At 67.3% G+C, this 54,166-nt stretch carries 62 protein-coding genes, 1 tRNA gene and 1 pseudogene (2 of these 64 cut by a window edge); 35 read left to right on the forward strand and 29 right to left on the reverse strand.

The features are described from left to right. Positions 1-789, reverse strand: partial view of a rhomboid family intramembrane serine protease gene (locus ACH34W_RS23085; protein ID WP_395963047.1) — the 5' portion only. The gene continues 114 nt to the left of window position 1, outside the view; the window shows 789 of its 903 coding nt (coding positions 1-789); its start codon is at positions 787-789; the stop codon falls past the left edge of the window. 39 nt (positions 790-828) lie between these two features. Beyond that, positions 829-1,395, reverse strand: a complete 567-nt coding sequence (locus tag ACH34W_RS23090; RefSeq protein WP_395963048.1) for a peptidylprolyl isomerase — start codon at positions 1,393-1,395, stop codon at positions 829-831. Between the two features lie 129 nt (positions 1,396-1,524). Between ACH34W_RS23090 and ACH34W_RS23095 the strand changes: the two genes are divergently transcribed. Both ACH34W_RS23095 and ACH34W_RS23100 read left to right on the forward strand, forming a co-directional pair. Continuing rightward, positions 1,525-1,998: a hypothetical protein gene (locus ACH34W_RS23095; protein ID WP_395963049.1), complete on the forward strand. Its 474-nt coding sequence runs from the start codon at positions 1,525-1,527 to the stop codon at positions 1,996-1,998. A gap of 360 nt (positions 1,999-2,358) precedes the next feature. After that, positions 2,359-3,123, forward strand: a complete 765-nt coding sequence (locus tag ACH34W_RS23100; RefSeq protein ID WP_395963050.1) for an acyltransferase — start codon at positions 2,359-2,361, stop codon at positions 3,121-3,123. A 49-nt stretch (positions 3,124-3,172) separates the two neighbouring features. Here the strand turns inward: ACH34W_RS23100 and ACH34W_RS23105 are convergent, their stop codons facing one another. Both ACH34W_RS23105 and ACH34W_RS23110 read right to left on the reverse strand, forming a co-directional pair. Then, entirely contained in the window at positions 3,173-4,810 is a 1,638-nt protein-coding gene (locus ACH34W_RS23105; protein WP_395963051.1) for a DEAD/DEAH box helicase, read from the reverse strand. A gap of 796 nt (positions 4,811-5,606) precedes the next feature. Further along, positions 5,607-6,080: a rhodanese-like domain-containing protein gene (locus ACH34W_RS23110; RefSeq protein ID WP_395963052.1), complete on the reverse strand. Its 474-nt coding sequence runs from the start codon at positions 6,078-6,080 to the stop codon at positions 5,607-5,609. 111 nt (positions 6,081-6,191) lie between these two features. Between ACH34W_RS23110 and ACH34W_RS23115 the strand changes: the two genes are divergently transcribed. Continuing rightward, on the forward strand, positions 6,192-7,175 hold the full coding sequence (locus ACH34W_RS23115) for a helix-turn-helix domain-containing protein (protein ID WP_395963053.1): 984 nt from the start codon (positions 6,192-6,194) through the stop codon (positions 7,173-7,175). A gap of 24 nt (positions 7,176-7,199) precedes the next feature. Here ACH34W_RS23115 and ACH34W_RS23120 read toward each other — a convergent pair whose 3' ends face one another. The 4 genes from ACH34W_RS23120 to ACH34W_RS23135 all read right to left on the reverse strand — a co-directional run bounded on the left by ACH34W_RS23120 (position 7,200) and on the right by ACH34W_RS23135 (position 10,782). After that, positions 7,200-7,868: a hypothetical protein gene (locus tag ACH34W_RS23120; protein ID WP_395963054.1), complete on the reverse strand. Its 669-nt coding sequence runs from the start codon at positions 7,866-7,868 to the stop codon at positions 7,200-7,202. A gap of 344 nt (positions 7,869-8,212) precedes the next feature. Then, complete coding sequence (locus tag ACH34W_RS23125; RefSeq protein WP_395963055.1) at positions 8,213-8,866, reverse strand: response regulator; 654 nt, start codon at positions 8,864-8,866, stop codon at positions 8,213-8,215. Next, entirely contained in the window at positions 8,863-10,077 is a 1,215-nt protein-coding gene (locus ACH34W_RS23130; RefSeq protein ID WP_395963056.1) for a sensor histidine kinase, read from the reverse strand. The genes ACH34W_RS23125 and ACH34W_RS23130 overlap by 4 nt, the downstream gene beginning before the upstream one ends. Before the next feature lie 90 nt (positions 10,078-10,167). Continuing rightward, positions 10,168-10,782: a DUF1707 domain-containing protein gene (locus ACH34W_RS23135; protein ID WP_395963057.1), complete on the reverse strand. Its 615-nt coding sequence runs from the start codon at positions 10,780-10,782 to the stop codon at positions 10,168-10,170. Between the two features lie 340 nt (positions 10,783-11,122). Here ACH34W_RS23135 and ACH34W_RS23140 point away from each other — a divergent pair, with 340 nt between their 5' ends. Next, positions 11,123-13,726, forward strand: a complete 2,604-nt coding sequence (locus tag ACH34W_RS23140) for a hypothetical protein (protein ID WP_395963058.1) — start codon at positions 11,123-11,125, stop codon at positions 13,724-13,726. Positions 13,727-13,852: 126 nt separating this feature from the next. Here the strand turns inward: ACH34W_RS23140 and ACH34W_RS23145 are convergent, their stop codons facing one another. Further along, entirely contained in the window at positions 13,853-14,602 is a 750-nt protein-coding gene (locus ACH34W_RS23145) for a hypothetical protein (RefSeq protein WP_395963060.1), read from the reverse strand. Between the two features lie 357 nt (positions 14,603-14,959). Between ACH34W_RS23145 and ACH34W_RS23150 the strand changes: the two genes are divergently transcribed. Next, a complete protein-coding gene (locus ACH34W_RS23150) occupies positions 14,960-15,094 on the forward strand; it encodes a hypothetical protein (RefSeq protein WP_395963061.1) in 135 nt (44 codons plus the stop codon). Then, positions 15,094-16,128 carry a CHAP domain-containing protein gene (locus tag ACH34W_RS23155; RefSeq protein WP_395963062.1) on the forward strand — a complete coding sequence of 345 codons (1,035 nt, stop codon included), beginning with the start codon at positions 15,094-15,096 and terminating at the stop codon, positions 16,126-16,128. The genes ACH34W_RS23150 and ACH34W_RS23155 overlap by 1 nt, the downstream gene beginning before the upstream one ends. A gap of 334 nt (positions 16,129-16,462) precedes the next feature. Here ACH34W_RS23155 and ACH34W_RS23160 read toward each other — a convergent pair whose 3' ends face one another. After that, complete coding sequence (locus ACH34W_RS23160; RefSeq protein ID WP_395963063.1) at positions 16,463-17,374, reverse strand: LysR family transcriptional regulator; 912 nt, start codon at positions 17,372-17,374, stop codon at positions 16,463-16,465. Positions 17,375-17,490: 116 nt separating this feature from the next. Between ACH34W_RS23160 and ACH34W_RS23165 the strand changes: the two genes are divergently transcribed. The 7 genes from ACH34W_RS23165 (at position 17,491) to ACH34W_RS23195 (ending at position 22,772) form a co-directional block, all read left to right on the forward strand. Continuing rightward, positions 17,491-18,150 carry a dihydrofolate reductase family protein gene (locus ACH34W_RS23165; protein WP_395963064.1) on the forward strand — a complete coding sequence of 220 codons (660 nt, stop codon included), beginning with the start codon at positions 17,491-17,493 and terminating at the stop codon, positions 18,148-18,150. Further along, a complete protein-coding gene (locus ACH34W_RS23170; RefSeq protein WP_395963065.1) occupies positions 18,147-18,722 on the forward strand; it encodes an NADPH-dependent FMN reductase in 576 nt (191 codons plus the stop codon). Before ACH34W_RS23165 ends, ACH34W_RS23170 begins: the two co-directional genes overlap by 4 nt. Beyond that, a complete protein-coding gene (locus ACH34W_RS23175) occupies positions 18,712-19,299 on the forward strand; it encodes a hypothetical protein (protein WP_395963066.1) in 588 nt (195 codons plus the stop codon). The genes ACH34W_RS23170 and ACH34W_RS23175 overlap by 11 nt, the downstream gene beginning before the upstream one ends. A gap of 398 nt (positions 19,300-19,697) precedes the next feature. Beyond that, positions 19,698-20,273, forward strand: a complete 576-nt coding sequence (locus tag ACH34W_RS23180; protein WP_395963067.1) for an RNA polymerase sigma factor — start codon at positions 19,698-19,700, stop codon at positions 20,271-20,273. After that, complete coding sequence (locus ACH34W_RS23185; RefSeq protein ID WP_395963068.1) at positions 20,266-21,357, forward strand: hypothetical protein; 1,092 nt, start codon at positions 20,266-20,268, stop codon at positions 21,355-21,357. The genes ACH34W_RS23180 and ACH34W_RS23185 overlap by 8 nt, the downstream gene beginning before the upstream one ends. Positions 21,358-21,665: 308 nt before the next feature. Then, positions 21,666-22,034, forward strand: coding sequence for a hypothetical protein (locus ACH34W_RS23190; RefSeq protein ID WP_395963069.1), 369 nt, complete (start codon positions 21,666-21,668; stop codon positions 22,032-22,034). A 165-nt stretch (positions 22,035-22,199) separates the two neighbouring features. Further along, positions 22,200-22,772 (forward strand): hypothetical protein, encoded by a 573-nt coding sequence (locus tag ACH34W_RS23195; protein WP_395963070.1) that lies wholly within the window; start codon positions 22,200-22,202, stop codon positions 22,770-22,772. A gap of 68 nt (positions 22,773-22,840) precedes the next feature. Here the strand turns inward: ACH34W_RS23195 and ACH34W_RS23200 are convergent, their stop codons facing one another. Continuing rightward, positions 22,841-23,098, reverse strand: coding sequence for a hypothetical protein (locus tag ACH34W_RS23200; RefSeq protein WP_395963071.1), 258 nt, complete (start codon positions 23,096-23,098; stop codon positions 22,841-22,843). Between the two features lie 419 nt (positions 23,099-23,517). Between ACH34W_RS23200 and ACH34W_RS23205 the strand changes: the two genes are divergently transcribed. The 4 genes from ACH34W_RS23205 (at position 23,518) to ACH34W_RS23220 (ending at position 25,988) form a co-directional block, all read left to right on the forward strand. Continuing rightward, positions 23,518-24,123: a DUF6221 family protein gene (locus ACH34W_RS23205; protein WP_395963072.1), complete on the forward strand. Its 606-nt coding sequence runs from the start codon at positions 23,518-23,520 to the stop codon at positions 24,121-24,123. A 97-nt stretch (positions 24,124-24,220) separates the two neighbouring features. Next, a complete protein-coding gene (locus tag ACH34W_RS23210; protein WP_395963074.1) occupies positions 24,221-24,688 on the forward strand; it encodes a DUF4265 domain-containing protein in 468 nt (155 codons plus the stop codon). 159 nt (positions 24,689-24,847) lie between these two features. After that, positions 24,848-25,291 (forward strand): hypothetical protein, encoded by a 444-nt coding sequence (locus ACH34W_RS23215; RefSeq protein WP_395963075.1) that lies wholly within the window; start codon positions 24,848-24,850, stop codon positions 25,289-25,291. 565 nt (positions 25,292-25,856) lie between these two features. Beyond that, the gene (locus tag ACH34W_RS23220; protein ID WP_395963076.1) at positions 25,857-25,988 is read left to right on the forward strand and encodes a hypothetical protein; all 132 of its coding nucleotides are present in this window, start codon (positions 25,857-25,859) and stop codon (positions 25,986-25,988) included. Positions 25,989-25,998: 10 nt separating this feature from the next. On the opposite strand, the gene ACH34W_RS23225 is transcribed toward ACH34W_RS23220, so the two are convergent. The 7 genes and pseudogenes from ACH34W_RS23225 to ACH34W_RS23255 form a co-directional block, all read right to left on the reverse strand. Next, on the reverse strand, positions 25,999-26,646 hold the full coding sequence (locus tag ACH34W_RS23225; protein ID WP_395963136.1) for a YdcF family protein: 648 nt from the start codon (positions 26,644-26,646) through the stop codon (positions 25,999-26,001). 18 nt (positions 26,647-26,664) lie between these two features. Continuing rightward, positions 26,665-27,228 (reverse strand): UTRA domain-containing protein, encoded by a 564-nt coding sequence (locus ACH34W_RS23230; protein ID WP_395963077.1) that lies wholly within the window; start codon positions 27,226-27,228, stop codon positions 26,665-26,667. Between the two features lie 73 nt (positions 27,229-27,301). Then, positions 27,302-27,643: a hypothetical protein gene (locus ACH34W_RS23235; protein ID WP_395963078.1), complete on the reverse strand. Its 342-nt coding sequence runs from the start codon at positions 27,641-27,643 to the stop codon at positions 27,302-27,304. A 504-nt stretch (positions 27,644-28,147) separates the two neighbouring features. Then, entirely contained in the window at positions 28,148-29,020 is an 873-nt protein-coding gene (locus ACH34W_RS23240; RefSeq protein ID WP_395963142.1) for a transcriptional regulator, read from the reverse strand. Between the two features lie 120 nt (positions 29,021-29,140). Further along, a pseudogene (locus ACH34W_RS23245) lies at positions 29,141-29,320 on the reverse strand (helix-turn-helix domain-containing protein); the annotation flags it as partial. Between the two features lie 68 nt (positions 29,321-29,388). Continuing rightward, a complete protein-coding gene (locus ACH34W_RS23250) occupies positions 29,389-30,051 on the reverse strand; it encodes an HAD family hydrolase (protein WP_395963079.1) in 663 nt (220 codons plus the stop codon). Positions 30,052-31,148: 1,097 nt separating this feature from the next. Then, positions 31,149-31,856, reverse strand: coding sequence for an HAD family hydrolase (locus tag ACH34W_RS23255; RefSeq protein ID WP_395963080.1), 708 nt, complete (start codon positions 31,854-31,856; stop codon positions 31,149-31,151). A 103-nt stretch (positions 31,857-31,959) separates the two neighbouring features. On the opposite strand from ACH34W_RS23255, the gene ACH34W_RS23260 reads away from it, so the two are divergent. From ACH34W_RS23260 to ACH34W_RS23315, 12 genes are all read left to right on the forward strand, one after another. Then, positions 31,960-33,174 carry a helix-turn-helix domain-containing protein gene (locus ACH34W_RS23260; RefSeq protein WP_395963081.1) on the forward strand — a complete coding sequence of 405 codons (1,215 nt, stop codon included), beginning with the start codon at positions 31,960-31,962 and terminating at the stop codon, positions 33,172-33,174. A 747-nt stretch (positions 33,175-33,921) separates the two neighbouring features. Further along, positions 33,922-34,083, forward strand: coding sequence for a hypothetical protein (locus tag ACH34W_RS23265; RefSeq protein ID WP_395963082.1), 162 nt, complete (start codon positions 33,922-33,924; stop codon positions 34,081-34,083). Continuing rightward, the gene (locus tag ACH34W_RS23270; protein ID WP_395963083.1) at positions 34,083-34,331 is read left to right on the forward strand and encodes a hypothetical protein; all 249 of its coding nucleotides are present in this window, start codon (positions 34,083-34,085) and stop codon (positions 34,329-34,331) included. Before ACH34W_RS23265 ends, ACH34W_RS23270 begins: the two co-directional genes overlap by 1 nt. Before the next feature lie 373 nt (positions 34,332-34,704). Further along, the gene (locus tag ACH34W_RS23275; RefSeq protein ID WP_395963085.1) at positions 34,705-35,397 is read left to right on the forward strand and encodes a GntR family transcriptional regulator; all 693 of its coding nucleotides are present in this window, start codon (positions 34,705-34,707) and stop codon (positions 35,395-35,397) included. Between the two features lie 121 nt (positions 35,398-35,518). Next, positions 35,519-35,941, forward strand: coding sequence for a plasmid replication, integration and excision activator (locus ACH34W_RS23280; protein ID WP_395963086.1), 423 nt, complete (start codon positions 35,519-35,521; stop codon positions 35,939-35,941). After that, positions 35,941-36,213 carry a hypothetical protein gene (locus tag ACH34W_RS23285; protein ID WP_395963087.1) on the forward strand — a complete coding sequence of 91 codons (273 nt, stop codon included), beginning with the start codon at positions 35,941-35,943 and terminating at the stop codon, positions 36,211-36,213. The genes ACH34W_RS23280 and ACH34W_RS23285 overlap by 1 nt, the downstream gene beginning before the upstream one ends. Further along, on the forward strand, positions 36,213-36,482 hold the full coding sequence (locus ACH34W_RS23290) for a hypothetical protein (RefSeq protein WP_395963088.1): 270 nt from the start codon (positions 36,213-36,215) through the stop codon (positions 36,480-36,482). Before ACH34W_RS23285 ends, ACH34W_RS23290 begins: the two co-directional genes overlap by 1 nt. Positions 36,483-36,568: 86 nt before the next feature. Continuing rightward, the gene (locus tag ACH34W_RS23295; RefSeq protein WP_395963089.1) at positions 36,569-38,074 is read left to right on the forward strand and encodes an FtsK/SpoIIIE domain-containing protein; all 1,506 of its coding nucleotides are present in this window, start codon (positions 36,569-36,571) and stop codon (positions 38,072-38,074) included. Positions 38,075-38,228: 154 nt separating this feature from the next. Further along, positions 38,229-38,450: a KOW motif-containing protein gene (locus ACH34W_RS23300; protein ID WP_395963090.1), complete on the forward strand. Its 222-nt coding sequence runs from the start codon at positions 38,229-38,231 to the stop codon at positions 38,448-38,450. Continuing rightward, positions 38,447-40,096 carry a replication initiator gene (locus ACH34W_RS23305; protein WP_395963091.1) on the forward strand — a complete coding sequence of 550 codons (1,650 nt, stop codon included), beginning with the start codon at positions 38,447-38,449 and terminating at the stop codon, positions 40,094-40,096. The genes ACH34W_RS23300 and ACH34W_RS23305 overlap by 4 nt, the downstream gene beginning before the upstream one ends. Next, positions 40,093-40,329, forward strand: coding sequence for an excisionase family DNA-binding protein (locus tag ACH34W_RS23310; protein ID WP_395963092.1), 237 nt, complete (start codon positions 40,093-40,095; stop codon positions 40,327-40,329). The genes ACH34W_RS23305 and ACH34W_RS23310 overlap by 4 nt, the downstream gene beginning before the upstream one ends. Beyond that, the gene (locus ACH34W_RS23315) at positions 40,329-41,483 is read left to right on the forward strand and encodes a tyrosine-type recombinase/integrase (protein WP_395963093.1); all 1,155 of its coding nucleotides are present in this window, start codon (positions 40,329-40,331) and stop codon (positions 41,481-41,483) included. The genes ACH34W_RS23310 and ACH34W_RS23315 overlap by 1 nt, the downstream gene beginning before the upstream one ends. A gap of 52 nt (positions 41,484-41,535) precedes the next feature. On the opposite strand, the gene ACH34W_RS23320 is transcribed toward ACH34W_RS23315, so the two are convergent. The 3 genes from ACH34W_RS23320 to ACH34W_RS23330 form a co-directional block, all read right to left on the reverse strand. Beyond that, a tRNA-Ala gene (locus ACH34W_RS23320) sits at positions 41,536-41,608 on the reverse strand. Positions 41,609-41,639: 31 nt separating this feature from the next. Then, on the reverse strand, positions 41,640-42,371 hold the full coding sequence (locus ACH34W_RS23325) for an HAD-IA family hydrolase (protein WP_395963094.1): 732 nt from the start codon (positions 42,369-42,371) through the stop codon (positions 41,640-41,642). A gap of 56 nt (positions 42,372-42,427) precedes the next feature. After that, entirely contained in the window at positions 42,428-42,547 is a 120-nt protein-coding gene (locus tag ACH34W_RS23330; protein WP_220163873.1) for a DLW-39 family protein, read from the reverse strand. A 207-nt stretch (positions 42,548-42,754) separates the two neighbouring features. Here ACH34W_RS23330 and ACH34W_RS23335 point away from each other — a divergent pair, with 207 nt between their 5' ends. From ACH34W_RS23335 to ACH34W_RS23350, 4 genes are all read left to right on the forward strand, one after another. Beyond that, positions 42,755-42,970, forward strand: coding sequence for a hypothetical protein (locus ACH34W_RS23335; RefSeq protein ID WP_395963095.1), 216 nt, complete (start codon positions 42,755-42,757; stop codon positions 42,968-42,970). A 155-nt stretch (positions 42,971-43,125) separates the two neighbouring features. Continuing rightward, positions 43,126-45,033 carry a M64 family metallopeptidase gene (locus ACH34W_RS23340; protein ID WP_395963096.1) on the forward strand — a complete coding sequence of 636 codons (1,908 nt, stop codon included), beginning with the start codon at positions 43,126-43,128 and terminating at the stop codon, positions 45,031-45,033. Positions 45,034-45,149: 116 nt separating this feature from the next. Further along, the gene (locus tag ACH34W_RS23345) at positions 45,150-45,941 is read left to right on the forward strand and encodes an SDR family NAD(P)-dependent oxidoreductase (RefSeq protein ID WP_395963097.1); all 792 of its coding nucleotides are present in this window, start codon (positions 45,150-45,152) and stop codon (positions 45,939-45,941) included. A 55-nt stretch (positions 45,942-45,996) separates the two neighbouring features. Continuing rightward, positions 45,997-46,866 (forward strand): aldo/keto reductase, encoded by an 870-nt coding sequence (locus tag ACH34W_RS23350; protein WP_395963098.1) that lies wholly within the window; start codon positions 45,997-45,999, stop codon positions 46,864-46,866. A 46-nt stretch (positions 46,867-46,912) separates the two neighbouring features. On the opposite strand, the gene ACH34W_RS23355 is transcribed toward ACH34W_RS23350, so the two are convergent. From ACH34W_RS23355 to ACH34W_RS23370, 4 genes are all read right to left on the reverse strand, one after another. Next, the gene (locus tag ACH34W_RS23355) at positions 46,913-47,890 is read right to left on the reverse strand and encodes a DMT family transporter (protein ID WP_395963099.1); all 978 of its coding nucleotides are present in this window, start codon (positions 47,888-47,890) and stop codon (positions 46,913-46,915) included. A 57-nt stretch (positions 47,891-47,947) separates the two neighbouring features. Further along, positions 47,948-48,910 carry an AraC family transcriptional regulator gene (locus ACH34W_RS23360; RefSeq protein WP_395963100.1) on the reverse strand — a complete coding sequence of 321 codons (963 nt, stop codon included), beginning with the start codon at positions 48,908-48,910 and terminating at the stop codon, positions 47,948-47,950. Then, the gene (locus ACH34W_RS23365) at positions 48,867-49,100 is read right to left on the reverse strand and encodes a hypothetical protein (protein WP_395963101.1); all 234 of its coding nucleotides are present in this window, start codon (positions 49,098-49,100) and stop codon (positions 48,867-48,869) included. The genes ACH34W_RS23360 and ACH34W_RS23365 overlap by 44 nt, the downstream gene beginning before the upstream one ends. A 90-nt stretch (positions 49,101-49,190) precedes the next feature. Then, positions 49,191-49,709 (reverse strand): MerR family transcriptional regulator, encoded by a 519-nt coding sequence (locus tag ACH34W_RS23370; protein ID WP_395963102.1) that lies wholly within the window; start codon positions 49,707-49,709, stop codon positions 49,191-49,193. A gap of 28 nt (positions 49,710-49,737) precedes the next feature. Between ACH34W_RS23370 and ACH34W_RS23375 the strand changes: the two genes are divergently transcribed. After that, positions 49,738-50,487, forward strand: coding sequence for a methyltransferase domain-containing protein (locus ACH34W_RS23375; protein WP_395963103.1), 750 nt, complete (start codon positions 49,738-49,740; stop codon positions 50,485-50,487). Between the two features lie 166 nt (positions 50,488-50,653). Next, a complete protein-coding gene (locus ACH34W_RS23380) occupies positions 50,654-51,004 on the forward strand; it encodes a VOC family protein (RefSeq protein ID WP_395963104.1) in 351 nt (116 codons plus the stop codon). Positions 51,005-51,014: 10 nt separating this feature from the next. Here ACH34W_RS23380 and ACH34W_RS23385 read toward each other — a convergent pair whose 3' ends face one another. From ACH34W_RS23385 to ACH34W_RS23400, 4 genes are all read right to left on the reverse strand, one after another. After that, positions 51,015-51,719, reverse strand: coding sequence for a dienelactone hydrolase family protein (locus ACH34W_RS23385; RefSeq protein WP_395963105.1), 705 nt, complete (start codon positions 51,717-51,719; stop codon positions 51,015-51,017). A 638-nt stretch (positions 51,720-52,357) separates the two neighbouring features. Continuing rightward, a complete protein-coding gene (locus tag ACH34W_RS23390; protein ID WP_395963106.1) occupies positions 52,358-52,945 on the reverse strand; it encodes a TetR/AcrR family transcriptional regulator in 588 nt (195 codons plus the stop codon). Between the two features lie 126 nt (positions 52,946-53,071). Then, positions 53,072-53,650, reverse strand: a complete 579-nt coding sequence (locus tag ACH34W_RS23395; RefSeq protein ID WP_395963107.1) for a short chain dehydrogenase — start codon at positions 53,648-53,650, stop codon at positions 53,072-53,074. Positions 53,651-53,759: 109 nt separating this feature from the next. Further along, positions 53,760-54,166: the 3' portion of a hypothetical protein gene (locus ACH34W_RS23400; protein ID WP_395963109.1), read on the reverse strand. The gene runs 310 nt beyond the window's last position; only the last 407 of its 717 coding nucleotides appear in the window; the start codon falls outside the window, past its right edge; it ends in the stop codon at positions 53,760-53,762.

The following is a 54,166-nucleotide window of genomic DNA, read 5'->3' on the forward strand; positions in this document are numbered from 1 at the left end:
GTAGGCGTACGCCACTGCCAGAACGGCACCGGTGACCAGGCCGCCGATGTGCCCCTGCCAGGAGATCCCGGGGACCGCGAACGTGATCACCAGGTTGATTCCCAGGAGGAACACGATCGGGCCGACCTGGCCGCCGAACTTCCGGCCGATGATGAAGAACGCCCCGAACAGGCCGAAGATGGCGCCGGAGGCCCCGACCGCCGCCGAGCCCGGCTCGACGAGATAGAGCAGCACCGAGCCGCCCAGCCCGGACAGCACGTACAGCGCCACGAAGCGCCACCGGCCCAGCACCCGCTCCAGCTCCGGGCCGATCGCCCACAGGGCCCACATGTTGAACAGAATGTGGGTGATCCCGAACGAGCCGCCGCTGGGACGCTGGTGCAGGAACATCGACGTGAAGAGCCGGTACGACTCACCCTCGGCGACGCCCACCAGCCGGCCCTCGGGACCGATCGCGACGCCGAGCATCATGAAGTCCTCGACGACCTTCCACGAGGCCAGCTCGGCCAGATAGACCAGCACGCAGATGCCGATCAGCGAGTAGGTCACGATCGGCGTCGCCGACTCCGGGGCTTTGCCACCCAAGACGGTCCGGGCCCGGCGAACGTTCTTGTTGCCCTCCGCCACGCATTCGACGCACTGATGCCCGACCGCGGCGTCCCGCATGCACTCCGGGCAGATGTAGCGGTCACAGCGGGTGCAGCGCACGTACGTCTCGCGCCCCGGGTGCCGGTAGCAGGTCGGCACCGGAGTGTCCGACCCTGGCGAAGGGTTGGGGTCTGTGCTCATCGAGGCTCCGTTAGGGCCGACGCAGGGTCTCTCTAGGTACTACGACTGACGGCGGTCGATCGTCACCGACTCGATGACGACATCGTTCACCGGCTTGTCATTGCGACCGGTCGGCGCACTGCTGATCTTGTCGACGACGTCGGTGCCCTCGATGACCTTGCCGAAGATCGTGTGGCGGCCGGACAGGTGCTGGACCTGGCCGATGTTGTCGGTGGTGAGGAAGAACTGCGAGCCGTTGGTGCCGGGGCCGGCGTTGGCCATGGCCAGCAGGTACGGCTTGTTGAACTTCAGGTCCGGGTGGAACTCGTCCTTGAACTCGTAGCCCGGGCCGCCAGTGCCGCGGCCGAGCGGGTCCCCGCCCTGGATCATGAAGCCGGGGATGACGCGGTGGAAGATCGTTCCGTTGTAGAGCGGCGTGCCGGACTGCGACTCGCCGGTCTCGGGGTGCCGCCAGTCGCGGGTGCCTTCCGCGAGGCCGACGAAGTTGTCGACCGTGACGGGCGCCTGCTCCGGGTAGAGCTGGATGACGATCTTGCCAAGGGTGGTGTTGAGCGTCGCAAAGATTTGTTCAGCCACGGATGGCCGCCTCCTCGTCGGTATGGGCATATGCGGTTTCGGACACACACGTAGCCCTACTGTGCGTGACCCAATGATCTCGCACACAGGGTTTACCTTCCGCGCTTTGGGAAGGCTGCATGGCAGGACCTCGCAAACAGGGAGGTTAGCGTGTCCCTAATGATGAGTATCCGCCGGAAGCCGCAGGACGAAGTGCTCTCGCGGTTCGGGCGTGTGCGGGAAGCGTGTCGGCACGGAGCTGAATCGTGGCGGCAGAACGCGTCCGGCGCGGCGGATCGTATCGCCCCGGCGGCGCAGCGCACACGCGATGTCGCCTCCGACCGCATCATGGACGCTCGCGGCTGGAGCGCTCCCCGGATCGAGAACGCCGCCCGATATGTGGAGGGCGGACTCGCTCCACGGGTGGGCTCTTTTCTGTCAGATGTAGCCGGCAGAGTTGAGCCGCCCAAGCCCAGCCATCGCGGACGCAACATCACCGTTGTGATGCTCGCCGCCGTGGCTGCGGTCGGGATCGCCGGAGCGGTCATGACCAAGCGGAACTCCATGCAGTCGCTGATGGACGACGACATGAGCCAGCCGGAGCACGAGGCGTCGGCGAAGTCTGAAGCCAACAGCCACGCGCACACGCCGTAACCAGCGGCGAAGAAAGGCCCGGCCTGTGGAGGCCGGGCCTTTCTCATGCCCCTGCCCCCGTCCCCGCCGCCTGCCAGCGGTCCGCTTTTCGTATGCCGCGTACTCCCTACCAGCGATCGGCTTTCACACGCCGCGTACTCCCTACCAGCGGCCGGCTTTCACACGCCGCCTACTCCCTACCAGCGGCCGGCTTTCACACGCCGCCTACTCCCTGCCCGTGGCTGGCTTTCGCATGCCCCCTGGTCCCCTGTCAGTGGCTGGAAAGCGGAGGGGGCTTTGCCGGGTGAGGGCTACTAACCGGTACCTTGACATCCGCGCCGTTGCTGGCGGCCCCACGGCAGAGAGAGCAAGGTACACCGCATGCGTCCGAGATCCAGTTCGATCCGGCAGCTCTTGGCGGCCAAGGCCCGCCAGGGCGTGCATACGGCCGTACATCGCGGCTGGGAGTGGGTGCGGCGGCAGGGAGAGATCACGCCGCAGACGCCGGGTCGGCGGAAGTTCGCCTATCTGGGTGAGGGCGCGTGCATCGGGTTTCCGGTGGGGGCGATCTACGGAGAGCCCTGGATCTCGATCGGCGACCACACGTTGGTCGGTACGCATGTGACGATCTCGGCGGGGTTCGTGCCCGGGCTGGATCTTGGGCCGAACGTGATCGTGAAGATCGGGTCGGGCTGCTCGCTCGGGCGCGGCACGCACATCGTCGGGCACCAGTCGATCGAGATCGGCAACGATGTCTTCACCGGCCCGAACGTGTACATCACGGACCAGAACCACAGCTATGGCGATGTGGACGTGCCGATCGGGCGCCAGTGGCCGGAGAACAACCCCGTGGAGATCGGCGACGGATGCTGGATCGGCACCGGCGCGATCATCCTGCCGGGGACGCGGCTGGGCAGGAACGTGGCGGTCGCGGGCGGCGCGGTGGTACGCGGCGAATTTCCCGATCACTCGGTCATCGGCGGTGTGCCCGCCAAAGTTCTGCGCAGCCACGATCCGGAGGAAGGCTGGCAGCCACCGCTGCGCAAGCCCCCCTTGATCTCACTGGACGAGCTCGCCGCCCTGTCGGTCGACGGGCTTGACGGCCTCCAGATCCTTCAGGACAAGCTCCGCGAAGAGGCCGGATAGACCAGAGGCCCCGCCCAAAAGAGTCTGGGCGGGGCCTCACAGCCGTTCGTCAGTTGGTGCGGGCGGGACGGCGGTCGCCGCCCTCACGGCGCGGGCCACCACGGCGCCCGCCGTGCGACGCTGCGGCGCCTCCGCGACGCTCGCCACCACCGTACGAGCCACGCTCACCCCGGGGGGCGCGGTCGCCGCCGTACGAGCCACGCTCGCCGCCGCTGTATGAGCCGCGCTCGCCGCCGCCGTACGAGCCGCGCTCGCCGCGCGGGGAGCGGTCGCTGTACGAACCACGACGCTCGCCGTACGAGCCGGAGCCCTCGCGGCGCTGACCGCCGTCCTGGCGGTCGTACGACGGCCGGGAGGAGCGGCCGCTGAAGCCACGGCCACCGCCGCGACGGCCGCCGCCCTGGCGGCCACGGCCCTCACGCTTGGGACGCTCGGGGATGATCGGGCCCTCGATCGGGATGCCGGACGGCGTACGCGCACCGGTCACCTTGATCAGGTCGGAGTCCCCGGCGGTGACCCGCGTGCGGGGGGCGTGGATGCCCGCCCGCTTGGTCATCTGCTGGGTGGCTCGGACCTGGTGGGGCAGCACGAGCGTCACGACGGTGCCGCGCTCACCGGCGCGGGCCGTACGGCCGGCGCGGTGCATGTAGTCCTTGTGGTCGGCCGGCGGGTCGACGTGCAGGACCAGGCTGATGTCGTCGACGTGGATGCCGCGCGCGGCGACGTCAGTGGCGACGAGCACGTCGAACGAGCCCTCGTGGAACTCGGCCAGCGTACGTGTGCGCAGCCCCTGGCTCTTGCCGCCGTGCAGGCCCGCGGCCCGCACGCCCGCCTGGGCGAGCTGCTTGGCCAGCCGGTCCACCCCGTGCTTGGTACGGGCGAACAAGATGGTCTTGCCCTCGCGGTTGGCGATCTCGGCGGTGATCGCGGCCTTCTCCTTGGGCGCCACCAGCAGGAGGTGGTGGTCCATGGTGTCGACCGACTCATCGACCTGGCCGATGGCGTGGCGCACCGGGTCGTTCAGGTAACGCTTGACCAGGACATCGACGTCCTTGTCCAGGGTGGCTGAGAACAGCATGCGCTGCCCGCCGCGCTTGGCCTGGTCGAGGATGTCGGTGACGTCGGGCAGGAAGCCCATGTCGGCCATGTGGTCGGCCTCGTCCAGCACGACGATCTCGATGTCGCCAAGATCACATGCGCCCTGGCGCATGAGGTCCTTGAGCCGGCCGGGGGTGGCGACGAGAATCTCGACGCCGCGCCGCAGCGCGTCGATCTGCTTGAACATCGAGGTCTGGCCGATAACGGTCTTGAACCGCAGGCCGAGCGTGCGTCCGAGGGGTTCGAGGTTCGTCTGCACCTGCTGAGCGAGCTCGCGGGTGGGGACGAGGATGAGGCCGAGCGGGCGCTTGGGCGCGGCCTTCTGGCCGGCCAGCCGGGCCAGCATCGGCAGCCCGAAGGCCAGGGTCTTTCCGGAGCCGGTCTTGCCACGACCGAGCACGTCATGGCCGGCCATCACATCGGGGATGGCGGCGGCCTGGATGGGGAACGGTGCCTCGATGCCCTGGCGGGCCAGCGCGCTCACCAAAGGCTCGGGCAGACCGAGCTCGGCGAACGTGGGGACCGCGGGAGAGTCGTCAGCCGTCAGGCCGGACTCGGGCAGGGCATTACCAGCAGGCAGGGTTGTCACGCATTACCTTCCGAGAGGGGGGCACGTCTCGGGAGGCACCACAGTCGGATCTGTGGCCTGCAAGGACGAGCCTGGCGCTTGGGCGCCGTAAGAGTGATTTGTTCAGTCTAACGTTCCGGGGCTACCTCTTTATGCCCAGGTCTCATCTGGGACCTCCTTCTCCAGCGCCCCAAGAGCTTTTTTTATTCCCATAGAGCCATCCCGCACCATCGCGATCCACTTCGTGGAGAGCGCATTGCGCTGGGCGCGGGAGCGCGACATGGACGTGTGACCGGTGCTCCTCAGCGCAGGAATCTCGTCCCCGCTCTTGGGCGATTCACGAGCCGGGTGACCCGTGAGCAGTAGGCGGATCTGATCTGCAGCCTCTGGGACGCGTCTGATCCGCGGACTCTGGGAGGCGCTGGACGACGAGTTCCTGGGGACTAAGCGATTTTACCTGCAAGCGCGTCTGAATCAGTACGACGGCATGGACATCGAACGTGACATACCGCTCACTATGGCCGACGGCGTGCGGCTGCAGGCGACATCCAGCGGCCCACACTGCGCGGGCAGGTGGTGCCCGACAGGCTCCCGCTGCTGAACGCATGTTCCCAGCGCTGAACGCTGGTCCCCTGTGCTGAACATGGTCGCGGCGAGTTGCCGGCTTGGGGGCCCTTCGGCTGGCAACTCGCCGCGTTTCAGCTCACCCCGTTTGGGAGCCGACTCTTAGACACTGCTACCTGGAGTCCCTGCGAACAATCCCGGGATCCACGTACACAACCCCGTAACCAGGCGCGGCGAGCACGGTGAAACGCACTCAGCAAGCGCAGGAGATGCCGGAGATCGGGGCCGTGAGGGGATCGGCGTCGCGACGCGTCACCAGGCCTGCGCCGGTCTCGACCGGGAAGCCCTCGCGCGCCCAGTACTCGAAGCCACCGATCATCTCCTTGACGGCATAGCCGAGCTTGGCGAACTCCAAGGCGGCCTTCTGCGCACCGTTGCAGCCGGGACCCCAGCAGTAGACGACCACCGTCACGTCCCGCTCGATCAAGCCGGCCGCACGCTCGGCGATCTCCGCGGTGGGCAGATGGATGGCGCCTTCCACGTGGCCCTGGTTCCAGCTCTCGGCGCTCCGCGAGTCGACGACCACGATGCCGGACGCGCCAGCCGCCAGGTCGACGGCGACATCGGACACGTCGGTCTCGAACGCCAGCCGGGCCGCGAAGTGCGCGAGTGCCTCAGCGTTGGCGGCGGCAGGGATCTGAGTGACGGCTGACGTGGTAGTGATCATTTGATGTGACTCCTTGACCTGGCGTTTCTCCCCTACGAACGCATCAATGGTCGCGGCCAGGGCAGGCCCCCGGCCAGTGGCATGAATGCCCTCTACCGATAAGATCTCGCCATGCAGCACACGATGCAGCTCGCCAAACGGCACACGATCTCCGTTCTGGCCTTCGACGGCATGGCGCCGTTCGAACTCGGGTCCGTGGTGGAGGTGTTCGGGCTGCCCCGGCCCGAGCTCGACGTTCCTTGGTACGACTTGCGGGTCTGCTCACTCGAACGCGGCCCCATGCGGGCGGTCGGCGGCTTCACCATGACCGTCGAGAACGACCTCGACGTCTTCGCCGCCGCGGACACGGTCATGGTCGTGGCCGTTCCGGATGTACGCGGCGAGGTGCCCCCTCAGGTCGTCACCGCACTGCGCAGCGCACACGACCGAGGCGCCCGCGTCGTCTCGATCTGCTCAGGCGCCTTCGCCCTGGCGGCTGCAGGCTTGCTGGACGGACGCGAGGCGACCACCCATTGGCAGTACGCGGCGCTCCTGCAACAGCGGTACCCAATGATTCACGTGAATCCAGACGTCCTCTACGTGGACGGCGACGACATCCTCACCAGCGCCGGCAGCGCCGCAGGGCTCGACCTGTGCCTTCATCTTGTACGCAAGGACCATGGCGCAAGAGTGGCCAACGCGGTCGCCCGCCGCCTGGTCATCCCGCCGCATCGAGACGGCGGCCAAGCGCAGTTCGTGGAGGCCGCAATCACCGAGCGTGCCGCAGACGACGCGGTGGCCCGTGCCATGGCATGGGCGCTGGACCACCTCACCGGCCCCATCACGGTTGCCGACCTGGCCCGCCAGGCGCACCTCGCTCCCCGCACGTTCATCCGCCACTTCAACCGGCAGACCGGCACCAGCCCCCTGCGATGGGTCATCACCCAGCGCATCATGGCCAGCCTGCCCCTCCTCGAAGGCGGTGCGATGCCCATCGAGGAGATCGGCGCGGCGGTCGGCTTCGAAAGCCCGGTCACCTTCCGGCACCACTTCACCCGCGCCATGAAAACTTCGCCCTCCGCCTACCGCCGTACCTTCCGCGCCACCGCCTCCTAACCGCACGCACCACGAACCCTGCGCCTAACTGCGCGACCCCTGTGCGGGCGTACGGGCGTGGTGGAGGAGCGCCAGCCAGATCAGGGCTGCCCCGGCCGAGAGCAGATCCAGGTTGATGGAGATTGTGACGAAGCCGAGAACGACCAGCACCGGGCTGAGGATGCTGCCGACACTGCGCTGGCTGACCACGGCGAGTTGAACGAGCAGCACCATCAGGCCGAGCATGAAGAACATCGGGCCTATCTCGTACACCACCTGTGGCAGCACGGCCGGGACGTCGGCGTACTCGCCCGAGAGCTTGCGCTTCTCGGCGGAGTCCGCCGCCTGGAGCCCCACGACGATGTCGACGATCGCGACGCGGATGAACGTCGCCAGCCCAGCGAGCGCGGCCCCTGCGGCGATGTTGGCGGTCAACCTGCGGGCCATGCCGCCCGGAGGCACCCGGCGGCGGAGCCCCACGATCACCGGGCCGTACAGAAGCAGGGCGCCCAAGAAGAGCAGGTGCCCCACCGTCCAGGCGGTGCCCGGTCCATGGTGGCCGTCGCGGCCGTCGATGAGCCTGACCAACCCGTACGCGAGCATGAGCGCGGGCGCGAGGTGGAAGGCGATCCGGGTGAACGCGAGGGAGGGGGAGTTGTGCGGGCGCGTTTCGGTCGGGGAGTCCTGCGGCTGATGCCTGGCCGTGGCCGTCATGTTGGCTCCAGAGGATTCGAGACGTGCGTGCTTACGTTCTCGATCCTCTGAAAACGGCTGCTTTCTGTGATCGCCACCGCGAGCGGTCTTGGGCCATCGGTGGCGCGGGGGAGCCGGGACGGTCGGCTCCCCCGCACGACGGAGGGCGCCGGGATTCACGAATGGACGGAAGGCGCCGGGATTCAGGAACGGGCGGAGGACGCCGGCGTTCAAGGACAAGCGGAGGACGCCGGGGCTCAGGAACGGAAGGCAGGCGCCGAGATCCAGGAAGGGGCGGTGGGCGCCCGGGTTCAGGAACGCGCGGATGTCGCTGGCATTCAGGAAGGGGCGGAAGGCGCCGGGGTTCAGGAGGGTTCGATGAGGCGTGTTTCGTAGGCGGCTATGACGGCTTGGACGCGGTCGCGCAGGCCGAGTTTGGACAGGACGTTGCTGACGTGTGTCTTCACGGTGTGTTCGCTGACGACCATCGCGGCCGCGATCTCCGCGTTCGACAAGCCACGGCCCAGCAGGCGAAGGGTCTCGCGTTCCCGGCCGGTGAGTACGGCTAGCCGGTTTGAGGGCGTGTTCCCGGAGCGTGGGCGGTTGCGCGTGATGTCCGAGATCAGCCGACGCGTGACGGCCGGGGCGAGCAGCGACTCCCCCGCCGCCACCACGCGCACCGCGTGGACGAGGTCGTCGCGGCGGACGTCCTTGAGCAGGAAGCCGCTGGCACCCGCGTAGAGCGCGTCGTAGACGTAGTCGTCCTGGTCGAACGTGGTCAGCATGATCGCGCGGGCGCGGGTCTCGGCACAGACGACCTTCGCGGCCTCGATGCCGTCCATGCCGGGCATCCGGATGTCGAGGAGGACGACGTCCGGATCGTTCTCCCGTACGGCGGCGATCGCGGCGGCACCGTCGCCTGCTTCGGCGACCACCTCGATGTCCGGCTGCGCGTCGAGGATCATCATGAAGCCGCTGCGGACGAGTTCCTGGTCGTCGGCCAGCACCACGCGAATCACGAGGCGACCGCCGAGGCCGAGGCCGTGTTGTCGAGGCCGACCGCGCCGGCGCCTCCGGCGTGGGGGAGCCGCGCGGTCACGTGGAAGCCGCCGTCCTGCATCGGACCCACCTCGGCCCGTCCGCCGCAGGCGATGGCGCGTTCGCGGATGCCGATCAGGCCGTCACCGCCGCGCCGCCAGCCGGCTGCGGCGTCCTGGCCTCGCCCGTCGTCGGTCACCGTGATCTCCAACTCGTCGTCCTTCCAATGGAGCCGTACCGCTGCGACGGAGGCCCCGGCATGCTTGACCGTGTTGGTGAGCGCCTCTTGCACGATCCGGTAGGCCGCGACGTCGGCGTCGGCTGGCAGGGCGCGAGGGTCGCCGGTGACCTCCAGGTCCACGCGCAGGTGTGTACGTCTGACTTGGTCCAGGAGGTCGGGGAGGGCACTGACGGTCGGCTGAGGCGCACGTACCCCGAAGTCCTGTTCCTCTTTGAGCACGCCCAGCATTCGCCGCAACTGTGTCATCGCGTCGCGTCCGGCGTCGGCGATCGCGTCGAAGGCTCGTTCAGCCTGGTCAGGATCGGTGCGGACGACCACGGGACCGGCCTCGGCCTGAACGACCATGATGCTGACGGCGTGAGCGAGCACGTCATGCATGTCGCGCGCGATCCGTGCCCGTTCCTCCGCCGCTGCCCGCGCCGCGTCAGCCTCCCGTTCACGTTCCAGACGTACGGAGCGTTCCATCAAGGCGTTCGAACGCTCCCGCGCAGTGCGGGCAAGCATGCCCAGCAGGAAGGCGCACATCGGCAGGAGCAGCGTGAACATGAACTCCCCCGCGTTGTTGCCCTTGATGAGGAGCGAGCTGGGCGGGGTGGTCACGACGAGCACGCTGATGACACCCCAGCGCTGCCAGCGTCGGCGTCCCAAGTCGGCCAACGTGTAGATCGCCACGAGCGCGCCGTACTGCAACATCTGGCCCGGCCGGTGGTACGCCGAGACCAGCATGGCGAAGGTTGCCACGATCAACATGACCGCGAACGGGGCACGACGCCGCCAGATGAGCGGCAGGATCGTGCCGAGGTTCAGCACCACCCCCAGCGGCGTCACCACGGGCGCGGTCGCGAACGGGACAGTCACTGGAACGGCGACCGCGGTCGCCACCAGCACGTCGAGGAGATAGCCGTCGCCCTTGCGAAGGCGGGCAACGAGGAGGCGGAGCCGATCGCGCATCTGCCCAGTATCGGCATGAAACCCCTCGCCACACCTCGCTCGCACGAGGGATTCCGTGCTGTGAGGAGTTCCGTGCCGGTAATTGACCGGTCAGGCGGAGCGTCTCAGTGGCGGTTCCTGAACGGTGACGCCGCCGAGCAAGGAGAACGCTCGGACGCGCACGGTGGGGACGTCGGGATCGACCTGACCGCACTCGCCGCCGTCATCGTCTTGGCCGCCGCCGGCGCCGAAGAGGCCGACCGCGAGCGCACCGAGCAGCCCACGGCGTTCCAGCACCACTCGCACGCCCCGGGGAACGCACACCGAGACGCCGCCGAGCAGGGAAATTTTCGTCAGCGTCACCTCCGGAGCAGCGATGTCGGCTTCGCGCATATCGAGGTTGGTGCCGCCGATGACGGCGAGTGACACCAGATGGCGGTCCATGCGCCAGCGGCCGTGACGGCGTAGCCCGCCCATCGCCGTCACATGCCATTCGGTACGGATTTCGGGAGCGTCACCCTGCGCCGGAAGGTCGTCGAGGAGCCCTTCGAGCTCGGCGCGGGTCCGCGCCCACTGCGCGTCCTCGACCCGCTCACTGAACTCCTGCAGGCTCAGCAAACCCTCGCCGCACGCATGGTTCAACCGCGTGATGACGGCGTTGCGTTCGGCGTCCGATGCCACCCTCGCCGAACGACCCGCGCTCGCCTCCTCGCTGTGGTCCTTCATAACGGCTCCCTACCCAGAGCAGATACGTATAGCCCAGCGCAAACAAGCCAGAGCAACGGACAGCGAGGTCACAGGGAGCGTTATCGGGTCGGGACGGCGCCGCGTAGCGGGTTGGGGGCGCGGCGCGTAGCGCGTCGGGAGGGCGGCGCGTAGCGGGTTGGGAGGGCGCTCGGCAAGCTGCGTGGGGGATTGCTCTCGGTGACCGCGCCGGGGACTGGCCGTTGCCGCGAGTGCAGTTTGTGGGCTGGCACGACCGGGGCATCATCCCTTACCGGTTACGCCTGCTGACCCTCCGTCACCAAGGAGCCCTCGGCCGTCCCCCACAACGGAAGGCATGTCAATGTCACAGCCCTTTGAGCTGCCGGATTTCTATATGTCGTACCCCGCGCGGATCAACCCGCATCTCGAAATGGCACGTGAGGAGTCCAAGGTATGGGCGCGTGAGCTCGGGATGCTGGAGGGCTCGGGCATCTGGGACGAGGCGGATCTCGACGCCCACGACTATCCCCTGCTGTGCGCGTACACCCATCCGGACTGCGACGGCCCGGAGCTGACACTGATCACCGAGTGGTACGTCTGGGTGTTCTTCTTCGACGACCACTTCCTGGAGCTCTACAAGCGCACGCACGACCGCGAGGGCGGCAAGGCGCACCTCGACAGGCTGCCCGCATTCATGCCGATGGACCTCGCCGCCGGAACACCCGAGCCGACCAATCCCGTAGAGGCGGGCTTGGCGGATCTGTGGGCGCGGAGCGTACCCACCATGTCCATGGCGTGGCGCGCGCGCTTCGCCAAGAGCACGGCGCACCTTCTGAACGAGTCGCTCTGGGAACTCTCCAACATCAACGCACGCCGCATCCCCAACCCCGTCGAGTACATCGAGATGCGCCGCAAGGTGGGCGGGGCGCCTTGGTCCGCCGGACTCGTGGAACACGCGGCACGAGCCGAGGTGCCAGCCACAGTCGCCGACTCCCGGCCCTTGCAGGTCTTGCGCGACTCGTTCTCGGACGCTGTGCACCTCCGCAACGATCTCTTCTCGTACCAGCGCGAGACGGAGGACGAAGGAGAACTGGCCAACGGTGTCCTCGTCCTGGAGACGTTCCTCAACTGCACGACCCAGGAGGCCGCGGACGCGGTCAACGACCTGCTCACCTCGCGCCTCCAGCAGTTCGAGCACACCGCCCTCACCGAGCTGAGCCCGCTCTTCGCCGAGAAGGGACTCGACCCGGCGTCGTGCGCCAAGGTGCTCGCGTACGTCAAGGGCCTCCAGGACTGGCAGTCGGGCGGTCACGAGTGGCACATGCGCTCCAGCCGCTACATGAACAAGAAGGCCGCCACCACCTCGGCGTTCCACTTGGGCGTCGGCATGAACGAGCTCAACGGCCTCGGCATGTCGGCGGCGAACATCAAGGCGTTGCTGAGCAGGCTCCGCGGCTTCACGCACACGCCGTACGAGAGGGTCGGGCCGTCGCGGATTCCCGACCTCTACATGCCGTTCACTACCACCCTCAGCCCGCATCTGAACGCCGCGCGCCGCAACCTGGTCGAATGGGCGGGCAGGATGGGGCTCCTCCATCCGCAGCCAGGCGTGCCGGGCTCAGAGATCTGGGACGCGGACAAGCTCGCGGACTACGACCTCCCGCTGTGTGCCGCAGGCCTCCATCCCGACGCCTCCCCCGAAGAACTCGACCTCACGTCTGGCTGGTTGACCTGGGGCACGTACGCCGACGACTTCTATCCCGTGGCTTTCGGCCGTACGCGGGATCTGGCCGACGCGAGGCTGTGCAATGAGCGGCTTCGCCTGTTCATGCCGACTCAGGGCCCGGCAGTGGACGCTGCGGACATCGAAGGCCCACAGGTGGACGCCGCAGACACCGAAGCCCCGCAGGTAGACGGCGCAGACATCGATGGTCCGCGGGCGGACGCCACGGACATCGCAGGCCCGCGGGTGGACGACGATGGCCCGCGGGTGGACGACGATGGCCCGCGGATGGACGGCGACGGTCCAGTGGCGGACGGCGAAGGTCCGGGGATGGACGGCGATGGTCCGCTGGTGGACGGGAAGTCCATCGAAGGCCCGTCGCTCGCCAACAAACCAGACACGGCGGAGGTTGCGCCGGAGGCGGTCGGAGCCGTGCCCGTGACAGCGCTGGAACGAGCGCTGGCCGACCTGTGGGCGCGTACGGCCGGGCCGATGTCGGTGAGCGCGCGCGAGAAGTTCCGCGCCGCGATCGAGGAGATGATCGACAGCTGGCTCTGGGAGCTCACCAACCAGGCGGAGAACCGGATCCCGGACCCGGTCGACTACGTCGAGATGCGCCGGAAGACCTTCGGCTCCGACCTCACCATGAGCCTCTGCCGGCTAGCCCATGGCCGTCGGGTGCCGCCGGAGATCTACGCAAGCGGCCCGATGTGTTCGCTGGAGAACGCGGCCATGGACTACGCCACCCTCGTCAACGATGTCTTCTCGTACCAGAAGGAAATCGAGTTCGAGGGCGAGGTCCACAATGGCGTCCTCGTCGTCCAGAACTTCTTCCAGTGCGACTACCCCACCGCGCTGTCGATCGTCGCTGACCTGATGACCTCGCGGATGCGCCAGTTCCAGTACGTGGCCGAGCACGAACTGCCCATCCTGTACGAGGACGCCAAGCTGAGCCCAGAAACCCGCAAGGCTCTCGACGAGTACGTGGTGGAGCTCCAGAACTGGATGGCCGGGATCCTGACCTGGCATCACGGTTGCGAGCGCTACACGGAGTCTGCCCTGTTCCGCCACCACAAGGCCTCGCCGTTCGGCCGCCACAAGGCCTCGCCGTTCCGCCACCATAGGCCCTCGCCAAGGACCGCGACCCCACCTGCGCCGCAGAAGCCAAGCCTCGGCCCTACGGGTCTTGGCACTTCCGCAGCACGCCCGCTCTCTGCCACGCGTCCAACCTCCCCCCAATGAAGTTTTGGGCACAGCCGGCCCGCCCCCGGCCGGCTGTGCCCTGCCAAACCGGCCCCGAGATGGGCGATGGACCGGGGCCACGCCTCGGCGACCGAATGCTTTCGGCAAGCCAAACCCCAGCGGACTTCAGAGGCTTTGGGCCCAGCGGCGAAGCTCGGCGACGGCCTCGTCGCGGGTGAGGGAGCCGCGTTCCAGGTGAATCTCCTGGAGGTGCCGAATCGCGGCCCCCACCAGTGGGGAGGCGGGGATGCCGAGTACGTCCATCACTGCCCTGCCGTCCAGCACCACGGGCACATCGTCACGCCTGACATACGTTTCACGTTCAGCAGCGGCGCGTGCGTCGGCCTCCCGCTGCGCGCGGCGTGCCGCCTCCCAAGCGTCGTAATCGGCGGCGTCCAGAGCGCGCAGTCCCGCCCAGCGCCAATCCTCCATATCGCGTGCCTGCCCGAAGCCGACCGTGTCGAAGAGGTCGAACGGACCCACTTCGACGGCCCCCAGACGCGCGAGAACGGCATTGATCGGCCAGCTCTCACGCGGCCTCTTTGAGCTCCAGGCGTGCTCGGGCCCCCAGGTCTGCCGGCCGTTCTCCCACAGGGCAGCGGTCTGGTTGCCGCTACCACCGAAGAAGTCCGCTTCCACGTAGGCGACCCGGCCACCGCGTGACCAGTCTTCCAGCACCTCGGCGAACGCCGGTGACATGAACACGAACGGCCCGTCCCCCCGCCGTTCGTCGGTCAGCTCGTCGAAGATCTCGTGGGTCACCGGCAGCAGTCCCAGACGTTGCTCAAGCGGCGCCACCACCGCACGCGGCAAATCGCCCGTCAGCAACCTGAGCCGGTCGAAGTCACCGACAACGCCGTAGAGCACGTATGACATGTCGGCACCCTAAAGCGGACAGCGGACAGCGGACAGCGGACAGCGGACAGCGGCACTCCAGTCGGCGAGACGCACCATCCCCTGCATCGGACCCCTGCACCCGGGCTGAACGGACGTTGGTCTGGCTCGCCCTGACATTGGTATGGCGCGCCCTGACAAGCCTGCGCCGACGCGCACGGCGCCGGACCCGTGGCGGCGTCGTTATGGGTTATTTGTCCGCTTGAGGGAAGTGCGTGGAGCGGCGATCGTCCACAGCAAAGCCCCTACAGCAGAGTTGGACAATTGCCGTAATTTCGGCATCTATGCCCACTTGCCCCGCAATACTCAACAGCATCGTCAATCGCAGGAGATCCGACTATGACTGATCCGCCTCCGATTCCCCCCGAGGCCGCGCCCGACGCGCACCACGCCACGGAACCCGACGAGGACCAGGTCCTTGTGGACATCTACGGCGAACCCGATCCCGACGGCTTCTACCGCGGGGGCGGCTGATGGGCAGCGCTTCAGCAATGATCGCCGAGGCCCGCAAATGGCTGGGCACCTCGGGCCGCCCCAACGCCCTCACCCGCGCGTACGCCTCGCGCCACGGCAACGGATTCCTCCGCGCCGCCTGGTGCGACATGGCGGTCACGGAATGGGCTCGCAGGTCCGGCAACGCCGACGCCGTGCTCCCCGCCGGAGACCGCGCCTACACCGTCTGGCACGCGCAGGACTTTCAGAAGATCAAACGCTGGTACACCGGCACCACCGCCAACATCGACAAAGCCAAGCCGGGTGACATCGTCTTCTTCGACTGGGGCTCCTCCAACACCATCGGCGCCATCGACCACGTCGGCATCGTCGAAAAAGTCCTCGGCGGCGGACGCCTCCAGACCATCGAAGGCAACACCAGCGACGCCTGCAAACGCCGCGTCCGTTCCGCCTCATCGATCGCCGGCTACGGCCGTCCCGCCTACACCGCGTACAAGTGGAACGGCAAGGCGCCGGCGGCCACTCTGCGCCGCGGGGACATCGGTGACCGCGTGCGTGACCTGCAGAACGCCCTGATGAAGGTCCGGGAGCGGCTGCCCAAGTACGGCGCCGACGGTGACTACGGCACCGAGACCGTGGACGCCGTCACCTCGTTCCAGCGCAAGAACAACATCAGCGAGACGGCCGGGGTCTATGGCTCCCGCACCGCGGCCGCGCTCCAGAAGGCTCTTTCCCCCCGTCCCTCTGAGGAGGACGACGAAGTGCGGTACTACGGACAGCTCAACAACGGCCCCGCCGCGATCACCCCGATCTCGATCCACCCAGGTGACGCCACCGCGATCGGTTTCTGGGGCGACAACGGGATCCAGCAGCTCCCGCCGGCCAACATCCGGGTCGCGATCCACGACGCGAAGGGCTGGTACTCGGAGATCCTGGTCGTCGACTCCGCCAAGCCCAAGCCGTGGATCCGGTTCCGCGATCCCAAGACGACCGACGGTGTCAGCATCCGGCGCGAGGACGACGGCGCGGTGGCCGTCGCCTGGGACGCCTCCTGAACAACCCCACGAACGCCCCGACCACGACTGGGTCGGGGCGTTCCTCCTGTCGGAAGGGGACGCGGCCCCTGCTGGACGGGACGCGGCCCCCTGTCGGAAGGGATGCGGCCCGCTGTTGGACGGGATGCGGCCCGCTGTTGGACGGGACGCGACTCCCTGTAGGACGGGGATGGGCCCCTCCCTGCCGAGGCCATGTTGGACGGGACGCGGCCCGCTGTTGGACGGGGATGCAGCCTCATGTTGGACGGGGACGCGGCCGTGAACGATTCTCCGGGCTAGCGCCAAGGCCGTTCAATCAGCGATTTCGCGTTGTGGTCGAGGACGCTCGCCGGCATTACCGCGGCGTGGCAACGGTGCCGCGACCGCTCGCCGAATTGACTTCCTTTGGGGCGGAGTCCTGGATGGCTTGGATCAGCGCAACAGTGGCGGGTGGGTCAGGTGGATCGCCGTAGGTGACGGTGTAGAGCCGGCGGGTGAAGCTGGTGAGTTCGGTGGTGTGGATGTCGGGTCGGCGGTGGGCTTGCAGCGCGAGTCCGGGCAGGGTGGTGACGCCCTTGCCTGCGGCGACTAGCGCCTGCACGACGACCATGTCATCGCTGAGTGATGCGATGCGTGGAGCGAAGCCATGTCGCCGGCACAGCGTGATCAGCTCCTCCTGGCATCGTTCGCAACCGCCGATCCATGCGGAGTGGCGATGGTTGGCGATGTCGTCATCGGGTCGCTGGCTTACGAGGTAGACCGGGTCGTTGCCGATGTGGACGAGGCGAAATCCCTCTTCCTCGGCCGGGGCGTCGGCGTACCGGAAGACGAGCGCGACGTCGATTTCGCCCTGTCGCAGCATCTGCAGCGCTTCGACCGGGTGACGTTCGATCAGGATCAGCTCGAGTCCTGGATGCGCCTGGTCCAAGAGGGCGGCTGCCTTCGGCACGATCGTGCTCAGTGTCGACGCGTTGGCGGCGAGGCGAACCCGCCCCGTCCGCAGACCGACCTGCGCGGCCAGCTCGTTGGTCGCCGCGTCGACCCGTCCCACGATCTCGGTGGCCCGGCTGGCCAGCAGCTCGCCCTCAGGGGTCAGCCGGATCCCACGCCCCACCCGCTGGATGAGTTTGACGCCGGTGGCCGCTTCCAGGCGGGACAGGTGATGACTCACCGACGGCTGCGAGTAGTGCAGCTCCCTCGCCGCCTCGGTCACGGACCCGTGTCGCGCCACCGCGGCGAGCACCTTGAGATGGACCAGGTTCAGCATAGATTAAGGATATCAATGTAAATTTCGAAGATTGACATTAGACGTCATCTATATATCCGTCCATGCTCTCTGGTGAGGGCGCCGGACAGCGGCGCCGAGCCGACTGAGGAGGCATGATGAGCAAGCTCAGGTGTCACATCTCGATCTCGCTGGACGGTTTCGTCGCCGGCCCGAACCAGAGCGAGGAGAACCCGCTCGGCGAGGGTGGCGATCAGCTCCACGACTGGGTGGTTCCGCTGGCCGCCTTTCGCCAAGCGCACGGCGAGCAGGGGGGCGAGGTGAACGCGAGCACACCGGTATTCGAGGAGTCGATCCAGAACATCGGCGCCGCGCTGATGGGCAGGAACATGTTCGGCCCCATCGGCGGTGGCGCCTGGGGCGACGAGCAATGGACGGGCTGGTGGGGTGACAACCCGCCCTACCACTACCCCGTGTTCGTCCTCACCCATCACTCGCGTGATCCGGTGGAGATGGAGGGAGGGACGACGTTCCACTTCGTCACCGACGGACTCGAGTCCGCGCTCGAGCAGGCAAAGAAGGCGGCCGGCGGCAAGGACGTCATGCTGTGGGGCGGCGGCGACGTCGCTCGGCAGTACCTGGCAGCGGGACTGCTGGACGAGCTCGAACTGCACGTCGTTCCGGTGCTGCTCGGTGGCGGTTCTCGCCTCCTTGACAACCTCGGGGACGCGGACGTTCGACTCGAGCAGGTCCGAGCCGTCGAGGCTCCCGACGTCACCCACCTCAAGTACCGGATCTTGCCGGGTGCTTCATCGTGATCGACGTAGCGATCATCATTGGCAGCACCCGCCCAGGACGCAAGGGTGAAGCGGTCGCCGGCTGGGTCCATGACCGTGCGGTCAAGCGCGGCGACGCCAGGTTCGAGGTGGTGGACCTGGCCGACTTCGCACTTCCATCCCTGGACGAGCCGATGCCGGCGATCACTGGCCAGTACGCCCAGCCGCACACCCACACGTGGGCAGCGAAGATCGCCTCGTTCGACGCGTATGTGTTCGTGACACCCGAGTACAACCACTCGGCACCGGGCCCGCTCAAGAACGCGATCGACTTTCTCTACGCGGAGTGGACCAACAAGGCGGTCGGATTCGTCGGCTATGGAAGCGCCGGCGGCGTCCGCGCCATCGAACACCTGCGGCTGGTGATGAGCTGCCTCCAGGTCGCCCACGTCAGCGCGCAGGTGGAGCTGTCGCTGTTCTCCGATTTCGAGGACTTCACGGCCTTCCACCCGGCTGGACGCCACGAAGACACCCTCACCACCCTGCTGGACCAGGTCATCGCCTGGAGCAGCGCGCTGAAGCCACTGCGCACAGGAGAACACCATGGAGCCTGATCGCTTGCAGACCTTCATCGACGACGTGGGACTCGTCGTGAGCAGCACCAACGACGAGCACGAGATCACAACACGGATCGCCGAGCAGCTCTCCGCTCTACTGGCCGACGGTTACCGGCTTCCGCCGGAGGTCACGCGATCATCGTCCGTGCGTCACGTGACGTATCCGCTCTACATCGCTCCCGACGAGAGCTGGTCGATGGCGTCCGTGGTCTGGGACGTGGGCCAGCGGACCAACGTACATTCGCACGACACATGGGGCGTCGTCGGCATCTACGCGGGAGTCGAACACGAGTTTCGGTACCTCAAGCCGACGGAGTCCACCGCGTGCGTGCCACTGACACCGGCTGGCGAAGCACGGTGGGAGCCCGGGCAAGTGACCGTCTGCTGCACCACCGACGACGACGTCCATGCCGTAGCAGCCGTCGGCAGCGAACCCACCATCGGGATCCACGTCTACGGCGGCAACATCGGCACGATCAGACGGCGGTCGTACGACCCCGCCACCGGCGAAACCCACTCGTTCGTCTCCGGCTGGGACAGCCCCGAGGACGTACCCCAAGTGCTTAACCAGTAGCCGCCGCGGCCAACCAAGACCGCAGTCACTGTCTCAGCCTGGTCGACGTGCCGGGTCGTTCATTATCTGGAGTCGTCCGGACGCCCGAGGCTCTCACCTGCAGTTGTGCCTTGTGGACGAGGTCCGGAAGGCGGATGTGATTGGCGCGAAGGCGCCAGCCTCGCGGTCGGGGACTGTCACTCAAGCGTCGTCTGTGGGGCCGACGTGGGGAAGCAGGTGGTGCTGGCCAATGCGGTGGGCAGGTCGTGCTGGCCAATGCGGTGGGAGGGATGTGCGCCGGTGGTTGGGCGGCGAGGCGGGTTTGCTGGTCTGTGCGTGAAGAAGATTTCGGGTTCCGGCTAACAAGGGGTGACCGCCGATACGCGTCCTGGAAGGCCGGATATGACAGGGAGCCACCGATGACACCCTCGACGCGCGCCGTCCGCGTGCCGAAAGGGTCTTGGCATGAGCCTGAACGATTCGCCGAGATCTACGACGAGTACTTCCCCCAGATCTACCGGTACGTGGCGGCGCGGCTCGGCCGTGACGACGCCGCCGATATCGCCGCTGAGACGTTCCTGGCCGCGTACCGCAGCCGGGACCGGTTCGACCCGGAGCGCGGTGCCCTGCGGCCCTGGCTTTACGGCATCGCCACCAACCTGGTCGGCCAGCACCGGCGCACCGAGAACCGCCGCATGGCGGCGATCGCGCGGCTCGGCACGGGGGCCGCGGCCGCCGGGCACGAGGAGCGGGTCGTGGAACGCCTCACCGCCGAGGGCATGCGTCCTCGGCTGGCGGCGGCCGTGGCCGCGCTGACCGAGGGCGATCGGGACGTGCTGTTGCTCGTCGCGGTCGGTGGCCTGGGCTACGAGGAGGTCGCGGCGGCGCTGGAGATTCCCGGGGGGACGGTCGGATCGCGGATGAGCCGGGCTCGAAGGAAGCTGCGGGAGGCGCTGGGCCGGATCGATCACACCGAGGAGGAGTCCCATGGATGAGCTGACGATGGTCGCGGAGACGTTCGACGAGGGAGGCCCGTCCGCCCAGGAGACCGATGCCGGGCGGCGCCGCCTGGAGGAGCTGATGCGGCCAAAGCCGCGCAAGCGGCCGTGGCGGCTGCAGTTCGGGCTCGGGCTGGGCTTGGTCGCCGCGGCCACCGCCGCCGTGGTCGTGGCCGCGTCCCTCGGGGAAGGGGAGGCGGGCCCGGTGCTGTCTGAAGAGCAGGCGGCGGAGCAGCATCTTCAGGCGCGGACGTTCCTGCTGGCCGCCGCGACGAGGCTGGAGGCCGGGACGGCTCTGAAGGCCGAGCCGCCTCTGAAAGCGGGCCGCTACTGGCGGCAGCGCACGCTCCGGGGACAGGCGTGGCGCGTCGTCCCCAAGGACGGGGGCTACGTGATCTACACGGAGGTGGAGAGCGACGTCTGGCAGCCACGAACGGCATCGGGCCGGGGTTACTTCGCCGAAAAGGCCAAGCCGGTGGGGCCGCGGACGCCCGAGGACATGGCGGCGTGGCGCAAGGCCGGGTCCCCGGCGCGCTGGCGGGCCGAAGCCGACGGTGACCGCCTCAACCTGACCATCGACAACAAACCGCTGGAGCCGCACCGGCCCAGCTACCTCATCCTGAACCCGAACACCGAGCCGCCGAGCGTGGAATCCCGGCTCACCTCCGGTGCGGACCCGGCCGCGTTCGTCGCGATGGTCCGCCGGGACGCCGGTTTCGTGGACGGCAGCGCCAACGAGCTGATGATCGGGGCCCGCTACATCGGCGACCAGCTGGCGGCGCCGAAGTCTCGGGCGGCGGTGCTGCGGATGCTGGCCGGGCTGTCCGGCGTCCGCTCCATCGGGACGGTCCAGGACGCGTGCGACCGTAAAGGCGTGGCCCTGGCCGCGCCGTGGGTCGACCGGACCGACGGGTCAGTCGTGGAGTACCAGCTCATCCTGGATCCAAAGACCAACCACGTGCTCGGCGACCAGATGATCCTCAAGAAGGCGGGACCGACCGGCATGCGGCCGGGCATCCGCTTCGACTACACCTGCATGCTCAGCGAGGGTTGGACGAACGAGACGCCGCCTCGCGGTTGAACGAGGAGACCCCGCAATCGCGGGCGCACTACCCGCATTCGACCCCAGGCGCATCACCTGTCCCTTCCACGCGCGCACCCACCGCGGGTGGGAGGGGTGCGGAAACTTCTCGTCAGAGGCCCGCGGCCGCGTCCGCCTGAATATGCAGGTCAGAAGCCAGAGCTCGACGAAAACCGGCCCGCGCAGCAAGGTCGTCTGACGCGGCCGGGCATTGGTTCGCAGGTGACCGTACCCGGCCACTGGCCCCGCATAGTCCATCTGAGTGATCGGGTCTCCCCCTCTGCTTCCCTGTGGCGGACACTGGGCAGGTGACCCTTGCGCGGTGGTTCAAGAGCGAGCGAGCGGAAGCCCTCGAGCAGTCCAAAGCGCGTTTGGAGGCGATGCCGCCAGATGTACGAAGCGTGTTCTTGTTGGTTGCGATTCTGCACTCTTTCCTCGTGATCTTCCTGTTGGCGGCATGGGTGAGCTTGCTCGGAATCTGGGGCATACGCATAGCAAGACGACGACAGCACATGAGTGCATGGCGGGCTGTATTGGCTGGGATTCCTCTGTCCGGCCTCTTTGGGCTCGCCGTTGCCGAAGTAGCCCTGTCACGCTTTCGCAAGCACACATGGGAGCTGACCGACATCAAGCGCGACGAATCTGCTGCAGAAGACAGCCCCAACCCTCCCGCCTGATCTGCCGTTCAAGAGCAGGACTTTGCACGGGCGCCATCCGGCAGCCCTCGGCACCTTCGTGCAGCAGTCACCGGGTTCCACATCGTCCCGCCGACCGGTCGCCGGAGCGGGTCCACCCGATCGAGCTTGCGGTACTCATGCACGGCCATCCCGCAGAATCTGCGCATGGACGTTCCGGAGTTGCTGCGCCAAGCCATGGCTCTGATCCCGGGCGACGCGAGAAGCGACGCCGGCCTTGCGGCCGGGGATGTGGTGGAGTGCCTCGACCACCATGAGTTCGAGTTCGCATTCGACATCCTGGAAGACTTCTACGGACCCCACTGGCAGACTGACGAGTATTGGGACCTGCTAGCGAACGCAGCCGAGCAGATGCAACTCGACGCTTCCTGGTGCCGCTGGCGCAAGACAGAGACCCGCATGGGCATCATCCGGGCCGACCTCCAACTGACCGATCCTCAGACCGGCGGCCGCCGCACCGCGATCCCAGGGTCAGGAGTGCTGCGACCAATGTGGGCGCTCAACTCCGCGCAGCAGCCCGGCCTTCACGCCGCAGCGATCTGGGTCGAATACATGCCCGAGTTGCCACCAGGCGGACACGGCCCCGTCCGACTTGCCCCGCTATCCCCAGAAGCCTGGAGACACCTCACTCCCGGGGACGTGATCACAATGCATGAACGACAGCCGGTGGCCGGAACCGCGACGATCACAGAGATCCTGGCCCCGCCGTCCACCAAGTAGCCGACACCAGCTCGTCAGCAACCTGCGCCAATCTTCAGAGCCCCGGGTCTCCAGTCCAGCTGTGATGCTTACCAGGCCGTCGCGTAACCGTCGATGTAGTAGGACTTGCCTGGCTCGGGCGGCGGACAGGACAGGATCTCGATCACCTGCGGCCAGAGTTCGGGTGTGATCGGGTACGAATCGCTGAACCACTCGTCGTCGCCGTAATCGAAGAGCTCGCGGACCCTGATGAACTGCTCGCGGCTGATAGGAAAGGCCCCGCTGAGCTGCCCATCTCGATTGTCGAACGACGTGAGCTGCCATTCGGTGTTTGCCCCGTCATACATCGACGGATCCGGTCTCATGTCGGGAGTCTGGCATCCGGTCGGCACCGGCAGCGAGTGGATTTGCGGTGGCGCGGCCTGGTGCCTGCCGTTCAGCCAGGCTGCAAGGCGGGAACATCGCCGGAGACCAGCGCCCACGCTTAACACTCCGGAGGCTTGGCCGTGGCCTCCAGAATCAGCCTTGCCATAGTGCCGACACCGGACTCGTAGCATGCCACGCGCCTCCTCCGAAGCATCCCGTTCGTCATCGTCCCGCGCTCCGCCGACAGTCGGCTTCGAATTCGGGCTGCCAAGCCTGAGGCGTGATGTCACTCCTGGAGCTCAAAGGAACGTGGCCATGGCCGGCTGACCCCGCCTCCGAAACTCCTGCCCCGCGCGGCCGCGTACCGTTCTTGCCAAGCCCTGCGTGACTGGAGCGTCCATTGACCGTCATCGCGACGTTTCTCGACCGCCAACTGGCCGCAGATGCCAAGTACGGCGGACGGATGGACCTGGATGAGTGTCCGCCGCTGCCTCCGGCGCTCGATCGACATCTGCGTTCCTGCGCCCGGCATTCGGCCGCCCAGCCTCACGCCAACCAGGAGATCCGGGCCCGCTGCACCCAACGCCCCGTGTTCCTTCGGCTGCTGGCCTACGTGTACGCCGGGATGCCCGGCTACCGGCCGATCTGGCAGCCGATCTTCACCGACAGCGGTGTCCCCTCTGATCCGGTCGCCGACCTCCTGCTGGAGCGCTGGCGCGGCGAGGAACGCCTGGCTCGCGAGGCCATCGAGGAAGCGGGCCTGGACTTCGACTGGCGGGAAGTGGACCGCCAAGATGGCCAGGGCCTGGTCGTCGACGGGGTCGGTCGCCCTCTCTGGGAGGCCGCCGTCTATCCCGAGGACGGCTACACGATCTCCCGCTACGGGCCAGGCCGTGTTCTCCGCGAGCTGGCGGCCCGGCGCGAGATGCTGGCGAGCCTCGACCTGTCTGCCAAGGCCGACCAGACCATCCTCCGCCTCCTCGCCGAGCCATATGCAGGATGGTGACCAGAAGGCGCGGGGCCGATCGGGCTGGTGAGTCCCGCTGATCACCATGTGATCGGGCACGCAACGGGCACGGGCCAGCGCCGTGGGAATATGGGGGATGACCACTGACCAGGGCGCTCATGAGCACGTCAAGGTCTGGGCTGGCGCCAAGTCTGATGGGGAACCGGTCTACGAGTTGGTGCCTGCAGAACGACTGGCTGACGGGCGATACAAGCTCGTTGGTACGCCTGCGCTCGTGCTCGGGTGTGCCGCGGGCGACATCGTGGCCTTCGACGAGGCGATGCGAGTTCGAGTGCTACACCGTGGCGGCAATCTGGCAGTCCAAGCGGGCCCGGTCAAGGAATTCGTCCCCTCGGATGTCGATCGGTTGCGCGAGGCGATGACTCCGCTGAATGGGCTGGTTGAAACTCCTGCCGATCTACGGTTCATCGTTGTGACCGTTCCTGCGGCTGCGGGCTTCCCTCGCGTTGAGTCGATCATGGGCGACTGGGCCGCTACGGCCAACGCCGAGTGGTGGTACGGGAACGTCACAGACGACAGGGGCGCCCTGTTGAACTGGTGGTAGCCGTCGCGTGGTGCCCGGTCTCCGTGACAGCTTGGGCATGCGGCGTAGCCGCTGTTCTTCCCCCACCTTCCTCCCCCGCCCTGCGCGACCGGGCCGCTCGTTCCGTGATTGTTCCGCGCGGCCCTCTCATTGGGGACGCAGAAGCAGGGATGATGTCCCATGGCTGAGCCGCTGCTTGCCGTTGTCCGGGTTCCAGTTCAAAATTCACGGGTGGACAAGGCTCTGGAGGAGGAGTGGGACGCCTGGGAGGCGTACGCCGACGAGTACGACACCCATCACTTGGATGAAACGAAGACGTGGGTGCCGCCGAACCTGGGCGCCCTTGTGAGGGCGGTTCGCCGGACGTCACTTTGCCGTTGGTCTCCCAGCGCCAGCCATGCGTCTCTTCACCTGTGTGCTGGGGTCCGGTTTGATGCGGAGCGGTCCCCAGCCTTCGTGGCCCGCAACCGTACCGATGGTTACCTGGTCTATCCGCGATACCCCCGGGGCGGGGTCGACGATATCCAACCGACCCTGGTGACGAATTCGGCTACAGAAGCGGCGGCCGAGCTGGAAAGGCTCCTGACGGACTGGAACCCGCTGCCCCCAGCCAGCCCCACCTGAGATTCCCGTTTGCTGCACAGACGCTCCCACCGCTCCGGAGCGCTCGTTCGCGCGGACGGCGAGACGGTGTGACAGAGTTTGGCGCGCGAATGGGCGCTCCGGTTTCCAGGAGGGGTCTGGGGAACCACGGGGTTCCCCAGTCGTACACGCTCAAGGTGAGACATCGCCCATCGACCGCATGAGCGGGCTGCCGTCCAATGCCGTAGGCACCCGTAGGGTGAGCAACGCGAGTTGGCCGGCGGCCTGCGCCCGTTGACTCTGAGCGGTGGCGCGGCCTGGTGACTGCCGTTCAGTGGGTGGCAAGTCGGGGCGTCGCCGATGCGCGGCCGGGCGCGCGCCGCTGGAGACCGGCGCCCACGCCGCACGCTCCGGCGGCGGAGGCGGCGGGCCGCGCAGCGGCGCGAGCGCCGCCGCCCTTGAATCCCTAGAAGCTCCATTCGGCAGTGATCGCTGGCTCTGCGCCTTGTTGTTGGTGGTGGGCAGGCGGACGTGACTACGCTGGGCCGGTATGAGGGAGCCTCAGCCTGGACGCCAGTACGCAGACTCAGGGCTGCTTGAGAGCGTCATGGATCTTTACATCGAGACGGTGCAGGAGGGAAATACTATGCCGCTGACCAAGAACGGGGAATTGGTCGCGGTGATCGTCTCGCCTGAGGTGGCAGAGGCTGGACTGCGCGCCCTGGGCCGCGCGTCCTGATCCGTGATAGCTAGATGAGCCTGCTTGTGAAGCCTGCTTCGACCAGCCTTCGGTAGGCCGCTTCGACTTGCTCGGGCATGTCTTGCGGGATCGCGAACCCTCGCTCTGGGTAGACGATGATCCGCTGTGTATCGCCAACAAGCATGCTCATGACGCGGTGCACGTCACCGATGCTTTCGATGTACTCGTTCAATGGGAGCGGCCGTGAGGCGCAGATGATCTCAAGCTCGGGCCAGAGCTTCTTCGCGGTGGAATAGGCGCGCCGCTGCTGGTAGGGCCGCGAGATGAGAATGGCCGACTGCACCGCGATCCCATGGTCAGCGAGAAGTTTGCGGGTGAGGTCGATGTTCTGGCCAGTGTTCGTGGCCTTCGGCTCTACAAGGATCGCCTCATCGGGAACGCCCAGCTCGATGGTGTGCTCGCGATAGTGGACAGCTTCGCCGCGTGGAAACCGGGTGACTGTCGTTGGCGCGTTGGCGCCGGTGAAGACGATGCGCGGAATGATGCCACGGTGGTAGAGCTCGGCTGCAAACGTGGCCACGCCAAGATCATGGCTCCCTAGCCCAATGGCGGCATCGCTCGGCCGGATCGTGTGGTGCATATCGTGGTAGTCCCAAAGAGTTTCCACGTCCGCCCGGTAGGCATCGGGCAAGGTCACCTCAGGCAAGACTGCTCCTCATTCGGGGATCTTGAAGCTGTACGACCAGGCGAATCGCGAGGCGGCATGAACTCCGCGAGCGAACTCGACGATGCGACCTTCGCGCGTGAACGTCCTGCGCTGGAGAATCATCACCGGTTCTCCCGCTGGTAGCTGAAGAACGTCGATCTCCGCGCGCGCTGGCATCCGCGTATAGAAGCTCTCCGCGTGACAGCCGCTCTCCTCTAACCCCGTCGGGCCATCGCCGGACCTCGAAAAGAGCCGTCGGCACGCCGACCGCTGAGCGCATCGAACGCGTGCCTGACCCAGCCGGGGCGCCGGGGTTGCGCATGACGACCGTGGTCGGGCCGGGGTGGTGTAGGGGATGTGGTCGCGCGCCACGCCACGCCGGTCGTCGGCTCGTACAGCCCGGCGCCGTTCGGTGACGGTGCTGGTTTCCGGGCCGCACGAGGTTTCCCTCGGCTCTGAGGGCGGCTGACAGCTTCGATGCGCTGGCTCAGTTCCTCCGGCGTTGATGCCTCGACGAGACAGTCGTTCACGATCGCCCACCAACTGCACGTCGCCGCGCCGAACCAGATACACAGGTCCGGGAATCGGTCTTTCAGGGCAGCCTTCACCGAGCCACGCTCCAAGGCCATGACGCCCGTGGCGGCGGTCATTTGTTCCTCACCGCCGGAATGTCGTACTTGAGGTACCCCACTACTGTGAGCACCGCTTCGTCGAGCTCCTCGACCTGAGCGATGGCTTCGTTCCAGCTGGTGAAGAACCAGAACCGGTCGCCATCGTCAGGCCGCCGCCGGCACTTGATCGTGTCGGCGAGCGAGGGAGTGTCGAGGTTGCGGACGATCAGTCCTCCAGGGCCCGCTTCGACGGCGAGCCCGACCGCGGTAAGGCGGGAGCCCAGTGCGGCCAACCACGTAACGTTCGTGGTCATCGTCGGGAGGACCGGTGTCTTGTCGGTCTGCCTGGGGCGATCGAAGATCTTGCCGAGCTTCATGCGGATGCTCCGTGTGGTGAATGTCTGGGGGAGTGCACCGCGTGCGTCGCCGTTGAGACTTCGGCTGATGACGCGCACCCCACGTGGGTTGGTGGATACGCCGCCCGGTCCCTGGCGCTCCCGGCCGAAGGTCGACGTGTCCACGCCTAGAAGCGGGCGGCGACCTGATCGGCTTTGACCCGCTGGGTAATGAGTTCTCTCCGTAGATCGTCGGAGGAGGGTTCCGCGAGGGTGGGGTAAACCCCGACGTTCTCACCATGGCGCGTTGCCATCCACATCCCGCACGAGTCGTCACCGCGCCTGGCTCGCCAGAGGCGCCAGCCGGGATGGTCTTGCTGCAACTGCGCGAGGACGTCGCTCTCTGACGTCATGGCGTAATCACTCCCCGTCACAGGTACTGGGCCCGGAAGACTCAGCGTCTTCCGTCCATCGCTGACGGTTCGATGGTGGCCGTCGACATCCGGCCCAACTGACACACTTTGTGTCACACCTGCTGAGCAGGACTTATATCGCTCGGGCCCACTCCGCGTAGCGGATAAGTGCATGGGAAGGTGCCTTATGCAATCGCAGCAAGGTCACCAGTCCGTCGCGTACGTAGGAATGTTCGCGAACGTGCTGGGGGGCGATCCGCCGCGCCACCTGCAAGGACTCGAACGCATCGTCGCGCAGGCCAAGCCAGAGTTGAGCACGATGAAGATCGATAAAGAAGTGGGATCTTCGTTCAGCAGGCAAGGTATCGGGTGGCGCCCAATTACCCGCCGCTTCGATCGCGCCAGTTGCGTCGCCGAGTTCGACGGCCACTGAGACCTCGTGGATGCGCAGCGACGCCGGTCCGAACGCAGTGCCGTTGTAGATACCTTCGGGGACTCGCTCTGTCAGCCGCCGCGCCTCTCTGAAGTGTTCTTCGATCACTTGGGGATCTTCTGAAAGGCGCGCAGCCACGACAGCCGCCCGCATGTGAAGCGCACCGAAAGAGGCCTGGCCTGCGGTCGACTCTGGCACCACGAGGTTAGCCAAGGCATCTTCAAGCGCTCTGAGTCCCGCTTCAAGATTGCTGCTGGCGAAAAAGACCTCGGTCCGGACGTAGGCGGTGGTGGCGGCAAGCACCGGGTTCTCTGCGCGCCGGGCGGCCCAGCGCATCAGTTCGATCAAGCGCGCTGACAAGTCGTAATAGCCGTACTTGTAGGCGACTGCATCGGCCGCACGGTAGACGGCGGTGAGGAGCTCGGCGGCCTCCCGCCGCATGGCTGCTGGGCCGGTATGAGTGGCACGTGTGAGTTCGGCCAGCAGGGGAGGCGCTGTTTCGGCAAGTCGGCTGTACTGCGAGGTAAGGCGTTGCTTGGTTGCCGCCTCGGCCGCAGTTCGTAGCTGAGCCATAGACCGAATTGGGCCATCATCAGGCAAGTCGTAAGCGTCGATGGCAAGCCGAATGGATGGAATTGCAGCATGTACGCGGCTGTTAGTGTGCGGTCGTCCCCCCGTCAACGTGTCGACGTGTCGGCCCAGGGCGTCTGCGACGGCCTCCAACACGCGGTCAGTAGGGGCTCGGCTTCCTTGTTCCACTTTGCGCAGAATGCTTAGGGAAACATGGGCAGCCTCAGCCAATTGAGCTTGGGTCAGACGACGCGCGATCCGGATCGCGGCTATACGCCTACCGATCTCTCCGTCATCACTCATTGACACTCGTCGCTCCCCGCAGGTGTCCACGGGCACCGTACTGCTGTCAACCGGTCTGCGGACCCCGATCACGCTTGTGTGACCAGCTCAGCAAGGTCTGTCAGTTGAGCGACGCGCCAATCTGCGGCTTGGACGGTCGCAGGCTCATCCGCCCATAGGTAACCCCAGGGGCCGCGCCGGATCAGTGCAGAGCGGAGGCCTGCAGTCTTGGCGGCGACGACGTCGTTGTCCCGGTGGTCGCCGACGTAGACAATCTCACCCGGCTCGCCCTGCGCCCACTCAATTAGCCTGGCGTAGAACCGGGGATCAGGCTTAGCCACCCCCCACTCCTCAGACGTCGCGATTGCGTCGGCGGGGAGGTCGAGCGCGCGCAGCAGTTCAGCGGCACGAGCGGTCTGATTCCCCGCGATCCCGACCCAGAGGCCATGGGCACGGAGGGCAGAGAGCGCTGGCCGGACATCGGGATAAAGGTCTGCCTCGCCGATCTGCTCACCAACGCCGGCGGCTTCTCGCCCTCTCCGCTCTGCTGCGACATCGAGATCTGGGCGGATAAGCCGCAATGCGTCGGCGTTGTCGCGCCCCTGTACTGTGACGGCGCCGACAAGTGCTGACAACGTATGCGGGGGGACGTTGAGCCAGTCGGCCCAGGCACGCCATTCCCTGGTGTCGTCGATCAGCGTCTCACCGACGTCAAAGACCACTGCACGAATCACACCGATCAGCTTACGCAAGGACCAAAGGGGACATTGTGGATGCTTTGGGGTGAAATGCCGGGCGGCGTGATGCGTGGTGAAGGGAGGCCCAGGACTTACGTATTGAAGGGGTCGGGGGTGCGGGGGCGGAGCCCCCGCAGGGGTTTGGGGCGGAGCCCCGATGAGACTGTCCGAGCGGAGCGAGGGCCATGCCTTTTGGGTGAGGGAGCTCAAGGGACTGGGGCCAAGGGCTCGGGGACACGGACGCTCCCATCCATGAGCTGGATGGGGGCGTTCTGGTGTGGAGCCTAGGGGATTCGAACCCCTGACACCTGGCTTGCAAAGCCGATCATGACCATGATCGCTGACCTGCCACTTCACTGACCAGCGACGCAGCGCCGATCTCCCCACGAGCGACCGTGAGTCCCCGTTGATCACCAACCGATCGGGCACGCAACGGGCACGCCTCAGGTCACTCCTTGATGGCTGTTACCGATCATCAGTAGTCTGCCTGCGTTGGAGACCGGTCTGAGCACCCATCAGGGTCCGCGGCTCAGGGAGGGTGGGTACGGAACCACTCCCGGATACGTCTCGGAGTAGGCAGAATCCCGTGACCCCACCCTCCTTCCGGCCGGGTCGAAGCTTTGAGAGCCACGTGCCCGCCTCCGCGCAGCCATCGACCGCCGGTCCGGAGTGTCCATTCGCGCGGACGGCGAGACGGTGTGACAGAGTTTGGCGCGCGAATGGGCGCTCCGGTTTCCAGGAGGGGTCTGGGGAACCACGGGGTTCCCCAGTCACACACGATCAATGCGAGACAGCACTCGTCGCCTACGTGAGCGGGCTGCCGTCCAATGCCGTAGGCACCCGAAGGGCGAGCAACGCGAGTTGGCCGGCGGCCTGCGCCCCGTTAACTGTGAGCGGTGGCGCGGCCTGGTGACTGCCGTGAGCCGGGCGGCAAGTCGAGGCGTCGCCGATGCGCGGCCGGGCGCGCGCCGCTGGAGACCGGCGCCCACGCCGCACGCTCCGGCGGCGCAGGCGGCGGGCCGCGCCAACGGCGCGAGCGCCGCCGCCCTTGATCCTAAAAAGCTGAATTCGGCAGCGTGGGAGGGTCAGCGCCCGGAATTCGCCTCGGCGGACTAGGGCTCGTGGATTACTGCCTGGACGATGGCGGCGGTGTCGGTGAGATCGGGGAAGACGACGGTTGCCCCTGCGTCGCGGAGTTCTTGGGCGCTGGTACGGCCGGAAGCGATGGCGATGATGTGGGCTCCGCCTTTAAGCGCGGCTTCGACGTCGCTGGTGGTGTCGCCGATGATGACAGTCGTCTCGGGCGTGAAGGTCACCTGGTGTCGGTCGGCGGCACGCTGGCGAGCGATGTTGACCAGGTTGGGGCGTACGGCGTCGTCATTGCCGTATGCGCCGGAGTCGAGGTCAAGCAGGCTGTCGAGATCGAAGATGCGTAGCTTCTCGACGGCAGAGAGTCGAGGGTTCCCGGTCAGCACCGTCTGGATGACATGGGGGAGATCGGCCAGAGCTGAAAGGGCGGCCTGTGCGCCGGGGAGCGCTCGGCCTCGCCTACGCATCTCGTCGGCTCGCGCGTGGTAGCCATCCGCTTGGGCTTGGACGAACTTGGCGAAGTAGCCGCCGGGGTCTTCGATGTCGTACAGGTCGAGCGTCTCACGAAAGATCACTTGCTCGGTCCGGCCCGTCACGTCGGCCAAGCGATCAATCTGACGTCCGGTTACCTGCTCGAACGCGTCCTTGAAGACCTCGCCTCCGACTCCTCCTGTCTCGATCAACGTGTGGTCGACGTCCCATAGGACGAGTCTGCTCGCTGCCTCAGGCACGCGTCCGGGTCCTTCCTGCTTCTTGGGTCACGGGCTCCCACATGGGGCGCTGGCTGCCTACGCTGGGGGCACTACCCAGTCTCCCCGCCCTTGTGGAGTGAGCGTGACGCAGTCGGACGAAATCCGCATCGGCGAACGGCTGAGGTTCTACCGGAACGGGCGGCACAAGACACAGGCGGCGGTCGCCGGTCTGGCTGGTGTGAGTGAGGATTACCTGTCGCAGATCGAACGTGGGCTCAAGACGCCCACGATCGGACTTCTCCATAAGTTCGCGCGCATCCTCGGCGTTCAAGTCTCGGTCCTGCTGGGTGAGCCGGAGTTTGAGCAGAACGGCGAAACGCATCCAGTGGCCTCGGAGCTAAACCGCGCAATGTTGAGCTACGGCGGTCCCAGGACAGATGTTGCCGTGGACTTGGGTGAGCTGCGCAACCGAGTCGATGCAGCGTGGCGTGTCTGGCAGACGTCTCCGAATCGCTACACGCAAGGGGCCGAGATCTTCCCCGAGCTGGTTGTTGATGTGCAGACGGCGGCAAGAGCGTTCCGTGCTCCTGGCGAAGCTGCTGAACGGCGTGAAGCGGCGCGGATCGCCTCCGACATGTACTTTTTGCTGCGGACGTTCGCCAAGCGCATCGGGCGTACTGATCTGTCGCTGCTCGCTGCTGACCGAGGGATAGCCGCCGCGTACGAGGCAGACGATCCCTTGCGCATGGCGGCGGCCCAATGGAATCTCGGCCACATTCTGCTCGCTCAGAACGAGGCGGAGGCAGCCGAAGCGGCAACCCTGAGCGCAGTAGAGGAATTGCGGCCCCGGCTGGACGATGGCGGTGAGTGGGTCGCGATGAACGGGGCTCTCTGGCTGGTGGCCGCCGTCACCGCCGTTCGACAGGGTGACGCCTGGACGGCACGGGACCGACTCCGCGAACAAGCCTTGCCCGCCGCCCAAGCGGTCGGTGAAGGCAACGTTATGTGGACTGTGTTCGGGCCTACGAACGTCGACCTACATGCGATGAGCATCGAAATGGAGACTGGCGAAGCTGCGGTGGGTTTGAGCATCGCAGATCGGATAGATGTCACCAGTTCGCCATCCCTGGAGCGCCAGACGACGTTCTATCTTGAGCTGGCCCGGTTGAACGAGCAGCGTCGAGACGATGCCGCTGTTCTGCTACATCTGATGAGCGCGGAAGCGAGCGGACCGGAAGACCTGCGCTACAACCTGCTCGCGGCTGATCTCGTGCGTGGTCTGCTGAAACGCGCGCGGCCAAGCATTGCTCCACAGGTGCGGGCCTTGGCAAAGCGCATCGGCCTGGTCGTCCCCTGACACCCGTACCCCTGGACAACCCGAACTGAGAGTTCGGGTTGGCAGCCGAATTCGCTCTTACCGTCCCGTGTATGACACGTGAGCAGACAACGGATGAGGTTCCGTGCTTGAACTGCGGCGGTCGGGGATGGAAGTGGGTTTCCGCGCGGCGGTACCTGCTGGTTTGGCGGCCGGGCTGGATGCCGGATCCGGAACGGCAGAAAGAGTTGTGCAACCTCTGTAACGGCACTCGCCGGACGGAGGCGGCTTGATGGCCGCGGGGGGATCGCCGTGGGCGGGCGCGGGTGTTGATCCTGAGGTGCTGGCGTGGGAGTTGCGGCGGCGGTTTCCGGGTGTGTGTGCCTGGCTCGGGGAGTTCACGGGTTCGTGGTGGGCGATCGCGCCCAACCGTAGGCGGCTGGTCGAGGCGGGATCGGCGGCGTCGCTAGCACGGCAACTGGAGGAGCTGGGGGCGCCGCGTCGGACGGCAATCGGCCGAGGGGCGCCGGATGGGGTCGAGGGCGTTTCGCAGACCGGTACGGCGGCGCGAGCGGTGTCCCCGCAGTCTCGCGCCGTCGTACCACCGAACCGGCCGCGTGGTGAGTGGTCTGGGCGACCTCGGCAGACACATCGTGCGCCGCGTCGAGTCAGCGCGGGGCGGCTGCTGGGGGCGTTGGTCGTTCGTGAGGGGGCTCGGTAATGCCAGCCTCAACGCTCGCTACCTACGTCAGTAGTGATCACATCGCGGTTAGCCGGGAACTGTGGGCGATGTTGATTCGCGCGCTGGACGGGGACCAGGCTGCGCGCCAGGACGGCCGAGACGAGCTGCTCAAGGCAGCGCCGACCGCGTGGGATGAAGACCTGGACGCCGGTGAGTGCGCGGCGTGGCAGTCCGGTCGGCCGGTCATCGCTCCCCACGGCGAGGCGTGATGGCGTCCGAGCCTGAGCAAGAGATGTCGGCCGAGCGGCGTGAGGACATCGGCAAGGCGGTATGGGCGTTCATGCGGCTGCTGGAGGTCGTGCCGGTCGTGCGGTGCCCGATGGGGCTGATGCCGCCCCCAGAGTCGCCAACTGAACTTGCGCCTCAGATCGCCGCGTACGGGTCCATCATCGAGCGGGCCGCCGCCCGCCAGCGTGAACGCGAAGAGGAACGCGCACGAAGGGAAGACCAGGAGTGATAGCGATGCGGCGCGGATGGGCCACCTGGCCGAAAGTGTGGATGTTGCGGCTTCTCTACCCCGAGTGGGAGATCGTCCCGGCGGGGAAGGGGTGGTGGAGCTTGCGCCGACCCCCCATACGACGGCACACCCCTAGTGGGCGGCTGTGGCGTGATCTGCGCCGGGTGCACCGGATGTTCAAGCTCGGTGCGGTCCAAGACGGCGAGGACCCAAGAGCGCCAAAACACGGGGACGGATGATCTGTAGGTTCGCGGGGCCCTAGGTGTGACATGCACCTAGGGCCCTGGCTACGCTTAGGCAACTTGTGTTGTCGAGCTGTTGGTAGGTCATGATGTCCGGTCGCGATGCGTACGCCCCGATGTACGTCCAGATCATGGAGACGCTTCGCGCACGGATCGCGGCAGGCAAGTACACCGAGACCGGCGGCAAGCTCCCCTCCGAAAGCGCGCTGATCAAGGAGTTCGGTACCTCGCGCCCCACGGTCGTCCGGGCCTTGAACGAGCTGGAGACGCGCGGGGAGGTCGTGCGCGAACACGGCAAGGGCACATTCGTGCGGGACCGGTCAGATGCCACGGTGGCCGAGCGCGAGCGGCCGGGCCTGGCTGTGCTGGATCGCCAGGAGACCAGCGACACAGTCAAGATGATCCACGTCGGTCGCCAGAGTGCCCGGCCACCGGTTACGGCGCTGCTGGGTGTGGCGGAGTCGGCTCCGGTGCATCTGCGCCGGTACGTGGGGGTGCATGACTCGATCGCTAGTGAGCTGGTCTCGCTGTGGACGCCGTTGGACATCGCGGGCGCTGCTGGCCTGGACCAGCAAGGGCCGCTCACCGTCCCGGTTCGGCGGCTGGTGACGGCTGCGGCGGGTGCGCGGTTGACGCGTGTCGATGAACGGTTGTCGGCGCGGCGGACCTCGGCGCAGGAGGTGGAGGCGCTGGAGCTGGAGGCCGGTGAACCGGTCTTGGCCGTGCTGGCCTCGGTCGTGGATGCGTCTGGCCGCGTGGTCCTGGTAGCTGAAGTGCTGCTTCCCGGCACGCTTCACGAGTTGACGGACAGCTACCCACTGTGATGTGACCTAGCTCACGGCTGATTCTCGAACACTCGACTTGTCGAGTTGCCTTTGATCGCTTACATTCGAATCACTCGATAAGACAACTTATCGAGAGGGCGAGTGGAAGAGGTGATCGTGTATGGCGATTCTGGGTCGGATCCCGGTGGAGTTCGGTGCGGTGTTCCCGCACGGGGTGTATGCGACGTCGGCGGCTGAGGCGCAGACCAATTTCGAGACCAAGCGGCAGGAGATCGACAAGGTCACGAACCTGCCGGTGTGGGTGGTGGATGTCTACGACGCTGACCCGGAGGCGGGCGGTAAGTCGGCGGCGATCCGCGTCAAGGTGATGGCGAAGGTGTGTCCGGTGCTGCCGGAACCGGCGTGGGGTCCGTTCCGGCCGGTGGAGTTCTCCGGTCTGACGCTCACGCCGTATGTGGAGGAGATGGGCCGCGACAACAACGGCAACGTCCGGACGCGCGTGGCCTACTCCTTCCGCGCAACGGGCGTCGGCCCGGTCGGTGGCGCGAACAAGGCGGCTCGTCCGGCTAAGGACGCTGCCTGATGGCGGCGCCGAATGCGGGTCGGATGTCGGCGCTGTCGCTGCCGGTCGGCCAGAACGCGGCCACTCAGTTCCGTTCGTTCGCGGCTCGTACGCCGTTGCTGACGGTGTCGGCGGGCGGGGTGCTGGTCACCCTGACGCTCCCCGAACGGCTGCGGGCCGAGGATGTCGAGTTCGCGCGTGGGCTGGCTGAGCAGGCGGCGGCGTACGCGGTGGAGGTGGAGCGGCTGTTCCGCTCGGGCCGCCGTCCCTCCGGCAAGCGGCGGGCCGCGTGATGAAGCTCGGATTCGCCAGCTTCGGCGTCCAACTCGGCGAGAACACCCGCATCGATCTGTCCACCTACGCCGCTGACGTGCCGATCGTGGACGTCCGGGTGAACGGCTGCTCGATGACGCTCACCCTTCGCGGTGACGTGGTCGACGACACCGGCCTTGCCCTGGCCCACCAGCTGCGTGACGCGGTCAACGGGTTTGTGGCCGAGTGCGAGCGGCTGCACGCCGAACAAGGTGACCGGGCCGCGTCCTCGGAAAGCGCGGCGGCCTGATCAAAGGTGGGGCGGCTGGAGCTGGTACCTCCGGCCGCCCCGCTCTCTCCCCTGAAAAATCCCTCAAGCGAAGAGGTGTCTTCATCATGGCATGGGAGTTCCGCAAGGTCGGGCCTGGCGAGAACGTCGCTGTAGAGGCCCAGAAAGATCCGTTCGCCGCTCCGAAGTGGGCGCCTCCGGTGTGGCACATGCCGGAGATCCTGGTCCTGCTCGTCAACGCCGTCCGGGGCCTGGTCGCCCTGGTCGGCTTTACCGTCCGCAACATCGTCCCCGTCTCGGTCCTGGGCGGGCTGGGCTGGCTCGGCTACGCCTACGGCTGGCGCGTCCCTGTTCTCGTCCTGGCGCTGGTCCTGGTGTGTCTGGGGACGTGGGTGCTGGCGGACTGGGACTCGTTCGTCCGGGGTGTGGTGCGTCCGGCTCGGGCCAAGTGGCGGTATCTGGCGGTGTATCGGCGGGACTGGCAACCGGTCCTGGTCACGGCCGGGCTGACCAAGATGCACAAGGGCCGCGAGTACCTGCCCTCGATCAAGCGGGTCCGCTGCGGGCCGACCTCGGATCGCGTCCTGGTCCGCATGCTCAAGGGGCAGGCGCCCGGCTCATGGGAACAGGTGGCGGTCAACCTCGCCCATGGCTTCGGCTCAGAGCTCGTCCGCGTCCGCCAGGGCACCCGTAACCGGTGGTCCTGGGCTGATGGTCGGCCGGTCCGGCGGACGGTGGCGCGTCCTGGTTCGGTGTGGCTGGAGTTCGTCCGCAAGGACGCGTTGAAAACGCCGCTGGCTGCGCTGCCGCTGGCTGATGACGTCGACCTGGAGGCGGTCCCGGTCGGGGCCCGTGAGGACGGTAAGCCCTGGCTGCTGCGACTTCTCGGTACGCATGTGCTGATTGCGGGCGCGACGGGGTCGGGCAAGGGGTCGGTGCTGTGGTCGATCGTCCGCGCGGTGCTGCCCTGGATGTTCCTCGGGCTGGTGCAGGTGTGGGCCGTCGATCCCAAGCGCATGGAGTTGTCGTATGGGCGGCGGCTGTTCGAACGCTACGGCCGCTACTCCGACGATCCCAACGGCGGCATGGTCGAGCTGCTGGAGGAGGCAGCCGAAGACCTCAACAAGCGGGCCGCCATGTTCGCCGGAAAGCGGCGCTCGTTCCTGCCGTCGCTGGAGCACCCGTTCCGCGTCATCATCGTCGATGAGCTGGCGTTCCTGACGGCGTACTGCCCGAGCCGGGACCTGCGCAAGCGCGCCGAGCAAGCCTTGGCGGTGCTGGCCACACAGGGCCGGTCGGTGGGGTACTGCCTGGTCGGTGCGCAGCAGGATGCCCGCAAAGAGGTCAACAACCTGCGCAACCTGTTCCCCGACCGCATCGCGCTGCGGCTGGATGAGTCCGAGCAAGTCGACATGGTCCTTGGTGACGGTGCCCGTGATCGGGGCGCGCTGGCCGATCAGATCTCCTCCATTCCTGAGGTCGGCGCTGGGGTCGGTTACATCAAGCTCGAAACCACCCCTGATCCGGTCCGCGTCCGCGCGGCCTACGTGTCTGATGCCGACATTGACGAGATGGTCGCGCTCGGCACGGCCAACTTCGGGGAGGCAGCGTGACCACCCCCAAGAGCCCTGGTGGTCGGCGACGTGAGCGGGCTGCCGTCCAATGCCGTAGGCACCCGAAGGGCGAGCAATGCGAGTTGGCCGGCGGCCCGCGCCCGTTCACTCCAAGCGATGGCGACGCCGAATCCATCGACGGTCAGGTGATCACATGACCGCGCGCAAGCCTCGTCCGGAGGTCGGCAACTGGGTCGAGGTCACCAGCGGGCCGGACAAGGGCACGCACGGCCGGGTGACCGGCATCGACAAGACCGACGGGCGGACGGTGGTCCAGGTTCGTGCGGCCAAGCAGAAGAAAGCGCGGCCGTATCCGCTGCGGTCGGTGACCGTGCGCGCCGTGCAACTCGCCTTCGACGTCACGGAGAAGGCATGACCGACACCCAACCGGCCGGGCCGGTCAAGACCCTCCCGCCGCTCGCGCAAGGCGTCGTCGAGGCCGTCGCCATCGACCACGGCGTCTGCATCCGGCCCGTCCCGATGCGGCGGGTCAACTTGGAGACCGGAGAGTCTGAGGTCATCTCGGTGCCGTGCGGGCACACGCGCGCCTCGGTGTGCCCGCCGTGTGCGGAGAACAAGCGGCGCATCCGTGCCCAGCAGTGCCGGGAAGGCTGGCACCTGGAGACCGAACCCGTCATCGAACGCGCCGATCCGGACCAGACACAACGGCACCTGGTCGAGCTACGCGCCCAAGCCCAGGGACGCCGTGACGTTGCGGCCGACAGTGGCGCGGCCGATGGCGAGGATGTCGGGTTCTGGGATCGGCTGATCCGGGACCTGGACAACGAGATCGAACGGGCCGGGGTGGCAGGCACTCTCAAGACCGCCACCGACGATGACGACTGCGGGCGGCGTACCCGCTCCACGCGGCGGCGCCAAGATGTCCCGGATCTGCCTCGGCGGCCGGTCGAGAACCGCACGGTCGGCAAGGCGTACACGGCTCCGGATGGCAAGACGTTCCGGCCGTCGCTGTTCCTGACCCTCACGCTGGACTCCTACGGCCGGGTCCGCTCGGACGGTACCCCCGTTGACCCGGCCACCTACGACTACCGGCGGGCGGCTCGTGACGCGCTGCACTTCGGCAAGCTCATCGACCGCTTCGTGCAGAACCTTCGCCGGTTCGTCGGCTACGACGTGCAGTACTTCGCCGCCGTCGAACCCCAACGACGCCTGGCGCCCCATCTGCACATGGCCATTCGCGGGACGATCTCCCGCGCTGAGCTTCGTCAGGTGGTGGCGGCGACCTACCACCAGGTGTGGTGGCCCTCCACCGACCGCATCGTCTACCACGATGGCAATCTGCCGGTCTGGGATGGCGCGGCCGGACACGATGAGCAGGGCGGTTACGTTGATCCCGCGTCCGGTGCGGTGTTGCCGACGTGGGATGACGCACTCGACCAGCTCGGCCAGGACGACGACGCCGAACCCCTGCACGTGGTCCGCTTCGGGCGTCAGGTCGATGCCCAGGGGGTCATGGCGGGCGGCGCGGACAGTAACCGCTGTATCCGGTACCTGACCAAGTACCTGGTCAAGAGCGTCGCCGAATGCCACCAAGCCGAGACCGACCGGCAGCGTGCTCACGTTGACCGGATGGCTGAGGCGCTGCGGTATGAGCCATGCTCGCCTACCTGCTCCAACTGGCTGCGGTACGGCGTGCAGCCCAAGAACCCCCGCAAGGGCCTGGTCCCGGGGTTCTGCAAGGGCAAGGCACACCGACGCGAACACCTCGGCTACGGCGGCCGTCGTGTCCTGGTGTCGCGCAAGTGGTCCGGCAAGACCATGGCCGACCACAAAGCCGACCGAACCGCCTGGGTGCTCGCGCGGCTGGCGGAAGCCGGGATTTCGGCAACCGGCCCTGCGGCTGGTGATCGACGGTTCCTGTGGGAACGGGCCGGGCCCGGTGATCCCGACGTCAAGCCGATCACACATCGGCTCCTGCTGCTGATCGAAGAACGCACCCGGCGACGCGACCAGCTCGCCCAAGCACTCAACGACACTTCGGCAACCGGGGAGGCAGCGTGACTGGGCGAACGAACATCACTCCTGATGACCGGCTGCTGACTGTCGCCCAGGCGGCCGACTTGCTCAATACATCCGAGCGGTTCCCCCGCCGGTTGATCGAAGAACGGCGCATCCGCTTCGTGCGTGTTGGTCGGTTCGTCCGGATCCCCGAATCGGCGCTTCGTGAGTTCATCGCGGCCGGTCTTGTCGAGCCGGTCAACCTTCGGAATCGGTACTCAAGGAGGGCTGCGTAATGGCTGGCAAGCGACGCTTTGGGCGTGTTCGGCGTCTACCTTCCGGGCGCTATCAGGCTCGTTACCTCGGGCCTGACGGAATTGAGCGGCCTGCGCCGTACACGTTCGCGACCAAGCGCGACGCTGAGCAATGGCTCGTGCTCAAGGAAGCCGAGATCAAGAGCGGCGATTGGCTCTCCCCGGATGCCGGGAAGGTCTCCTTCAAGGAGTACGCAGACACATGGATCAAGGAGCGGCCTGGCCTTCGCCCCACGACGGTCAAGCGGTACGAGGTACTCGTCCGGCTCCACCTGGCTCCAACTTTCGGCAACTCGGCAGTCGCAGACATCAAGGATGCTCATGTGCGGCGTTGGCGTAAGCAGCTGCTCGATTCGGGCGTAGGTTCCGTCTCTGTGGCCAAGGCCTACCGGCTGCTCAAGGCCGTCATGAACACGGCGGTCAGTGACGGCATGATCAAGCGGAATCCGTGCACAATCAAGGGCGGTGGGGCCGAGAACTCACCCGAGCGGCCCGTCCTCAGCATCTCCGAGGTCTTCTCGCTGGCTGAGGCTATCGACCCTCGTTACCGGGCGCTCGTGCTGCTGGCGACCTTCGCCAACCTGCGGTGGGGTGAGGCCGTAGCCCTGCGACGGAAAGACTTGGACCTCAAGGCCGGGACGGTGCGGGTAGAACGGACGCTGGTGGAGGTGACCGGCAAGCCGCTGCACTTCGGGCCGCCAAAGACTGAGGCGGGCATACGGACGCTTCCCATTCCGGCAATCGTGCTCCCTGAGCTCAAGGAGCACGTCAAGGCGTTCGCCCAGGACGGTGACAATGGGTTGATCTTCGTCGGTGGCAAAGGGGCGCTGTTGCGGCGGGCAAACTTCCGGCGCAACTGGGTGCGTGCCTTGGGCAAGGCGGGGCTCAAGGAAGTGCGGTTTCACGACCTGCGGCACACGGGGAACACCCTCGCTGCGATCGCGGGGGCGACGCTCCCCGAGCTCAAGGAACGCATGGGGCACGCGAGCGATCGCGCGGCGATGATCTACCTGCACGCGACGGACGAACGGCACCGAGAGATCGCGGACACGCTGAGCGCGATGGCCAAGGCTGAGCTCAAGAAGACAAAGCGATCGGGCACGCAACGGGCACGGAAGCGAAAGAAGAGATCGTGAGAGACGAGAGCCCAGGTCGGAACTTCGGTCCTGACCTGGGCTTTCTGGTGGGTGGAGCCTAGGGGATTCGAACCCCTGACACCTGGCTTGCAAAGCCAGTGCTCTACCAACTGAGCTAAGGCCCCTCGGATGCGCCCCTGGGAGGGCGCGACAAGCTTACCTGTGCTCGGCGGTCACTGCGTCATCGTGGTGGCTGGGTCGGGGTGGCGGGAGGATCAGGTCGGGGAAGTCGGCCACGCTGGCGAGGACGTGGGTGGCGCCGGCGTGGTGGAGACGGTCGGCGTCGTGCGCCCCTGTGAGGACGCCGGCGACGATGGAGGCACCTGCGCGGCGGCCCGAGAGCATGTCGTTCTCGGTGTCGCCACAGACGGCGATGTGCCGTACGTCGTCGATGCCGAGGCGGAGTGCGGCGGACAGGATGAGATCCGGCCACGGCCGACCGCGACCGACGTCCTCGGGGGACAGGGCCATGTCGACCCGGCCCCACCAGCCGAGCGTGTCGAGCACCCGGCCGAGAGTGCGGCGGCTGAAGCCGGTCAGGAGGCACACTCGAATCCCGGCACTGGTGAGGCGTTCCAAGGCCTCCTCGGTGCCGGGCACAGGCACGAGACCGCTACGGTCGACGACCAGGTCGTACGACCGTTCGAACGAGAGGTTCGCGGCTTGCGCGCGGGCCTCGTCGGCAAAGAGCGTGCGGAAGACTTCGATCTTGGGGCGGCCGCGGGCGTCGTGGACCTGGGCCATGGCGCGTTCGTACGCGGTTGTGCCGACGACGATCCCCATCGTGGCGATCGCCTCGGCGAAGGCCGTGGCGACGGCGTCGCCGTCGGCCACAGTGGTCCCGGCGAGATCGAGGCAGGCGATGGTGATCCGCTCTGCTCCGCTCACGCCGGGGCCTCCCTCGAAGTCAGTCTCCCGTGCGCCGCGGGACTATCTCAGGCGTCTCAGCTGTCGGAGGACGTGGCCTCGGTCCACAGGTCCAGCTCAGCGCGGTCCTGCTGGAGCCGACGCCAGACAGCGAAGCCGCCAAGAGCAACAACAGCAAGTACAAGCAGCTTCTTCACGGTGGGGACCCCTTCACCTCGACTATGAAGCCAAAACCTGGGGGGCGTTCCGATCATGTAACTCTTCCCCAGGCTCTCCGCAGCCTAGCAACCGAACCCGGGCTCTCCGCACCACACACCGGTATCCGGCCGATCTTCATCGCCGTCCTCTCGCCGAACGGCCGGATCGGCCGCATAATCCAGGCACGGCGAAGGTCTGGAAGTCCCATGAGCGCAGAGGACGACTTCGGTCTCTGGGAACGCGAACTCCGGCAGACCCCTGAGCCCGGCGAGGGCGGCACGGGAGGCGGCGGCATGATCACGGCGGCCGCCGTCGTCACCAGCGGCTGCATGCTGCTGATCACGCTCGGCCAGGCACCGCTGGGCACCGCCGGCCTGATCCTCTGCTCGCTCATCCTGGTGCTCTGGCGGTTCGGTTTCTAAGCCCCGACTGGAAACGGCCAGCCCGAAGTGTGGTGTTAAAGCTGATCTTCTCGCGATAATCCGGCCCTGCCCGTTTGATCAACGGGTCGAGCCGGCGCGCCCGGTCCCCCTGGACCGACCTCGTCCACCGTGTGCGCCCTCGAGGAGGTAGGCGCATGAGGAGAGCAAGGACGCTCGCGATCGCCATGGTGACGGGCACCGCCACGGCCGCGCTTCCGGTCGGAGCGGCGGGCGCGACCGCAAGCGCGGCTCCGGGTGCGGTTCCGGGTGCGGTTCCGGGTGCGGCGGGCGCGGCACGTGTCGCGGCCGGCGTGGGCGGCGCGGCGCGTGTCGCGGGGCCCGGTGACGCGAAGGTGGTGCCGATCCAGGTCACCGGGGATCCGGCCAAGCGCTTCAACCTGGTGATCATGGGTGACGGTTACCTGACGGCTGACCTGCCGAAGTTCCGGGCCCATGTCGACAAGCACCTGAGCGACCTGTGGACGATCGAGCCGTTCAAGTCGTACCGCAGCTATGTGAACGTCTACGCCGTGGAGATCGAGTCGGGGGAGTCAGGCGTCAGCTGCGACCCCGCGCTGGAGTCCCCGCGCCGCACGACGCCGTTGGGCATGGCGTTCTGGGGCGGCTGCACCACGCAGGGGCCCCAGCGGCTGCTCACGATGAGCTCTTCGGCGGCCAAGAAGTACGCCGACATGGTCACGGGAACCTCGTCCGCCAACCGGCAGATCCTCGCCCTGGCCAATAGCGACACGTACGGCGGCGCGGGCGGTACGTACGCCACTGCATCGGGAGGCAATGCGCTGTCGGCGCTGATCACACCGCACGAGCTCGGGCACTCGCTGGGTGGCCTGGACGACGAGTACGACTACTACCAGCGCGGCGTCCCCGGCGGCACGTACGAGGGACCCGAGCCGGCGTCCATCCACCACACCCTCCTCACCGAGCAGCAGATGCGCGACCAGAAGAAGAAGTGGTGGCGCTGGCTCGGCGAGCGGAGCGAATCCGGCGGGACCATCGGCCGGTACGAAGGCGGGCTCTACACCACCAAGGGCGTCTGGCGTCCGAGCCGTCACTCGATGATGAAGACGCTCGGCTACTACTTCGACCAGGTCTCCCGCGAACGCATGACGCAACGGATCTCCGCCAAGGTCAACCTCGTTCAGGCGCACACCCCCGCAGACGCCCCGATCGGCGCTGACCGCGCGGTCTGGCTGGAGACGATGCACCCGACCGGGCACGATCTGGCCGTTCAGTGGACGCTCGACGGCAGGGTCGTACGCGGGGCACGCGACCTCAACAACCTCGACCTCGGCAAACTGCGGATCAAACCGGGCGTGCACACCCTGAAGGCAACGGTCACCGACCCGACCGCGTTCGTCCGCGATCCAGAGATCCGCGCGTCCGCCGCGCTCACGCAGACCCGCACGTGGACGGTCGACACGCGCGTCAAGACGCCGCCCACGACCAAGGCGGCCGACTTCACGTCCTCGACCCCGATCGACCGCCCGGTGAGCGCTAAGGACGTCGTCTATGCCGAGACGACGCACCCGGCGCGCCACACGCCGCGGATCTCGTGGTTCGTGAACGGGCGGCACGTACGAGGCGGTGACCGTTCGATCGATCTGGAACGGCTGCGGCTCTCCCCCGGCAGCCACCGGCTCGTGGCGAAGCTGGGCTCACGCACCCGCGCCTGGACGGTTGACGCGGGCCGGCCGAGCGTGACGTACGAGCTCTCCAAGGCCGCCAAGACGACCAAGCCGCGGCCGGGCAAGCCAGCCGAGCACGTCTTCGACGGGCCGTTCACCATGCGGCTGACCGGCGCGGACGACCGCCCCGGCGCCGTCGTGACCGAGTTCCGGGTGGACGGGGACGGGTGGTTCAACTACTTCGGCTGGCCGACCGACTCCAAGGCGCCGTTCCTGTTCACCGCGAACGGCACCGTCATCGATCACCTGACGTACGGCAAGCTCGGCACGGGACGCCACACGATCGAGTACCGCGCCATCGACTCGTCCGGCAACATCGGCCGCGCCGGCAAGTTCGTCGTGACCCTCAACGGCTGACGCCCCCGCCCCGGAAACGGTGACGACCACGCCTCGAAGGCGGGTGGCCTTGCGCCCGTCTTCGGGGCTTGGCCGTTGCGCTGGCGCCGGGCAACCGCCGGTGGGATCATCCCGCCATGAAGCTACGAGGCGCGAAAGTTCTGCTGACGGGTGCCACCGGCGGCATCGGACAGGCGCTGGCCGAGGCGTTCGCCGCGCGCGGCGGCGAAGTGGTGCTGACCGGTCGCCGCACCGACGTGCTCGATCCGCTGGCCGAACGGCTGGGCGGTCGTGCGATCGCCGCCGACCTCGCGGATCCGGCCGCCCCCGAGCAGCTGCTGGCCGAAGCCGGCGAGATCGACGTGCTGGTGGCGAACGCGGCGTTGCCCGGCTCCGGGCTGCTCTCCGAATACTCGATTGACGAGATCGACCGGGCCCTTGACGTCAACCTGCGCGCACCGATCGTGATGGCGAAGCTGGCGGGGGAGCAGATGTCCGCTCGTGGCCAGGGACATCTGGTCTTCATCTCCTCACTCTCCGGCAAGACCGCGTCCGCCCAGGCCTCGATCTACAACGCCACCAAGTTCGGGATGCGCGGCTTCGCACTCGCGCTCCGGGAGGACCTGCGTCCGCACGGTGTCGGGGTCTCGACGGTGTTCCCCGGATTCATCAGGGACGCGGGCATGTTCGCCGACGCCAACGTGACCCTGCCGCGCGGAGTCGGCACGCGCTCGCCGCAGGACGTGGCACGGGCGACTGTACGAGCCGTCGACAAGAACATCGCCGAAGTCGACGTCGCCCCGTTGAGCCTGCGAATCGGCGCTCTGATCGGCGGCGCTGCTCCGAGCCTCGCGGCTGCGGTCCAGCGCCGCGCCGGCAGCGACAAGGTCACCCAAGACCTCGCCAAGGGCCAGAGCGACAAGCGCTGACAGGTCCGTGCCGTGATCCAATGGAACTCGACAATGACGATGTTCTGGGGGATCCATGACTGACCTCTCCGCCCGCCCGGCGGCAGCCAGCGGCACGTTCGCCCTCGGCGGCGACCTGCCCGTGCACCGCCTTGGATTCGGCGCCATGCAGATCACCGGCCCCGGCGTCTGGGGCGAGCCCGCCGACCGCGACGAGGCCCTCCGCGTCCTGCGCCGCTCCATCGAGCTGGGCGTGACGTTCATCGACACCGCCGACTCGTACGGGCCGTACGTCAGCGAAGACCTCATCGCCGAGGCACTCCACCCCTACCCGGACGATCTGGTGATCGCGACCAAGGCGGGCCTGACCCGGCCGGGGCCGGGCGAATGGCTGCCAGTCGGCCGCCCCGAATACCTGCGTCAGTGCCTGGAGATGAGCCTCAGGCGGCTCAAGGTGGAGCGCATCGACCTCTACCAGCTCCATCGCATCGACCCGAAGGTGCCGCTGGAGGAACAGCTCGGCGCCCTGCGGGACATGCAGAACGAGGGCAAGATCCGCCACATCGGCCTCTCTGAGGTCTCGGTGGAGGAGCTCGAAGAGTCCCGCAAGATCGTCGATATCGTCTCCGTGCAGAACCTCTACAACCTGACCTTCCGCAAGTCGCAGCCACTGCTCGAGCACTGCGAACGCGAGGGGATCGGCTTCATCCCGTGGTTCCCGTTGGCGACGGGCCAGCTCGCCGAGCCAGGCGGGATCCTGGCCGAGGCCGCCGAGCGCCACAACGCCACCCCGGCCCAACTCGCGCTGGCCTGGCTTCTGCACCGCTCGCCCGTGATGCTGCCCATCCCCGGCACGTCCAAGGTCGCGCACCTCGAGGACAACCTCGCCGCCGCCACCATCTCCCTCTCCCCCGAGGAAATCGACCAACTAACCGCCCTGGGCTGACGGCCTTGTCACAAGACGCGATCTGCACCGCAAGTGTCGCTACGCGTCAGCGGGCGGCGCCTCTGGAGGCGGTGCCTCGGGTGAGTGGTGCCTCCGCAGGCGGGGCGGGGGTGGGAGGCGCATCGGTGGGTGGGGCCTCCGCGGGCAAAGTGTCGGTGGCTGGTGGGGTGGAGGGTTGGCGGGCGGTGGCTAGGACGGAGCCGCAGAGGATCAAGGCGAACGAGGCGACGATCGTGGCGGTGAGGGGTTCGTTCAGGAGGGCCACGCCGGCGACTACGGCGACGGCTGGATTGACGTAAGTGAAGACCATGGCTCTGGAGGTTCCGACCTCACGGATGAGTTCCAGGAAGATCATGAACGCCAGGGCTGTGCAGAGGACGCCGAGGCCCGCTAGAGCGGCGAGCACTCGTCCGCTGGGCATCGTGTCCGGCCACGTCAGGATTGCTGGAGGCATGTAGACGAGCGCGGCGAACGTGAGGCACACGGTGGTCAGCGGCAGGCTCGGTACGTCCTGCAGCTTGCGGGTGGCGATCAGCGGAGCGGTCGAATACCCGAGCACGACGAGCATCACCTCACCGATCGACCAGGCGCTGCCACCGTCCAGGTGCGGTGCCGCCAGGACGGCGACGCCCGCCAGCCCGAGCAGCAGTCCGCCCCACCGTGCCGGTCCGAGCCGTTCGGCATCTCCGGACAGGCGCGCCCCCAGCACACCGACGATGGGTACGGCGGCGATGAGCAGTCCGGTCATCGAGCTGGACAGCTCGCGTTCGGCGTCGGACAGCAACGCCCACGGTCCGAGGATCTCCAGCACGGAGAACACGAGGAGCCATTTCCAATGGCGACGGAGCTTGCCGAATCCACCGGCGCGCATCGCGAAAGGCAGCAGCAAGGCGGCTCCCAGCGCCGTCCGCGCGAACACGAGGACGGGCACCGAGACACCCTCGACCGCCACTTTGATCATCAGGTAGGGGATCCCCCACAGCACGCTCATCAGCGCGAACAACACCCACCCGCGGCGACTCAACACGTCCTCCGTTTCGTCACATGCATTCATGCGCGCGGCAGTACACCGCGACGGAGGTCAGCTTCGCCGTGTGCGGAGGGCGCTGTCTTGAACGCTGTTGCGGTACGCGCCGGGCGTCACTCCGAGAACGCGCCGGAACCACCGCGTCAGATGGGCCTGATCCGCGAACCCGACCAACGGCGCCGCCTCGGCCGGGCGGTGTCCGGCGTCGAGCAGCGCACGGGCTCTGGCGACCCGGTGCTGCGCTAGCCAGGCGTACGGCGGCATGCCCTCGGCATCACGGAACGCCCGCAGCAGTTGGTAGCGCGACAGCCCGAGATCGGCGGCGAGGTCGGCGAGCGTCGGGGGATCGGTGAGTTCGTCAGCCAGGCGCCCTGCCACCGTACGAGCGATCCGAGCTGCGGTGGAATCGCCTCGTTCCCCCGACTCCAACTCGGCCAGCCGGACGCCACGGCGGGACGCCCGCGGCCCTGGCCCGGGGGACGAACCATGCCTGCGTACGAGCACACGCAGCAGTTCGAGCAGCCGGGTCTCGCTTTCGAGCAGGTCATCGTCCCGGACAAGCACGCGATGCGTACGCCAGAGCTCGTGCGCCAACTCCTCGTCCCGTACGAAGCCCTCCGCGAAATGCGGGGCGTAAAGAGCACCCTCCGCGAGCAGCGCCGCACTCGGATACAACACCCGGTACGCGAAACCGTCCGCATCCGCCGGACCGCCCGTATGCGCCTCTCCAGGCTCCAGCATCACCAGCATGCCGGGCCCGGTGTAGTGACGTTCGCCCCGGTAGCTCATCACTTCGCGCCCGTCGGTGCACACGCCGATCGCGTACTCCTCATGGGCATGCGGCGCGTAGTGCCGACTGGCGATGCGCGCGGTCAGCAGATCGAGAGGGGCACCCTGGATCCCGCCGATGCGGGTCCAGACCGCTCGATCGGCCTTGCGATCACCAACTGGCAGTGACGGCGGAAGAGGTCCGTCAGGCGGAGAAGAGGTGCCGGAGCCGCCAGCGATCCGCGTCACGGCTGAGCTCCGCGATCGCCACGCCCTCGGCCCCGGTGATCCGGACGCGGTAGAGACGGCTGTCCGAGGACGATCCGTAGGTCTTCAGGACCTCTTCGACCGCATAGCGCGAACCCCGCCATTCGTACGCGGTGAGCCGTCCGGCCGTGTCGTGCTCGGCCCGAACAGGCTCGTTCAGAAGGTGTCCCATGAGTCCGCGAGCGTAGCACGACATCGAACTGGTGTTCGCTGGCCGGGTGACCGCCACCAGCCTCTTGAGCTGCACAGATTCCTTGGTTGTTCACACGCTCGGCCCGCCCGGACCATTCTGCGAGTCGCTGACGGCCGGGCGTGGCGGCATGCCGTCGGCGAGGCGTGGCGGCATGCCGGCGGCGGCGAGATCCCCGGGGACGGCGAGGCGGGCGCGGGCGGCGATCTCGGCCCGGAAGTTCGGGCATGTGGCGAGTTCGTCGTGTTCGCAATTGAGCGCGCAGTCGATCAGGTCGAGGGACGCCTGCGCCTCAGTGATCCGCCGGACGAGTTCGGCTCGCTGCCTGTGCAGTACGGCGCGGCGCTCGGCCGGGCCCGGCGCGGTCAGCATCGCGTGGATCTCATCCAGCCCGAAGCCGCCGTCCTTGGCCCGGAGGATGATCGCGATCCGGTAGAGGTCCCCGGTGGTGTAGCGCCGCCGATCTCCCGCGATCCGGACCGGGGCGAGCAGGCCCATCGACTCCCAGTGCCGCAGCACATGGGTCGCCAACCCGAAATGGGCTGCGGCCTCACCGATGCTCATCGAGGTGCCGTCGACGCTTGACTTCATGTCGACATTAAGTCGCACGATGGCGCACATGTCCACAACAGACGACATCAACGCCTTGATCCCTTTGCTCGACGCCATCGACGCCACCCCCGGCGCGGCCGAACTGCGCGCCCGCTCGTACGAGCTCCTCGCCCAGGAACCCGGCGCACTGGTGGTCGATGTCGGCTGCGGCGCTGGACGAGCCGTGACGGAACTGGCCGACGGAGATGTACGAGCCGTCGGCATCGACCTCAGCGAGCAGATGATCGCGGCGGCCCGGCACCGCTATCCGGACGGTGACTTCCGTCTCGGGACGGCCTACGAGCTGCCCTTTCAAGACGGAGAGGTGAGCGGTTATCGAGCTGAAAAGGTCTTCCACACGCTCGACGAACCGGCGCGCGCCGTCGCCGAGGCACGGCGCGCACTGGCACCCGGCGGCCGCATCGTGCTGATCGGCCAGGACTGGGACACGTTCGTCATCGAGTCCGACGACCCGCACCTCACCCGAACGATCGTTCACGCCCGCGCGGACCTCGTCGCCAGCCCGCGGGTCGCCCGCGGTTACCGGAACCTACTCCTGGATGCGGGCTTCGAGGACGTCGAGGTCGAGGTGCATACGGGACTCCTGGCTGGGCCGACCGCCGAGGCCGTGGTCTCCGGCATGGCTGAGGCCGTGGCGTCGGAGGGCGCCATCAGCCGGGCGCAGGCCGACGCCTGGATCGCCGACCAACGCGAACGGGCCCGTACGGACCGCGCCTTCCTGGCAGTCCCGCTCTTCGTCGCCTCCGCCACCCGCTGACCCGGAACTGGCCCGCCCACGCGCCCGCCCGGGCTCCACGCACCTGTCCACACTCCACGCTCCACGCTCCACGCGCCCGCCCACGCACCCGCCCATGCGCCCCACCCGCCCGCCGTAGAACGAAGATGGTCTGGGTCGATGACGGCGGGCGGGGTAGACAAACAGCATGATCAACGGGGTACACGTCATCGTCTACAGCCGGGACGCGGATGCGGACCGGGCGTTCATCCGCGATGTCCTCGGCTTCCCGGGCGTGGACGTGGGCGGCGGCTGGCTGATCTTCAAGCTGCCGCCGGCCGAGATCGCCGCGCATCCCACCGAGGGGGAGCCGCAACATGAGCTCTACCTGATGTGCGACGACCTGGAGAAGACGCTCGGCGACCTGCGTTCGAAAGGCGTGGAGATCGCCAAGCCGCCGAGCGACCAGGGCTGGGGCACGCTCGCGGCGATCAAGCTGCCCAGCGGCGCCGAACTATCGCTGTACGAGCCGCACCACCAGGTCGCCTACGACCTCTGACGAGCCGGTTTCAGCGGCGGACCGGCAGGTGGCGGGCCAGGAACCCTTCGGCGAGTTCCCACGCGCGCCGCGCGGGCTCAGGCATGTGGAACATGGCCGACCGGTGGTTGTGGAAAGCGTGCCCGGCATCTTCCTGAACGTGGATCTCGACGTTCGGCCTTCCCTCCACGGCCTTCTCCACCGCCGCGACGTTCTCTCGCGGGATGTACGGATCTGAGCCGCCGAAGTGGAACTGGATCGGACAGCCGATCCGGTCCAGCACCGCGAGTTGGTCGGCCACGCCCGACCCGTAGAACGAGAGCACGGCGGCGGGCTCCAGCCGTCCCGCCAGGAGATAGGCCATGGTCCCGCCGAAGCAGAACCCGAGCACCCCTGGCACCCCGTCGGTCTCGGGCAGCGCCTTGACGTGCTCGAACGCCGCCTCAAGGTCGGCCAGGCCCTGGGGAAAGTCAAAGCGGGAGACCATGTCCATCGACTGCTTGGTGCCTTCCTCGGTGTGGGCGGCCTCCCAGTTCGGCTGCAACCGCCAGAAGAGATCCGGCGCAGCGACGACGTATCCCAGACGGGCCAGCTCCTCAGCGACGTCCCGGATGTACTCGCCGACCCCGTAGATCTCCTGGACGAGCAGCACGCCGGGGCCATGCCCGGCCTCAGGAAGCCACACCGACAGGTCGAACGTTCCGTCCGTCACGCGCACCGAATCCGTCCGTGCCATGGCCGTTCTCCTCACGCAGTCTCAGGCTGTTGGGCACAGGCCAAGTTATCCACAGACTGAGGGCAAGGAAATACACATCCGGGAGCCTGTGTGGACGCCATGCCGAGGGCGTCGCCTCCACAGCGGAATCCCCAAAAGGCCAGGTTCTCCAGGGCTTTGCGCACAGACCGCAGGCGTCCTGCCCCTCATCCGGCGCCCTCACCACAGCAATCCACAATCTGTGGACAACCCTGTCCCACAGCCTGCGGATCACGGCCCGTGCGGCTACCCACCGCCCGTCCCCCGGCCATCCCCAGGCCGCCCATCGGTTGTGCACTGCCGGGAATAAGTCGATGACCAGCCAAGACAGGGTCTTCCGACGTGCTGGCGACATTCTCATGCACAACCTGTGGGCAGTGAGCCTCCACACCATCGGGACAACGGCGGATCACGTCACCCACCGCACATCCCCAGCCAGTCCCCAGCTATCGAGCCCTGTGCACGCCACGATCTCCGTACCCACGGCAAGCCACCAGCCGCCACTCCGGCCGCCCTTCTATCCACATTCGCCTTCCACAAGGGCGGCAGAAATCCCCAGCTCTCAACAGAAGACCAAGGCGCGTACGGAGGCCTCGATCGCAGGCCTACGTGCAGAGAAATCAGTGGCAGGCGGCTTCGACCAGCTTGCGGGCGGCTTGGCGGGCGGCAGGGAGGACTTCTGGGGCGGGCTCCAGGGAGGCGGCGGACATGGCGCCGTCCAGGAGCACGGTCAGCTGGCGGGCGAGCAAGGCCGGGTCTGCGGCTCCAGCTGCGGTTGCCAATTGCGTGGCCCATTCCCGCACGGACCTCTTGTGTGCGGCCGTCGCCAGGTGCACCGGCGTGCCGGGGAGCGATTCGCTGGCACTGTTGATGAACGCGCAGCCACGAAACTGCCCGTTTTCCCCGGACGGCGCGATCGCGTCGAACATGGCGATCAGCTGTTCGCGCGGGTCGTCCCCGGCAGCGGCCGCAGCCTCGCGCAGCATGCGGCGCCACTTCTCGTCGGCCTGCCGGAGGTAGGCGAGTACCAGCTCGTCCTTGGACTTGAAGTGTGCGTACAGGGTCGCCTTGGCCACGCCCGACTCAGCGATGATCCGGTCTACGCCGACGCCGCGGATCCCGTACGTGTAGAAGAGGTCGGTCGCAGTCCGCAGGATCCGGACGCGCGCGGGTTCACGAACGGTCGCGACCTTGGCGGTCCGGGACATCGGCGACTCCCCTCAGGTTTCTTCGCACTTCAACACTATGTCGGCACGGATGTCCCGAAGGAAGTCGCTGCTGATCACGGCCGGATCGTACGGCTGCTGATCACGGCCGGATCGTACGGCTGCTGATCACGGCCGGATCGTACGGCCCTGGTCGGCGCCCTCCACAGCTTGGACGTACGCGCGCGCCACGTCGGCCGCCGGGGTGCCGTCCGCCGGATCGAGCCCCAGTCGTTCGAGCGTTTCGGCGACCCAGCCGGGGCTGACCGTGTTGACACGAAGGCCGCGCGGCATCTCAATGGTCGCCGCATTGACGAACGCCTCCAGGCCGGCGTTGACGAGGGCACCGAACGAGCCACCCGGCATGGGCTCAGCGAAGACGCCACTGGTGAGCGTGATCGACCCGCCGTCCCGGAGGTGCCGGACGGCGCGGCGAACGAGATGCACCTGGCCGAGCAGCTTCCCCTGGATGCCGCCTACGAAGTCGTCGTCGGAGTCCAGCGGAGTCAGCGCGCCGCTGGCCGCAGTGACGACGACCGCGTCCACGTCTCCGACCGACTCGAAGAGCGTGTCGATCGAGGCCCGGTCGTCCATGTCCACAACGACGGGGCCGCGCCGGGACGCCCGTATGACCTCGTGCTCCTTCTCCAGCAGGTCAGCGACCGCAGAGCCGATCGTGCCGGTCGCTCCGATAACGATGATCTTCATGTGGAAGCTCTCCTCAGGGATCAGGCGGCGGAGGAGACCGGCTGCCCATCTCTGCGAGCCGCCGCGCCCAACACCGGAGGCTAGACAGACTGTTCTGTCTAGTCAACTCTCATCCGGCACGGACAACCGCTTGGAGATCCTCCAGCCGCTGCAACTCGTCGCTCACTGCCGCCCGTTCCTCAGCATCGAGCTCGATCCGTTCAACCTCCGCCACCAACTCCTGAGCGCGTGGCAGATCGTCCAGCTGAAGTGCGACATCGGCCCGGAGCACCAGAACCTCGACCCGCTGCGGCACCGTGAGGCTGTCACCGTCAGCCGCCAACAGATGATCGAGAACCTTGGCTGCGCCGTCGAAGTCCTCCTTGGAGTTCACGAACAGCCGGGCGGTGTGCAGGGCCCTGCCGACCTTGTCCTTCGGCGTCGGCCGATGCGAGAAGTCATCCGAGATCGGCTGGCCGATGCGCATCTGGTTGCCGTCCGGATCGGTCACCAGGAACTGCCGGACGCCGTACGACA

The organism is Actinomadura sp. 6N118, from assembly GCF_044326415.1.
Lineage (GTDB): Bacteria > Actinomycetota > Actinomycetes > Streptosporangiales > Streptosporangiaceae > Spirillospora.

What these genes read in the sequence shown, in the direction of transcription:
- ACH34W_RS23090 (WP_395963048.1), bottom strand. Translation starts at nt 1,395, where the DNA reads ATGCCCATACCGACGAGGAGGCGGCCATCCGTGGCTGAACAAATCTTT.
- ACH34W_RS23095 (WP_395963049.1), top strand. Translation starts at nt 1,525, where the DNA reads ATGATGAGTATCCGCCGGAAGCCGCAGGACGAAGTGCTCTCGCGGTTC.
- ACH34W_RS23100 (WP_395963050.1), top strand. Translation starts at nt 2,359, where the DNA reads ATGCGTCCGAGATCCAGTTCGATCCGGCAGCTCTTGGCGGCCAAGGCC.
- ACH34W_RS23110 (WP_395963052.1), bottom strand. Translation starts at nt 6,080, where the DNA reads ATGATCACTACCACGTCAGCCGTCACTCAGATCCCTGCCGCCGCCAAC.
- ACH34W_RS23115 (WP_395963053.1), top strand. Translation starts at nt 6,192, where the DNA reads ATGCAGCACACGATGCAGCTCGCCAAACGGCACACGATCTCCGTTCTG.
- ACH34W_RS23120 (WP_395963054.1), bottom strand. Translation starts at nt 7,868, where the DNA reads ATGACGGCCACGGCCAGGCATCAGCCGCAGGACTCCCCGACCGAAACG.
- ACH34W_RS23130 (WP_395963056.1), bottom strand. Translation starts at nt 10,077, where the DNA reads ATGCGCGATCGGCTCCGCCTCCTCGTTGCCCGCCTTCGCAAGGGCGAC.
- ACH34W_RS23135 (WP_395963057.1), bottom strand. Translation starts at nt 10,782, where the DNA reads ATGAAGGACCACAGCGAGGAGGCGAGCGCGGGTCGTTCGGCGAGGGTG.
- ACH34W_RS23140 (WP_395963058.1), top strand. Translation starts at nt 11,123, where the DNA reads ATGTCACAGCCCTTTGAGCTGCCGGATTTCTATATGTCGTACCCCGCG.
- ACH34W_RS23145 (WP_395963060.1), bottom strand. Translation starts at nt 14,602, where the DNA reads ATGTCATACGTGCTCTACGGCGTTGTCGGTGACTTCGACCGGCTCAGG.
- ACH34W_RS23150 (WP_395963061.1), top strand. Translation starts at nt 14,960, where the DNA reads ATGACTGATCCGCCTCCGATTCCCCCCGAGGCCGCGCCCGACGCGCAC.
- ACH34W_RS23155 (WP_395963062.1), top strand. Translation starts at nt 15,094, where the DNA reads ATGGGCAGCGCTTCAGCAATGATCGCCGAGGCCCGCAAATGGCTGGGC.
- ACH34W_RS23160 (WP_395963063.1), bottom strand. Translation starts at nt 17,374, where the DNA reads ATGCTGAACCTGGTCCATCTCAAGGTGCTCGCCGCGGTGGCGCGACAC.
- ACH34W_RS23165 (WP_395963064.1), top strand. Translation starts at nt 17,491, where the DNA reads ATGAGCAAGCTCAGGTGTCACATCTCGATCTCGCTGGACGGTTTCGTC.
- ACH34W_RS23175 (WP_395963066.1), top strand. Translation starts at nt 18,712, where the DNA reads ATGGAGCCTGATCGCTTGCAGACCTTCATCGACGACGTGGGACTCGTC.
- ACH34W_RS23180 (WP_395963067.1), top strand. Translation starts at nt 19,698, where the DNA reads ATGACACCCTCGACGCGCGCCGTCCGCGTGCCGAAAGGGTCTTGGCAT.
- ACH34W_RS23185 (WP_395963068.1), top strand. Translation starts at nt 20,266, where the DNA reads ATGGATGAGCTGACGATGGTCGCGGAGACGTTCGACGAGGGAGGCCCG.
- ACH34W_RS23195 (WP_395963070.1), top strand. Translation starts at nt 22,200, where the DNA reads ATGGACGTTCCGGAGTTGCTGCGCCAAGCCATGGCTCTGATCCCGGGC.
- ACH34W_RS23200 (WP_395963071.1), bottom strand. Translation starts at nt 23,098, where the DNA reads ATGTATGACGGGGCAAACACCGAATGGCAGCTCACGTCGTTCGACAAT.
- ACH34W_RS23210 (WP_395963074.1), top strand. Translation starts at nt 24,221, where the DNA reads ATGACCACTGACCAGGGCGCTCATGAGCACGTCAAGGTCTGGGCTGGC.
- ACH34W_RS23215 (WP_395963075.1), top strand. Translation starts at nt 24,848, where the DNA reads ATGGCTGAGCCGCTGCTTGCCGTTGTCCGGGTTCCAGTTCAAAATTCA.
- ACH34W_RS23220 (WP_395963076.1), top strand. Translation starts at nt 25,857, where the DNA reads ATGGATCTTTACATCGAGACGGTGCAGGAGGGAAATACTATGCCGCTG.
- ACH34W_RS23235 (WP_395963078.1), bottom strand. Translation starts at nt 27,643, where the DNA reads ATGAAGCTCGGCAAGATCTTCGATCGCCCCAGGCAGACCGACAAGACA.
- ACH34W_RS23240 (WP_395963142.1), bottom strand. Translation starts at nt 29,020, where the DNA reads ATGGCTCAGCTACGAACTGCGGCCGAGGCGGCAACCAAGCAACGCCTT.
- ACH34W_RS23265 (WP_395963082.1), top strand. Translation starts at nt 33,922, where the DNA reads ATGTTGATTCGCGCGCTGGACGGGGACCAGGCTGCGCGCCAGGACGGC.
- ACH34W_RS23270 (WP_395963083.1), top strand. Translation starts at nt 34,083, where the DNA reads ATGGCGTCCGAGCCTGAGCAAGAGATGTCGGCCGAGCGGCGTGAGGAC.
- ACH34W_RS23275 (WP_395963085.1), top strand. Translation starts at nt 34,705, where the DNA reads ATGGAGACGCTTCGCGCACGGATCGCGGCAGGCAAGTACACCGAGACC.
- ACH34W_RS23280 (WP_395963086.1), top strand. Translation starts at nt 35,519, where the DNA reads ATGGCGATTCTGGGTCGGATCCCGGTGGAGTTCGGTGCGGTGTTCCCG.
- ACH34W_RS23285 (WP_395963087.1), top strand. Translation starts at nt 35,941, where the DNA reads ATGGCGGCGCCGAATGCGGGTCGGATGTCGGCGCTGTCGCTGCCGGTC.
- ACH34W_RS23290 (WP_395963088.1), top strand. Translation starts at nt 36,213, where the DNA reads ATGAAGCTCGGATTCGCCAGCTTCGGCGTCCAACTCGGCGAGAACACC.
- ACH34W_RS23295 (WP_395963089.1), top strand. Translation starts at nt 36,569, where the DNA reads ATGGCATGGGAGTTCCGCAAGGTCGGGCCTGGCGAGAACGTCGCTGTA.
- ACH34W_RS23300 (WP_395963090.1), top strand. Translation starts at nt 38,229, where the DNA reads ATGACCGCGCGCAAGCCTCGTCCGGAGGTCGGCAACTGGGTCGAGGTC.
- ACH34W_RS23305 (WP_395963091.1), top strand. Translation starts at nt 38,447, where the DNA reads ATGACCGACACCCAACCGGCCGGGCCGGTCAAGACCCTCCCGCCGCTC.
- ACH34W_RS23315 (WP_395963093.1), top strand. Translation starts at nt 40,329, where the DNA reads ATGGCTGGCAAGCGACGCTTTGGGCGTGTTCGGCGTCTACCTTCCGGG.
- ACH34W_RS23335 (WP_395963095.1), top strand. Translation starts at nt 42,755, where the DNA reads ATGAGCGCAGAGGACGACTTCGGTCTCTGGGAACGCGAACTCCGGCAG.
- ACH34W_RS23340 (WP_395963096.1), top strand. Translation starts at nt 43,126, where the DNA reads ATGAGGAGAGCAAGGACGCTCGCGATCGCCATGGTGACGGGCACCGCC.
- ACH34W_RS23345 (WP_395963097.1), top strand. Translation starts at nt 45,150, where the DNA reads ATGAAGCTACGAGGCGCGAAAGTTCTGCTGACGGGTGCCACCGGCGGC.
- ACH34W_RS23350 (WP_395963098.1), top strand. Translation starts at nt 45,997, where the DNA reads ATGACTGACCTCTCCGCCCGCCCGGCGGCAGCCAGCGGCACGTTCGCC.
- ACH34W_RS23365 (WP_395963101.1), bottom strand. Translation starts at nt 49,100, where the DNA reads ATGGGACACCTTCTGAACGAGCCTGTTCGGGCCGAGCACGACACGGCC.
- ACH34W_RS23370 (WP_395963102.1), bottom strand. Translation starts at nt 49,709, where the DNA reads ATGAAGTCAAGCGTCGACGGCACCTCGATGAGCATCGGTGAGGCCGCA.
- ACH34W_RS23375 (WP_395963103.1), top strand. Translation starts at nt 49,738, where the DNA reads ATGTCCACAACAGACGACATCAACGCCTTGATCCCTTTGCTCGACGCC.
- ACH34W_RS23380 (WP_395963104.1), top strand. Translation starts at nt 50,654, where the DNA reads ATGATCAACGGGGTACACGTCATCGTCTACAGCCGGGACGCGGATGCG.
- ACH34W_RS23385 (WP_395963105.1), bottom strand. Translation starts at nt 51,719, where the DNA reads ATGGCACGGACGGATTCGGTGCGCGTGACGGACGGAACGTTCGACCTG.
- ACH34W_RS23390 (WP_395963106.1), bottom strand. Translation starts at nt 52,945, where the DNA reads ATGTCCCGGACCGCCAAGGTCGCGACCGTTCGTGAACCCGCGCGCGTC.
- ACH34W_RS23395 (WP_395963107.1), bottom strand. Translation starts at nt 53,650, where the DNA reads ATGAAGATCATCGTTATCGGAGCGACCGGCACGATCGGCTCTGCGGTC.